This is a genomic window from Acinetobacter sp. YH12235, assembly GCF_013417705.1.
Taxonomy (GTDB): Bacteria; Pseudomonadota; Gammaproteobacteria; order Pseudomonadales; family Moraxellaceae; genus Acinetobacter.
Genome location: NZ_VPDL01000013.1, coordinates 1 through 57,671, shown reverse-complemented (window position 1 = coordinate 57,671; position 57,671 = coordinate 1). Strand labels below are relative to the sequence as shown.

55 protein-coding genes, 1 tRNA gene and 1 rRNA gene (1 of these 57 running past the window's edge) are annotated in these 57,671 nt (G+C 43.3%); 31 read left to right on the top strand and 26 right to left on the bottom strand.

Annotated elements, in window-relative coordinates; translation table 11 throughout:
- Positions 1 to 1,105: the 3' portion of an MFS transporter gene (locus FTV13_RS08650; protein ID WP_180011743.1), read on the top strand. The gene continues 149 nt to the left of window position 1, outside the view; only the last 1,105 of its 1,254 coding nucleotides appear in the window; the start codon falls outside the window, past its left edge; the stop codon is at positions 1,103 to 1,105.
- Between the two features lie 92 nt (positions 1,106 to 1,197).
- Here the strand turns inward: FTV13_RS08650 and FTV13_RS08645 are convergent, their stop codons facing one another.
- The 3 genes from FTV13_RS08645 to FTV13_RS08635 form a co-directional block, all read right to left on the bottom strand.
- Positions 1,198 to 1,620 (bottom strand): YqaA family protein, encoded by a 423-nt coding sequence (locus FTV13_RS08645; protein ID WP_034170828.1) that lies wholly within the window; start codon positions 1,618 to 1,620, stop codon positions 1,198 to 1,200.
- A 7-nt stretch (positions 1,621 to 1,627) separates the two neighbouring features.
- Positions 1,628 to 1,918 carry a hypothetical protein gene (locus FTV13_RS08640; protein WP_180011741.1) on the bottom strand — a complete coding sequence of 97 codons (291 nt, stop codon included), beginning with the start codon at positions 1,916 to 1,918 and terminating at the stop codon, positions 1,628 to 1,630.
- 72 nt (positions 1,919 to 1,990) lie between these two features.
- The gene (locus FTV13_RS08635; protein WP_004783581.1) at positions 1,991 to 2,611 is read right to left on the bottom strand and encodes a glutathione S-transferase N-terminal domain-containing protein; all 621 of its coding nucleotides are present in this window, start codon (positions 2,609 to 2,611) and stop codon (positions 1,991 to 1,993) included.
- A 310-nt stretch (positions 2,612 to 2,921) separates the two neighbouring features.
- Between FTV13_RS08635 and FTV13_RS08630 the strand changes: the two genes are divergently transcribed.
- From FTV13_RS08630 to FTV13_RS08620, 3 genes are all read left to right on the top strand, one after another.
- Positions 2,922 to 3,386, top strand: coding sequence for an Hsp20 family protein (locus FTV13_RS08630; protein ID WP_004783582.1), 465 nt, complete (start codon positions 2,922 to 2,924; stop codon positions 3,384 to 3,386).
- 99 nt (positions 3,387 to 3,485) lie between these two features.
- On the top strand, positions 3,486 to 4,037 hold the full coding sequence (locus FTV13_RS08625; protein ID WP_180011739.1) for a hypothetical protein: 552 nt from the start codon (positions 3,486 to 3,488) through the stop codon (positions 4,035 to 4,037).
- A gap of 225 nt (positions 4,038 to 4,262) precedes the next feature.
- Entirely contained in the window at positions 4,263 to 4,658 is a 396-nt protein-coding gene (locus FTV13_RS08620; protein WP_004783587.1) for a hypothetical protein, read from the top strand.
- A 61-nt stretch (positions 4,659 to 4,719) separates the two neighbouring features.
- Here FTV13_RS08620 and infC read toward each other — a convergent pair whose 3' ends face one another.
- The 4 genes from infC to FTV13_RS08600 form a co-directional block, all read right to left on the bottom strand.
- Positions 4,720 to 5,271 (bottom strand): translation initiation factor IF-3, encoded by a 552-nt coding sequence (gene infC, locus FTV13_RS08615; protein ID WP_081400954.1) that lies wholly within the window; start codon positions 5,269 to 5,271, stop codon positions 4,720 to 4,722.
- A gap of 5 nt (positions 5,272 to 5,276) precedes the next feature.
- Positions 5,277 to 7,199 carry a threonine--tRNA ligase gene (gene thrS, locus FTV13_RS08610; protein WP_180011737.1) on the bottom strand — a complete coding sequence of 641 codons (1,923 nt, stop codon included), beginning with the start codon at positions 7,197 to 7,199 and terminating at the stop codon, positions 5,277 to 5,279.
- A 227-nt stretch (positions 7,200 to 7,426) separates the two neighbouring features.
- A complete protein-coding gene (locus FTV13_RS08605; RefSeq protein WP_180011735.1) occupies positions 7,427 to 8,593 on the bottom strand; it encodes an alanine racemase in 1,167 nt (388 codons plus the stop codon).
- Positions 8,594 to 8,605: 12 nt separating this feature from the next.
- Positions 8,606 to 9,889, bottom strand: coding sequence for a D-arabinono-1,4-lactone oxidase (locus tag FTV13_RS08600; protein WP_180011733.1), 1,284 nt, complete (start codon positions 9,887 to 9,889; stop codon positions 8,606 to 8,608).
- Positions 9,890 to 10,130: 241 nt separating this feature from the next.
- Between FTV13_RS08600 and FTV13_RS08595 the strand changes: the two genes are divergently transcribed.
- Entirely contained in the window at positions 10,131 to 11,774 is a 1,644-nt protein-coding gene (locus tag FTV13_RS08595; RefSeq protein ID WP_180011732.1) for an acyl-CoA synthetase, read from the top strand.
- A 263-nt stretch (positions 11,775 to 12,037) separates the two neighbouring features.
- On the opposite strand, the gene FTV13_RS08590 is transcribed toward FTV13_RS08595, so the two are convergent.
- Positions 12,038 to 12,124, bottom strand: a tRNA-Leu gene (locus FTV13_RS08590).
- A 167-nt stretch (positions 12,125 to 12,291) separates the two neighbouring features.
- On the opposite strand from FTV13_RS08590, the gene queA reads away from it, so the two are divergent.
- The 8 genes from queA (at position 12,292) to secF (ending at position 20,550) form a co-directional block, all read left to right on the top strand.
- Positions 12,292 to 13,326: a tRNA preQ1(34) S-adenosylmethionine ribosyltransferase-isomerase QueA gene (queA, locus tag FTV13_RS08585; RefSeq protein WP_180011730.1), complete on the top strand. Its 1,035-nt coding sequence runs from the start codon at positions 12,292 to 12,294 to the stop codon at positions 13,324 to 13,326.
- An 18-nt stretch (positions 13,327 to 13,344) separates the two neighbouring features.
- A complete protein-coding gene (locus tag FTV13_RS08580) occupies positions 13,345 to 14,373 on the top strand; it encodes a hypothetical protein (RefSeq protein ID WP_180011728.1) in 1,029 nt (342 codons plus the stop codon).
- 25 nt (positions 14,374 to 14,398) lie between these two features.
- Positions 14,399 to 14,968, top strand: a complete 570-nt coding sequence (locus FTV13_RS08575) for a LemA family protein (protein WP_180011726.1) — start codon at positions 14,399 to 14,401, stop codon at positions 14,966 to 14,968.
- 111 nt (positions 14,969 to 15,079) lie between these two features.
- Positions 15,080 to 15,934, top strand: coding sequence for a DUF4303 domain-containing protein (locus FTV13_RS08570; RefSeq protein ID WP_180011724.1), 855 nt, complete (start codon positions 15,080 to 15,082; stop codon positions 15,932 to 15,934).
- Between the two features lie 122 nt (positions 15,935 to 16,056).
- The gene (tgt, locus tag FTV13_RS08565; RefSeq protein ID WP_180011722.1) at positions 16,057 to 17,187 is read left to right on the top strand and encodes a tRNA guanosine(34) transglycosylase Tgt; all 1,131 of its coding nucleotides are present in this window, start codon (positions 16,057 to 16,059) and stop codon (positions 17,185 to 17,187) included.
- A gap of 100 nt (positions 17,188 to 17,287) precedes the next feature.
- Positions 17,288 to 17,617, top strand: coding sequence for a preprotein translocase subunit YajC (yajC, locus tag FTV13_RS08560; RefSeq protein WP_004783613.1), 330 nt, complete (start codon positions 17,288 to 17,290; stop codon positions 17,615 to 17,617).
- 52 nt (positions 17,618 to 17,669) lie between these two features.
- Complete coding sequence (gene secD, locus FTV13_RS08555; RefSeq protein ID WP_159123076.1) at positions 17,670 to 19,568, top strand: protein translocase subunit SecD; 1,899 nt, start codon at positions 17,670 to 17,672, stop codon at positions 19,566 to 19,568.
- Positions 19,569 to 19,575: 7 nt separating this feature from the next.
- Positions 19,576 to 20,550, top strand: coding sequence for a protein translocase subunit SecF (gene secF / locus FTV13_RS08550; RefSeq protein WP_180011720.1), 975 nt, complete (start codon positions 19,576 to 19,578; stop codon positions 20,548 to 20,550).
- A gap of 34 nt (positions 20,551 to 20,584) precedes the next feature.
- Here secF and FTV13_RS08545 read toward each other — a convergent pair whose 3' ends face one another.
- From FTV13_RS08545 to cysM, 5 genes are all read right to left on the bottom strand, one after another.
- Positions 20,585 to 21,256, bottom strand: coding sequence for a hypothetical protein (locus tag FTV13_RS08545; RefSeq protein WP_180011718.1), 672 nt, complete (start codon positions 21,254 to 21,256; stop codon positions 20,585 to 20,587).
- Between the two features lie 89 nt (positions 21,257 to 21,345).
- Positions 21,346 to 23,655 carry a bifunctional (p)ppGpp synthetase/guanosine-3',5'-bis(diphosphate) 3'-pyrophosphohydrolase gene (locus FTV13_RS08540; protein ID WP_179992984.1) on the bottom strand — a complete coding sequence of 770 codons (2,310 nt, stop codon included), beginning with the start codon at positions 23,653 to 23,655 and terminating at the stop codon, positions 21,346 to 21,348.
- A gap of 44 nt (positions 23,656 to 23,699) precedes the next feature.
- Complete coding sequence (rlmD, locus tag FTV13_RS08535) at positions 23,700 to 25,076, bottom strand: 23S rRNA (uracil(1939)-C(5))-methyltransferase RlmD (RefSeq protein ID WP_180011716.1); 1,377 nt, start codon at positions 25,074 to 25,076, stop codon at positions 23,700 to 23,702.
- Positions 25,077 to 25,082: 6 nt separating this feature from the next.
- Positions 25,083 to 25,901, bottom strand: a complete 819-nt coding sequence (locus tag FTV13_RS08530) for a 3'-5' exonuclease (RefSeq protein WP_159123080.1) — start codon at positions 25,899 to 25,901, stop codon at positions 25,083 to 25,085.
- 17 nt (positions 25,902 to 25,918) lie between these two features.
- Positions 25,919 to 26,848, bottom strand: coding sequence for a cysteine synthase CysM (gene cysM, locus FTV13_RS08525; protein WP_034702431.1), 930 nt, complete (start codon positions 26,846 to 26,848; stop codon positions 25,919 to 25,921).
- Between the two features lie 331 nt (positions 26,849 to 27,179).
- Between cysM and FTV13_RS08520 the strand changes: the two genes are divergently transcribed.
- From FTV13_RS08520 to rsfS, 5 genes are all read left to right on the top strand, one after another.
- Positions 27,180 to 29,987, top strand: coding sequence for an ATP-binding protein (locus FTV13_RS08520; RefSeq protein ID WP_180011714.1), 2,808 nt, complete (start codon positions 27,180 to 27,182; stop codon positions 29,985 to 29,987).
- A gap of 102 nt (positions 29,988 to 30,089) precedes the next feature.
- Positions 30,090 to 30,878 (top strand): crotonase/enoyl-CoA hydratase family protein, encoded by a 789-nt coding sequence (locus FTV13_RS08515; RefSeq protein ID WP_005233879.1) that lies wholly within the window; start codon positions 30,090 to 30,092, stop codon positions 30,876 to 30,878.
- A gap of 36 nt (positions 30,879 to 30,914) precedes the next feature.
- A complete protein-coding gene (locus FTV13_RS08510) occupies positions 30,915 to 31,781 on the top strand; it encodes an NAD(P)-dependent oxidoreductase (RefSeq protein ID WP_179992988.1) in 867 nt (288 codons plus the stop codon).
- Between the two features lie 40 nt (positions 31,782 to 31,821).
- Complete coding sequence (locus FTV13_RS08505; protein WP_179992989.1) at positions 31,822 to 32,610, top strand: hydroxypyruvate isomerase family protein; 789 nt, start codon at positions 31,822 to 31,824, stop codon at positions 32,608 to 32,610.
- Between the two features lie 81 nt (positions 32,611 to 32,691).
- Positions 32,692 to 33,093, top strand: coding sequence for a ribosome silencing factor (rsfS, locus tag FTV13_RS08500; protein WP_180011712.1), 402 nt, complete (start codon positions 32,692 to 32,694; stop codon positions 33,091 to 33,093).
- A gap of 327 nt (positions 33,094 to 33,420) precedes the next feature.
- On the opposite strand, the gene FTV13_RS08495 is transcribed toward rsfS, so the two are convergent.
- Genes FTV13_RS08495 through FTV13_RS08485 form a run of 3 tightly spaced genes read right to left on the bottom strand, consistent with a single transcriptional unit; the run spans position 33,421 to position 36,332 of the window.
- Positions 33,421 to 34,866, bottom strand: a complete 1,446-nt coding sequence (locus tag FTV13_RS08495) for an NAD(P)(+) transhydrogenase (Re/Si-specific) subunit beta (RefSeq protein WP_159123084.1) — start codon at positions 34,864 to 34,866, stop codon at positions 33,421 to 33,423.
- A 3-nt stretch (positions 34,867 to 34,869) separates the two neighbouring features.
- Positions 34,870 to 35,193: a proton-translocating transhydrogenase family protein gene (locus FTV13_RS08490; RefSeq protein ID WP_004783638.1), complete on the bottom strand. Its 324-nt coding sequence runs from the start codon at positions 35,191 to 35,193 to the stop codon at positions 34,870 to 34,872.
- A gap of 11 nt (positions 35,194 to 35,204) precedes the next feature.
- Positions 35,205 to 36,332 (bottom strand): Re/Si-specific NAD(P)(+) transhydrogenase subunit alpha, encoded by a 1,128-nt coding sequence (locus FTV13_RS08485; protein ID WP_034170850.1) that lies wholly within the window; start codon positions 36,330 to 36,332, stop codon positions 35,205 to 35,207.
- A gap of 968 nt (positions 36,333 to 37,300) precedes the next feature.
- Here FTV13_RS08485 and FTV13_RS08480 point away from each other — a divergent pair.
- Positions 37,301 to 38,488, top strand: coding sequence for an MFS transporter (locus FTV13_RS08480; protein WP_180011710.1), 1,188 nt, complete (start codon positions 37,301 to 37,303; stop codon positions 38,486 to 38,488).
- 6 nt (positions 38,489 to 38,494) lie between these two features.
- Here the strand turns inward: FTV13_RS08480 and FTV13_RS08475 are convergent, their stop codons facing one another.
- Positions 38,495 to 39,139: a HEPN domain-containing protein gene (locus FTV13_RS08475; RefSeq protein ID WP_159123086.1), complete on the bottom strand. Its 645-nt coding sequence runs from the start codon at positions 39,137 to 39,139 to the stop codon at positions 38,495 to 38,497.
- A gap of 294 nt (positions 39,140 to 39,433) precedes the next feature.
- Here FTV13_RS08475 and dusA point away from each other — a divergent pair, with 294 nt between their 5' ends.
- A complete protein-coding gene (gene dusA / locus FTV13_RS08470; RefSeq protein ID WP_159123087.1) occupies positions 39,434 to 40,456 on the top strand; it encodes a tRNA dihydrouridine(20/20a) synthase DusA in 1,023 nt (340 codons plus the stop codon).
- A 49-nt stretch (positions 40,457 to 40,505) separates the two neighbouring features.
- Here dusA and FTV13_RS08465 read toward each other — a convergent pair whose 3' ends face one another.
- Together FTV13_RS08465 and coaBC are read right to left on the bottom strand one after the other, a co-directional pair.
- Complete coding sequence (locus FTV13_RS08465; protein WP_179993321.1) at positions 40,506 to 41,018, bottom strand: hypothetical protein; 513 nt, start codon at positions 41,016 to 41,018, stop codon at positions 40,506 to 40,508.
- A gap of 223 nt (positions 41,019 to 41,241) precedes the next feature.
- A complete protein-coding gene (coaBC, locus tag FTV13_RS08460; RefSeq protein WP_159123089.1) occupies positions 41,242 to 42,516 on the bottom strand; it encodes a bifunctional phosphopantothenoylcysteine decarboxylase/phosphopantothenate--cysteine ligase CoaBC in 1,275 nt (424 codons plus the stop codon).
- Positions 42,517 to 42,629: 113 nt separating this feature from the next.
- On the opposite strand from coaBC, the gene radC reads away from it, so the two are divergent.
- From radC to FTV13_RS08445, 3 genes are all read left to right on the top strand, one after another.
- Complete coding sequence (radC, locus tag FTV13_RS08455) at positions 42,630 to 43,325, top strand: DNA repair protein RadC (protein ID WP_179993323.1); 696 nt, start codon at positions 42,630 to 42,632, stop codon at positions 43,323 to 43,325.
- Positions 43,326 to 43,397: 72 nt separating this feature from the next.
- The gene (locus FTV13_RS08450) at positions 43,398 to 44,309 is read left to right on the top strand and encodes a bestrophin family protein (protein WP_159123091.1); all 912 of its coding nucleotides are present in this window, start codon (positions 43,398 to 43,400) and stop codon (positions 44,307 to 44,309) included.
- 67 nt (positions 44,310 to 44,376) lie between these two features.
- Complete coding sequence (locus tag FTV13_RS08445) at positions 44,377 to 45,399, top strand: hypothetical protein (protein ID WP_180011708.1); 1,023 nt, start codon at positions 44,377 to 44,379, stop codon at positions 45,397 to 45,399.
- A 2-nt stretch (positions 45,400 to 45,401) separates the two neighbouring features.
- Here the strand turns inward: FTV13_RS08445 and FTV13_RS08440 are convergent, their stop codons facing one another.
- On the bottom strand, positions 45,402 to 46,253 hold the full coding sequence (locus FTV13_RS08440; RefSeq protein WP_159123093.1) for a PHP domain-containing protein: 852 nt from the start codon (positions 46,251 to 46,253) through the stop codon (positions 45,402 to 45,404).
- 44 nt (positions 46,254 to 46,297) lie between these two features.
- Between FTV13_RS08440 and FTV13_RS08435 the strand changes: the two genes are divergently transcribed.
- From FTV13_RS08435 to mnmC, 4 genes are read left to right on the top strand one after another with little or no spacing between them, the layout of a single operon-like run.
- Complete coding sequence (locus FTV13_RS08435; protein ID WP_005233839.1) at positions 46,298 to 46,909, top strand: septation protein IspZ; 612 nt, start codon at positions 46,298 to 46,300, stop codon at positions 46,907 to 46,909.
- Between the two features lie 28 nt (positions 46,910 to 46,937).
- Positions 46,938 to 47,240 (top strand): YciI family protein, encoded by a 303-nt coding sequence (locus FTV13_RS08430; RefSeq protein ID WP_004783657.1) that lies wholly within the window; start codon positions 46,938 to 46,940, stop codon positions 47,238 to 47,240.
- A 5-nt stretch (positions 47,241 to 47,245) separates the two neighbouring features.
- The gene (locus FTV13_RS08425; protein ID WP_159123094.1) at positions 47,246 to 47,764 is read left to right on the top strand and encodes a hypothetical protein; all 519 of its coding nucleotides are present in this window, start codon (positions 47,246 to 47,248) and stop codon (positions 47,762 to 47,764) included.
- A gap of 39 nt (positions 47,765 to 47,803) precedes the next feature.
- The gene (gene mnmC / locus FTV13_RS08420; RefSeq protein ID WP_180011706.1) at positions 47,804 to 49,711 is read left to right on the top strand and encodes an FAD-dependent 5-carboxymethylaminomethyl-2-thiouridine(34) oxidoreductase MnmC; all 1,908 of its coding nucleotides are present in this window, start codon (positions 47,804 to 47,806) and stop codon (positions 49,709 to 49,711) included.
- A gap of 151 nt (positions 49,712 to 49,862) precedes the next feature.
- Here the strand turns inward: mnmC and FTV13_RS08415 are convergent, their stop codons facing one another.
- Complete coding sequence (locus FTV13_RS08415) at positions 49,863 to 50,177, bottom strand: rhodanese-like domain-containing protein (RefSeq protein ID WP_179993326.1); 315 nt, start codon at positions 50,175 to 50,177, stop codon at positions 49,863 to 49,865.
- A gap of 91 nt (positions 50,178 to 50,268) precedes the next feature.
- Between FTV13_RS08415 and FTV13_RS08410 the strand changes: the two genes are divergently transcribed.
- Both FTV13_RS08410 and FTV13_RS08405 read left to right on the top strand, forming a co-directional pair.
- Positions 50,269 to 50,757 carry a YajQ family cyclic di-GMP-binding protein gene (locus FTV13_RS08410; RefSeq protein ID WP_004783667.1) on the top strand — a complete coding sequence of 163 codons (489 nt, stop codon included), beginning with the start codon at positions 50,269 to 50,271 and terminating at the stop codon, positions 50,755 to 50,757.
- Positions 50,758 to 50,784: 27 nt separating this feature from the next.
- Positions 50,785 to 51,288 (top strand): DUF4442 domain-containing protein, encoded by a 504-nt coding sequence (locus tag FTV13_RS08405; protein ID WP_180011704.1) that lies wholly within the window; start codon positions 50,785 to 50,787, stop codon positions 51,286 to 51,288.
- A 57-nt stretch (positions 51,289 to 51,345) separates the two neighbouring features.
- Here FTV13_RS08405 and FTV13_RS08400 read toward each other — a convergent pair whose 3' ends face one another.
- The 3 genes from FTV13_RS08400 to FTV13_RS08390 all read right to left on the bottom strand — a co-directional run bounded on the left by FTV13_RS08400 (position 51,346) and on the right by FTV13_RS08390 (position 53,124).
- Entirely contained in the window at positions 51,346 to 51,717 is a 372-nt protein-coding gene (locus FTV13_RS08400; RefSeq protein WP_171523022.1) for an acyl-CoA thioesterase, read from the bottom strand.
- Between the two features lie 75 nt (positions 51,718 to 51,792).
- Positions 51,793 to 52,227, bottom strand: coding sequence for a thioredoxin TrxC (gene trxC / locus FTV13_RS08395; protein WP_004783672.1), 435 nt, complete (start codon positions 52,225 to 52,227; stop codon positions 51,793 to 51,795).
- Entirely contained in the window at positions 52,228 to 53,124 is an 897-nt protein-coding gene (locus tag FTV13_RS08390) for an alpha/beta hydrolase (protein WP_179993328.1), read from the bottom strand.
- 125 nt (positions 53,125 to 53,249) lie between these two features.
- Here FTV13_RS08390 and FTV13_RS08385 point away from each other — a divergent pair, with 125 nt between their 5' ends.
- Positions 53,250 to 53,585 (top strand): TIGR01244 family sulfur transferase, encoded by a 336-nt coding sequence (locus FTV13_RS08385; protein WP_004783676.1) that lies wholly within the window; start codon positions 53,250 to 53,252, stop codon positions 53,583 to 53,585.
- 215 nt (positions 53,586 to 53,800) lie between these two features.
- On the opposite strand, the gene FTV13_RS08380 is transcribed toward FTV13_RS08385, so the two are convergent.
- Positions 53,801 to 55,798, bottom strand: a complete 1,998-nt coding sequence (locus FTV13_RS08380; RefSeq protein WP_179993330.1) for a hypothetical protein — start codon at positions 55,796 to 55,798, stop codon at positions 53,801 to 53,803.
- A 156-nt stretch (positions 55,799 to 55,954) separates the two neighbouring features.
- On the opposite strand from FTV13_RS08380, the gene FTV13_RS08375 reads away from it, so the two are divergent.
- Positions 55,955 to 57,352: a dihydrolipoyl dehydrogenase gene (locus tag FTV13_RS08375; RefSeq protein WP_180011703.1), complete on the top strand. Its 1,398-nt coding sequence runs from the start codon at positions 55,955 to 55,957 to the stop codon at positions 57,350 to 57,352.
- Between the two features lie 201 nt (positions 57,353 to 57,553).
- Here FTV13_RS08375 and rrf read toward each other — a convergent pair.
- Positions 57,554 to 57,668: ribosomal RNA gene (gene rrf / locus FTV13_RS08370) — 5S ribosomal RNA — on the bottom strand.
- Positions 57,669 to 57,671: the final 3 nt, after the last annotated feature.

Sequence of the window (57,671 nt, the reverse complement as noted above, 5' to 3'; positions counted from 1 at the left end):
CTTAGGACTGATTGGTCTGGCAGAGGCGATTCCATTTATTTCCCTTTCTTTATGGGGTGGATATGTTGCGGATCGTTTTAATAAGCAGACTATTATGAAAATCTGTTTATTTTTCGCCATTCCGATGCCGCTTATTCTCTGGTCACTGTTTCATTATCACGGCTTGGGAAACCTCAGCACCAGTCAATTATCTTGGGGAATTTATGCCGTCATTTTCTGTCTGGGTACCATTCGTGGCTTTTATAATCCTTCAGCAACTTCACTAAAACCCTTTCTGATTCCACGTGCACTCTATGCCAATGGAGCGACCTGGACCACAATTGGCTGGCAAAGTGGTGTAATTATCGGGCCGATGCTCGGTGGTTTTATGCTGGCATTTTTAGGTCGGGAAACCAGTCTTCTAACTGTCACAGTACTGGTCAGCATCTGTTTTGTTCTGATTAACTTATTGCAAAAGCGCGATTTTCCTAAAATTGAAACTGAAAATGTCCTGCATAGTCTGGGCGATGGTTTCCGTTTTATCTGGAACAGCAAAATTGTACTGTGGTCGATTTCTCTAGATCTGGTTTCGGTATTGTTTGGTGGGGTGATTGCCCTCTTACCGATTTTTGCAGAGGATATTCTAAAAGTTGGTCCAGAGGGTTTGGGTTATTTACGGGCTGCTCCTTCCATTGGTGCGCTGATAACCATGATTGTCCTGACCCGCTTTCCGCCTACGCAACATGCCTGGCGTAATATGCTGCTTGCAGTCGCAGGTTTCGGTGTCTTTACTTTACTATTTGCTTTCTCCAACTCGATGTGGCTATCTCTGTTTGCTCTTGCCATGACCGGGGCTTGTGACAGTATTTCAGTGGTGATTCGCCAAACGATTTTACAGATTTATCCACCCGATAATATGCGTGGCCGGGTTGCTGCAGTAAACGGCATGTTTGTCTCGTCTAGTAATGAACTGGGTGCTTTTGAGTCTGGTTTGGCTGCGAGATATATGGGTACGATTATGGCTACAGTGTTTGGTGGCAGCATGACCCTACTGGTGGTTGCCATCAGCTGGGCGAGAACCAAGGATCTGTTTGGAGTTGATATTACCAAAGGAAATGAAAAATAATTTTTAGTTCTGATGTGCAAAGGTTTTTCAATCAAGAAAATTCTGCGCACTAATGATGAATATAAATAAAAAGAGGCTTTATGCCTCTTTTTTTAAAACATCGCATAAGCCCAATAGACAAACAGATAACGTCCAATTTTGGCAATACTGACTATCAAGATAAAACGGGTAAAATTTTCCTTAAGCAAACCGGCAATTAATGTAATTGGATCGCCAATAATCGGCACCCAGCTCAGCAATAATGACCAATAGCCGTATTTCTGATAGGTACTTTGGGCTTTCAGCATCTGCTGCTCAGAGACTGGAAACCATTTTTTATGCTTATATTGCTCAATCTTGAACCCCAGATACCAGTTCACACAGGAACCCAAGATATTTCCAGCACTTGCGATCATGATGAGCAAGGCCGCCGAATAGCTCCCTTGCCATAATAAACCCAGCAAAACCGCTTCCGACTGCAGCGGTAATAAAGTGGCTGCACCAAAAGCGGCAAGAAAGAGCAGAAACAGGGACATCCCGAGACTAACGGCTTAAACCCAGTTTTTTCTTGGCTTTAAGATATTCCCAATTCGCCCAGACTATAGCCATAACCATGACCAAAATACGTGACCATTGATATTTCTGGGTGATCGGCTCAAGAGCTGTATTTAAAATCTGACGATCCTTGGTATTCAAGGCACTGATCACCTGATCCACATGCACAATTTCAGCAATAAACAGCAGCAGACAAGCTGCGATACCGAAAATAATACTCCAGTAAATTCGAGGATTTGTTTCCACGATTTTAGTAAAGTTCAGGAAAAAATCTTTCATATACTCACCCAATAAAAAACCACCCAAAGGTGGTTTAATCTACTTTTATCTAGTTTAGCACAAAGGCCAGACTTATCTGACCTGTATTGCTAACGCTCTTTGCACCGCTGGACGCGCAGTCAGGCGTGTCACATATTCCTGTACTTCCGGATAATCTGCCAGATCAATTTGCTGCCATTCATGACGTAACACCCATGGCAAAATAGCCATATCCGCAATCGAATACTCACCGGCTACATATTTTTGACCAATCAGCTGTTTGTTCAGAACCCCGTATAGACGCTTGGTTTCATTGACATAGCGATCAGTGGCATACGGGATACGCTCAGGAGCAAAACGGCTAAAGTGATGATTCTGCCCCAGCATTGGACCCAAGCCACCCATTTGCCACATTAGCCATTGCTCAACTTCAACACGTTGCTGCTCATCATCCGGATAAAACAGGCCGGTTTTACGACCCAAATATTGCAGAATCGCGCCAGATTCAAAGACTGAAATCGGTTCACCACGCGGGCCATCCTGATCCACAATCGCAGGAATTTTGTTATTTGGAGAGATACGTAAAAAATCAGGTTGAAACTGGTCATTTTCCAGAATATTGATCGGGAAAATTTTATACTCCAAGCCCATTTCTTCTAATGCGATGGTAATTTTATGGCCATTGGGCGTTCCCCAATAATAGAGATCAATCATGTTATTACCTGTTACCTTTTCGTTTTTACATGACATTATTGAAATTTGATCTAGTTATAGCATGATTTAAAGCCTTACTTCCGCATATTTTGTTATAGATTCAGCAGTAAAATCGCTAAATTCAAAGCATTATTTTTAGCTCAAGATGGGTTCAAATATTTTTAAATCTTGAGGCTTGAAAAGCTTCGCCTCAATCCTATATTAGAAATAGAGCAATGATCTATTCAGGAGATTGTTTCTAATCACTGAGTTCATATTGAAGAATTGCATGTTGTTTAAAAAACTTTTCTGAGATCAGGAGGTAAGATCAATGAGCAATTTCAGTCTTAGCCCACTATTCCGTCGTAGTATCGGTTTTGACCGCTTTAATGACCTTTTTGATTATGCAATGCAAAGTGAGGCACCGAACTATCCACATTACAACATTGAAAAAACCGGCGACAACAATTACCGCATTGTGGTTTCTGCTGCCGGATTCAATGAAGACCAGCTAGAGATCAATCTGGAAAATCAGGTTCTGACCATTAGCGGTAAAGCGGTGGAAGAAAATTCAGATACGACTGTGGAATTCCTGCATAAAGGCATCGCCCACCGTTCATTCAAATTGTCTTTAAGACTGGATGAACATGTAGAGGTACAACAAGCTGAATTTGAAAATGGTTTATTGAAAATCGAATTGCAGCGCAATGTGCCAGAAGAAAAATTGCCTCGTCAGATTCCGATTGGCAAAAAACTGTTAGCTGAAAAAAATGAATCTAACGAGCAGCAAAGCTGATCCTCAACGAAAAGAAAGACCCGAATGGGTCTTTCTTTTTTAGGACAGAATCCTTAAGCTTGAAAGTGTTCAATTTTCACTCATTATAAAAATAATAATATGAGCACATCAGATATTATTCTGTTTCATCAAAGTGCCCAGACGATGAAACATATGGGACTTCTCCTTCTTTGCTATCCCATTGGAATTTTGATGACCTTATACCTTCATACTCCAGATCCTCCTTCCAGTTTTATTCGAGGATTGGTATTTTTATGGCAGGAGTCTCCAAGCTTTTATGGCTATATGCTGGGTTTCCTGATGCTATCGCTCTTGGTATATAGCATTAAACTAAAAATCACCTCGCGGACAATTTATTACACTTTGGCAGGTTACCGGATAAGCCTGTGTTTATATCGTGAAGCCGTCCATTATAGCTTTATCAATCCTCAATATGATTCAATTAAAGCCCGTACCAAACGTTGGCTAACCAGACTTCCCGCTCATCAAATTAATCAGCGGGATGGCGCTCTCGATTTTATTCTTTGTCAGCCCAGTTGGCGCGACCGACTCTGTTTAAGATTATTCCGGATTCATTTATCGATGTTTTCCCGCCAGCAAGCCAAGGAAATTATTCAAGCCATGTACAGTGCTTGGAATTTAAGATCATAAAGGCTGATTCAAAAGCAATTTTAATCATGAAGTTTAAGCTGAAAGAAATTTATCTCATCAGATTTCAAAGGATAAAAAGCAGTTATTAAAAAATGGTGTTCTGGTTGGGACTTTCCCCTATCACCACATATAGTTGATTTACATAAAATTTCGGCTATGCTTTTCTGAAACAGAATAAAACATTCAATAAATACCATAGATAAAAAAATCTGCCGTAGGTGCACTATGAATTATGTCCGTCGCAACGCCCTAAGTCCATTCATGCTATTGGGCTTGCTCTTCTTTTTATTGATTGTCATTTTACTGCTATTGTTTGGCTGGCCACATTATAAAGTTTGGAAACAAGGGATGGATGGTCAGGCAGCATTGGCTGAAGCAGAACAATCTAAAATGATTCAAGTGCAAGTTGCAAAAGCGGAACTGGAAAGTGCCAAACTGCGTGCAGAAGCTATTAAACTCGTTGGGCAGGCAGCTAAAGATTATCCTGAATATCGCAAGCAGGAATTTATTGGTGCATTTGGTGAAGCCCTACGTGAAGGTCGTATTCAACAAATAATTTATGTACCCACTGAGGCCAATATTCCGATTGTAGAAGCAGGAAAATCCTACCCTACTCAATAAAAAATTAAGTTACCTCATAAAAAAGCCCTGCAAATGCAGGGCTTTTTTCATCAAGAGATGCTTACTTTTTCTTTTTAGGACCAAGCAGCATACCCATTTGACGACCTTCCATTTTTGGTGCTTGTTCAACAACACCATATTCAACGACGTCTGCTTCAACTTTTTGCAGTTGAGCCAGACCCAGTTGCTGGTGAGCCATTTCACGACCACGGAAACGCAGGGTAATTTTAACCTTGTTTCCTTCTTCAAGGAATTTGATGATTGCACGTAATTTTACGTTGTAATCACCTACATCTGTCGCAGGACGTAGCTTGATTTCTTTCACCTGGACTTGATGTTGTTTTTTCTTCGCTTCTTTCTGCTTTTGTTTCAGATCAAACAAATGCTTATTGAAGTCCATGATTTTGCAAACAGGTGGCTCAGCATTGGCTACGATCTCAACAAGATCAAGCTCAACATTTTCTGCTGCGCGCAATGCTTCCGCAAGGCTTACAATACCTTTTTGCTCACCATTTTCGTCTACAAGACGAACTTCTTTAGCACGAATTTCATCATTCAAGGCAGGACGGTTTGATTTATTACCGCCCTGTTGATTACGGTCAGGCTGTTTAATCGCTGTTACTCCACAATGTACCGGCCGCGTTCGGCAACGGCTGCTTTTACTAAGTCAACGAAAGCATCGATTGACATAGTACCCAAATTTTTTCCTGAGCGGGTACGGACATTCACAGTACCTTCCTCTACCTCACGGTCCCCAAGTACCAATAAGTAAGGAATACGCTCTAAAGTACGTTCACGAATCTTAAAGCCGATTTTCTCATTTCTCAAGTCAGAAATTGCACGAATTCCGTTTTCTTTAAGTTTCGCGACGACTGACTCACAAGCCTCGGCTTGAGCATCAGTAATATTCATGACACACGCTTGCACTGGTGATAACCAAGGTGGCATAAAGCCCGCGTAGTGTTCAATCAGTATACCAATAAAACGTTCGAAACTGCCAAGAATTGCACGGTGCAACATCACAGGCTGATCACGATCGTTGTCTTCAGTAACATAAGAGGCATCCAGACGTTCTGGAAGGTTGAAGTCACATTGAATGGTACCACACTGCCAGATTCGGCCTAAGCAATCTTTCAATGAGAATTCGATCTTCGGACCGTAGAATGCACCTTCACCTGGTTGTAAATCCCAATCCAGGCCAGCAGCATCTAAAGCATCTGCCAAAGATTTTTCTGCCATATCCCAAAGTGCATCATCACCTACACGTTTTTCAGGACGAGTCGACAACTTCATTTGTACTTCTTCGAAGCCAAAATCTTTGTATACGTCTAGTGTCAATTTGATAAAGTCTGCAACTTCGGTACCGATTTGTTCTTTAGTACAGAAAATATGCGCATCATCTTGGGTAAAGCCACGTACACGCATGATGCCGTGTAAAGAACCTGATGGCTCGTTACGGTGACATGAACCAAACTCCGCTAAACGGATTGGAAGATCACGATATGATTTTAAACCCTGGTTGAACACTTGCACGTGACAAGGACAGTTCATCGGTTTCACGGCATAATTACGGTTCTCGGAATGAGTCGTGAACATGTTTTCAGCATAGTTTGCCGCATGACCTGATTTTTCCCAAAGGGTGAAATCCACCACTTGAGGAGTACGGATTTCAAGGTAGCCGTTTTCTTGCTGAACTTTACGCATGTATTGTTCAAGCACTTGGTAAATGGTCCAGCCGTTCGGATGCCAGAACACCATACCTGGTGCTTCTTCCTGCATATGGAACAAGTCTAAGGCTTTACCGATTTTACGGTGGTCACGTTTTTCCGCTTCTTCAATACGTTTTACATACGCTGCAAGCTGTTTCTTATCAGCCCAAGCTGTACCATAAATACGTTGTAGCTGTTCGTTCTTCGCATCACCGCGCCAGTAAGCACCAGAGATTTTAGTCAGCTTGAATGATTTTAAGAATTTGGTATTTGGTACGTGCGGACCACGGCACATATCCAGATAGTCCTGATGGTAGTACAGGCCCATTTGAGTTTCTTCAGGCATGTCTGCGATCAGGCGCAATTTGTATTCTTCACCACGGGCTGTGAATTCTGCAATCACTTCATCACGCGGAGTCATTTTTTTCACGACATCATAGTCTTGATCGATGAGCTTTTTCATACGCTCTTCAATCGCAGCCATGTCATCTAAAGTAAATGGACGTGGCATCCAGATGTCATAGTAGAAACCTTCTTCAATGACTGGACCAATGACCATCTTTGCTTCTGGGAACAATTGCTTAACGGCATGACCCACCAAGTGTGCGCAAGAGTGACGAATAATTTCGACACCTTCTTCATCTTTAGGCGTGATGATTTGTAAGGTTGCGTCTTCAGTAATCAGATCGCACGCGTCCACTAGACGATCGTTTACACGACCTGCAACGGTATTTTTTGCAAGACCAGGACCGATGCTTTGAGCAACTTCCATCACAGATACGGCGTGATCAAACTGTTTTTGATCGCCATTTGGCAAAGTGATAATTGGCATATGAAATCCTTAAGGAGTGATGCCCCGTACCATGGAGCATGTCACCGCGAGATTATGATCGAGGGAGAACCTCAAAAGATAAAAACGGTGGATAAATAAAAAATCGCCTAGAATTTTACACGGCTTGAGCCAATGATTAAACCTTTTCCCTAATAAAAATAGGATTTATCACCAAAAAGTTCTTTTGAGCTGCAATGAGTTAAGATCATTATTCACTCAAGAATTATTTATTCTCTAAAGGTTTGCCACGCTTCAAATTGCCTTTCGATATAGACATACAATTGAGAAAACTGGGGAATGATGGCTTCGCTTTGAGTTGGTCTTAAAAACACATAATCATCGACTTTCAGTTCGCAAGATTTCGATACCAGAACCATTTCCTGATTGCTACTGCGTCCATATAAAATATGCGGCTGGCTTTTTTCTGGAAAATAATAGTCCGCCTGCCAGTAGCCACCATAAATAAATAATGCTTTATACTGATGCGGTAGATAATTAAATACTTCCAGACCGGGAATCTGGCCATAAGGCAGCACTTTTAAAATTGGTGTGGCAATCCACAAGGCACATTTTAAAGCAGAGAGATTTTTCAGATCGAAGTCACTGGGTTTAAGTAGCATGGAACCAAAAGCCAGATCATTACAAACACTCTGCTGGCAATGCTGCATAAAGGTCGGACTGCCGCCACCATTAAAACATAGGTTTTCATGCCATAAATCAGGAAATTGCTGCAGCGTCATCTTGAATTGTTGATAAATCTGCTGTGATTGCTGATAACTTTTTTCAAGTCTTTTGAGAATCTTTGGCAGTTTGGCTACATGCGCATCATAGCCCATTAATCCGGAAAATTTTAGATTCAGAGGATGCTGCTGAATCAGCTTGAGTAGGGCTACAAACTGTTCCTGACTGCTTACTCCTCCGCGATGCAGCCCCACATCAATTTCAATATTTATATTCAGGCAGACATTCAGGTTTTGGGCGAGTTGCAGATACTGCTCCAGACGTGCCTGACTATCGATCAGCCATTGAATATTTACTTGAGTATTTAAGTCCATTTGACCAAACCAGCTTTGATAAAAGCGCTGCGCTGCATGAACCGGCATTGGCTTACCGAGTAGAATGTCCGCTTGCTCAAATGCTCCGATAATTTCCCGAAGATGTGGCAGATGAAATACCATAAAACGCTGGGTATTCAGCTTTTCACTAGCGAATTGAAGCAACTCAGTACTGGACAGAGATTTCACCACCAGACGAGGCTTTAACTGCGGAGGTAGTTTTGCCTGCACAACATCCAGATTATGCTGATACTGAACCAAATCCAGAATCAGTTGTGGTGTACCTGTACCCTGCTGTTTTAGGTCTTGAGTCAATTGCTGAAAATAAGTTGATCGCATCTTTTACTCCTGCTACTTAGCCAGAAACAGTTGTTTCAAGTAGAGATTCAGCCATTTTTTCTGCGGATCCAGTTGCTGACGTAGCGCCACAAATTCAGGCCATTTTGGATATAAATCACGCAGTGATGCAGCATGCATGTTATGCAATTTCCCCCAATGCGGTCGCCCCTGATATTTCTGAAAAATCGGTTCCACTAGATTAAAAATGACGTGATAATCCTGCTTATAAAACTGATGGATAGAAATTGAAACTGAATCCCGCTGATAAAACGGACTGAGCCAGATGTCATCCGCTTTGACATAACGAAACTCGATCGGAAAGAACATCGGCACACGATGCTGCCTTAAACAATGCAGCACTTCTTCCAGACACTGCAAGCCTAGTTCGACCGGAATCTGGTATTCCATTTCATTAAATCGGGTATTACGCGGTGTGGGGAAAATCTGACTGGACCAATCCACAAAACAGGTCGGTTTGACAAAAACACCGAGCAGCTTTTGCAGATAAGGATTGGTAGACGGCAATAACCTTGTCAATTCCGAGCACAACATTAATAAACTATCTTCTGATGGCCAGCTTTCTTTTCTCGGCTGAATGCATTCATCCGTTTCATCCAGCGTTTTCAGCATGACCTGATCAGCATACAGAAAAGCCCAAAACTCAATATGCCGATACTGATGTTTCCATTGATCGATATTGGAAAATATGTCTTTTAACGGACACAACCGGATCTGTTCTTTTAATTTATAACGCGGCCGATTTTGCAGGGTGATTTTGGTGAGTATTCCGAGACTGCCCAGTGCTACCCGCCCTGCCTGAAAAATTTCCGTATTTTGCTGCTCATCACATTGCAATAATTCGCCATCTGCAGTCAGTAATTCAAAGCCTTGAACGAAAGCAGATAAACACGGCAAATCAATTCCCGTGCCATGCGTACCGGTCGAGACTGCACCCGCCAGACTTTGCTGATCAATATCGCCTTGATTGATCAAAGCCTGATTAAGAGGGGCTAGATATTCACCCAACTCATATAAACGCGTACCTGCCTGTACAGTACATTGAGCTGTCGCTTCATCTGCATCTATCACGCCTTTGAAATGATCCAGACGAATCAATACCTCATCGGTTTTGGCTAGCGCACTGAATGAATGTCCTGCACCCACCACACGAAACTGCGCATGTGACTTCACCAGATTTTGCAATTCATTAATTTCTTTAGGCTCAAAAATTTGAGGAGAACTGTACTGGCTTCCTGACCAGTTGCGCCATGTTGCATCCGCCTGTTGTATTTTCATTATTATTCCTTGGCTGAGGCTATATTTAACACCCATTTAGAGTAAAATACCTAAAAAGGCAAATATGGGAACCCATAGGTTCAAAAAAATCGGTGCTTAAAAATAATTTTATTAATATTCAATTATTTAAATTTTTAAAATTATACATTCGCACTCGACTAAAGCATAACTGCAAGACTTCCAAGAATTGCATATCTTTTTTAACAGGATATGAAAAATAAATATAGAACGGAGTTTTACAATGGTTAAGGCATACGATGAATTACCGCGCACCCCTGCCAATTTTGTAGCGCTGTCACCTTTACGCTATCTCGATCGCGCGGCTTATATCTACCCGAATCAAAATGCGATCATTCATGGTAAGCGTCGTATTACCTGGCGTGAAAAATACAATCGTTGCCGTCAGTTTGCCCACCAGCTCCAGAATTTAGGCATCGGTAAAAATGACACCGTTTCAGTTTTACTGCCAAACGTACCTGCGATGATCGAAGCACACTTTGCTGTGCCAATGGCGGGTGCGGTCCTGAATACTTTAAATACCCGTCTGGATGCCAAAACATTGGCGTTCATGCTGGAACATGCTGAGACCAAAGTACTGCTGGTCGATCCAGAATTTTCCGCAGTTGCAACAGAAGCTTTGGCATTGGTTCCACAGCAAGACATTTATGTGATTGACGTGACTGATGAAGAATTCGAGGGTGAAGATACCCGTATCGGCCAGATTGAATATGAAGACTGGCTAGCTCAAGGCGATGCCAATTTTGAATGGCATTTACCGGATGATGAATGGAATGCGATTAGCCTGAACTACACTTCTGGAACCACAGGCAATCCGAAAGGCGTGGTTTACCATCACCGTGGCGCTTATATTAATGCAGCCAGTAATATCATTGCTTGTGGCATGATGCCGCGTGCCACTTACTTATGGACCTTACCGCTGTTCCACTGTAATGGCTGGTGTTTTGCCTGGACCATGGCAGCCAATGGTGGTACGAACGTCTGCTTACGTAAAGTTGATCCGGAACTGATCTTTAAGCTGATTGCTGAACATAAAGTGGATTATTTCTGCGGTGCACCCATTGTGCTGTCGATGCTGATCAATACCCCTGAAGAGAAAAAGACCAAGTTTGATCACCGCGTAGAAGTGATGGTGGCGGGTGCTGCGCCTCCCGCTGCAATCATTGAAGGCATGCGCAATATCGGTATCAATGTAACTCACGTCTATGGCTTGACCGAGACCTATGGCCCTTCTGCGCTCTGTGCGTCTCAGGCAGGCTGGTCAGATCTGTCAATTCAGGAGCAGGCACAACTGCATTCTCGTCAAGGTGTACCATATCCACTGCAAGATGGCATGAAAGTGCTTGATCCTGACACTATGCAGGAAGTGCCACATGATGGTCAGACCATGGGTGAAATCATGTTCCGTGGCAACATCGTCATGAAAGGTTATTTAAAGAATCCGGAAGCAACTGCAGAAGCCTTTGCCGGTGGCTGGTTCCATACTGGCGATCTGGCAGTATGCCAACCTGATGGTTATGCAAAAATCACTGACCGCTCTAAAGATGTGATTATTTCGGGTGGTGAAAACATTTCATCGCTGGAAGTGGAAGAAGTGCTCTATCAGCATCCTGCTATTCTCACGGCAGCCGTGGTGGCAAAACCAGATCCTCGCTGGCAGGAAGTGCCATGTGCCTTTGTCGAACTGAAAGTAGGACAAACTGCCACAGCAGAAGAGATTATCGAATTCTGCAAGCAACATCTGGCGCGTTTTAAAGTACCTAAAGATGTAGTGATTACCGAGATTCCAAAAACTTCAACCGGGAAATTGCAGAAATTTATCCTGCGTGACTGGGCCAAAGAACGCTCAACGGGTGAATTTTCTTAATTTATTAAGACTGTAATATCTAGCTCCACTCCTGAATTTTATTTTTGATGGTGAAAAAGAAAAATTTGATGAGTGGGGCTTTTTTATATTCAGAATAAAGACAATTTGTTTATTTAGGTGCTGATTAAGGTACTTATTCTGAAATAACTCTTTCAAAATTGAAAAAAAAGAATGCAATCAATCAAAGAAGCTCACATCCACATGCTTATTTTTAGGCAATAAAAAACCCCAAGACTTAATATGCTTGGGGTTCTTCAGAATTTTGGTCCCGAGGGTCGGACTCGAACCGACACGTCATCTCTGACAGCGGATTTTGAGTCCGCCGCGTCTACCAATTTCACCACCTCGGGAGTGGATGACGGCTATATTACTCTGTTTCAAAAACTTGTCAACGCAGAAAAAACACATTTGCCTAATTTTAAAACAATTCTTATTTTTTTGTTTTATAATCGAGCAATTCCCGCCATAAAAAAGAAAAAAGTTTATACTAGCCGCAGTTTTTTTATCGTAAATTGTCATGCAACTTTCTGATTTTAGTTTCGATCTCCCTGATGAGCTGATTGCTCGCTATCCTCTTGAACAACGTAGTGCTTCCCGCCTGTTACACCTTGATGCACATGGCCAATATCACGATCACCAGTTCACCGATATTCTGGATTTATTGAATGAAGGCGATTTGCTGGTTCTGAACGATACCAAAGTGATGAAAGCGCGCCTGAAAGGTAAACGTGCCTCTGGTGGTGCAGTTGAAGTACTGGTTGAGCGTATGATGGATCAGTTCATTGCGCATTGTCATATCAAGGCCAGCAATACACCTAAAGCTGGTGCAGAATTATTTATTGGTCCAGATGAAGTCAAAGTCACCGTTCAAGGCCGTCATGAAAATCTGTTTATTGTCGAGTTTTCTCAGCCGATTCTGGATGTTTTAGACAAATACGGCGCGCTACCAATTCCACCCTATTTCAACCGTGAAGCGGAAGAGATTGATACGGTTCGTTATCAAACCGTTTTCAATGATCCGACAAAACTGGCCAGCGTTGCTGCTCCTACCGCTTCCCTGCACTTCGATGAAGAGTTGCTGAAGAAACTGGAAGAAAAAGGCATTCAGAAAACCTTTGTGACCTTGCATGTCGGTGCAGGTACTTTCCTGCCAGTTCGTACCAATGATATCGAAAACCATATCATGCACAGCGAATGGTGTCAGGTATCGGATGAATCCATGGAATTGATCAAAGCCACCAAAGCACGTGGTAATAAAGTGATTGCTGTCGGTACGACCGCAACCCGTGCGACCGAAAGTGCGGCTCAGGCCAATGGTGGTGAACTGAAAGGCTGGACCGGTGATACTCAAATCTTCATCTATCCGGGTTATGAGTTCAAAGTGGTGGATCGTCTGATTACCAACTTCCATTTACCGGAATCTACCCTGCTCATGCTGGTTTCGGCTCTATCTAACCGCGAAAACATCCTGAATGCTTACAAGCACGCGGTTGAAAGCAAATACCGCTTCTTCAGTTATGGCGATGCCATGCTGATTGATCAAGCGCAATAATCAGCAGGAAACCTCCCCATGCCGATCGAGTCTGTGCAGCATTCCATTCATATTCGACGTAAGAAAAATGAAGTGGTGTTTCGCAATATCGCCCGGCTCTGGGATCTGGGTCGTCAGGCCAAAAGCTATCAGGAATTATTGGATGGCTTGCACCCCTGGAATGGCCCAATTAGCTTAAAATTTGAAAATAATTTACCGCTTGCTCTGGCCGGAATCGGACTCTTTCTGATTGGCTGCATCTTTGTAGCGCCTGCCAATATCTGGATGCAAAGCGGTGTTTTCTTTGGATGCCTATTGGTATTCTGGGCTTATATCAGCTATGAACATCGAAAGCCACTGGATGAAGTCATTCGTTATCTGGAAGATGAGGCGCTCGCCAAAAAATACCAGCTGGCTTTTCAGAGGCAGCCACAACATATTTCTATTCCACTGAATCCCCTACATTTTATTAGCCATTTAAAACGTCTGTTCCCGGTATTTAATCAGGGCTCTCTGAGTAATGAAATTTCACGCTATGCCAGCACCGTCTGGGAAGATGAAGATGGTCAACAACATCAGGTTCTAGTCTTTCAATATCATTATGTACATGAAGTTCAGGTACGCAATAAGGAAGGTCAACCGGTCAAACTGACCCAGGTACATAAAGACCTTTGGGGGGTATTTGTTTTTGATGTTCAGATTCAGGGGCTAGCCGTGACTACCTCCAGAAAGAAATTTCATTATCCTTATGCTTATCCCTGGCACAGCAGCGACATTCGCACCAACCAGAAGTTAAATTTCTTTGGCAGTGATCCGATGCAAATGGCCAAAATGCTCACGCCTGGTTTTGTACTTCGACTAGCGGACTTTTTTGAACAGCGTCAGGGCGATTTATTGTTTCACCCGGAAAGCCATATACTCTGCTATCTGGGACCACATGATTTATTTGAGGTATCCAGTAAACACGATAAAATTAGCGATATTTCCACATTGCGTGGCCATCTCAGAACGTTTAAATTAATAGAATTGGAAAAGTTACATACTGATCTGACGCAATTTTTAAAATAATTATTTTTTTCTGGGGACTACTTTTATGGGATTTTTTGTTTTTGTCATTATCCCGCTTCTGGTCATTATTGCCATTATCATGATTCGTAACAGCATTGTGCGTCATCATAACTCCACTATTCGTGCATGGTCCGATGTCGCCAGCTATGAGCGGCAAAAACTAAAAATCCTGGATGGTCTGCAACCTCTGGTTGAGCAATATTCCAGTTTTGAAAAAGGAACTTTAGAGAAAGTCACTGAACTGCGCCAGAACATTATGAGCCTGAATATTCAGGATGCCGATATTGCCCAGTTACAACGGGTTGAAAACCTGAATAAAGAACTGATGCGCAGCCTGAATGTGGTGATTGAAAACTACCCTGAACTGAAAACTAATGACATTTATCTGAAAATGATGAATGAAATTGAAGAACAGAATGAAAATGTCGGCGCTGCAATTACCATCTACAACCGCAATGTCGAACTCTTCAATAACCAGATTCAGATTTTCCCGCACAATATTATCAATAACATGTTTCTCAGAAAGAAAGCAGTACGCCCTTTCCGTGACCAGACCGTGACTCAAAACTTTGACTATCGTCCGAACTTTCACTGAGAAAAATCATTACATTTTATAGTTTTTGATTTGCAATACATTGGCTTATGATGCAATAGCGAGAGATAAAGCAATACACTTATAAAAACCCAATAAAAAGAATAAAAAATCATGCTGGATTATTTAGAACACTTGCAACAGACGCTGGTCAAGGAATTTTATCAGCTGTATGACCGCTATCAGGATGACCACATCTATGCCTGTAGTCTGGTCTTTGACGAATTTTTATTGCTGGATGATCTGGCGATTTCCACAGAACGTAGCATTTTTCAGGACCCTGAAGATCCACAGCAATATCTGGCCGAACGGGATCGCTGGAATGTACGAAAATGGCGCTATAAAAGCCAAAGCTCTTCACAATCTGAACTCATGCCTTTTAAAACTTTGCTGGCAGAGTATTTTAAAACCCAGCATAGTTTTGGCCATCCTGTCTTAGCTCAACAAAAACAGCTTCCTGCTACTCACTTGGATTTATTGCTAGAAACTTTTAAACAAGCCAAACGCAAATTATCTGAAGCTTATGGTCTGGATCTAGATTCGATTATTTTTTTCCTCAGCGTTCCGATCCAACCCGAATGTGAATGCCAATCTGCACTTGAACTCAATTCCGACAGTCGCTTATTGCAGGACTTTTTAGCTTTCAGACAGACCCTGTCTCAACCGAGAGTCAATAAACGTTTAAAACTCTCACAAAGTGATAAGGATATTCTGATTGATCTGGAACAAATGCTGGCTATGGAACCTTATGACTATTTGCAAGTGGCGCAGGATGCCTATTTACTGACGCTGGAATCCTATTTTATCGACAGCAATATCTATATCCAAAAATTGATCCAGCATATTGCTGCCATGGCGGCTGAACCTGATGGTAGCTGTGCCTTGAGCCGGGAAGAAATTATGCAGCGTTTACAGCAATTTTCTGCAAACTTACCTCTTTCACCTGATATTTCCTCTATTCATCGATAAATAAAATTACAGAGTGAATTCTCTACAATGCTGGCGTTTAAGGTCAGAATCAAGGAAAATAGCGCCCTTTAATTCGCATTAGTAATCAGCGAACTGTTTTTTCGCCTTGATTTGGAACTCTTATGAAGTTTGAAAAATTAGGTCAGTCGGGTCGTGCCCGTCGTGGTCGTTTAACGCTTGAACATGGCGTAGTAGAGACACCCGTCTTTATGCCAGTTGGTACTTATGGCACGGTTAAAGGCATGTTGCCACGTGATGTTGAAGGTATTAAAGCACAGATTATCCTCGGTAATACTTTCCACTTATACCTGCGTCCGGGCCTTGAAGTCATCAAGCAGCATGGTGGCCTGCACGGTTTCATGAAATGGGATAAACCGATTCTGACTGACTCAGGCGGCTTCCAAGTCTTCAGTCTGGGTGCAATGCGCAAGATTGAAGAAAAAGGCGTGACCTTCCGCTCCCCGATCGATGGTTCAAAAGTTTTCCTTTCACCTGAAATTTCAATGGAAATTCAGCATACGTTGAACTCCGATATCGTGATGATTTTTGATGAATGTACGCCTTATCCTGCAACCCATGAAGAAGCGCAGAAATCTTTGCAGCTGTCTTTACGTTGGGCTGAGCGCTGCAAGAAACATCATTATGATGAACTCAACAATAAAAATGCCCTGTTCGGAATTATTCAGGGCGGGATGTATGAAGACCTGCGCGATGAATCCTTAAAAGGCCTGCTTGAGATTGACTTCGACGGTTATGCAATTGGCGGTCTGTCTGTTGGTGAACCAAAAGAAGAAATGATCAAGGTGCTAGATTATCTTCCGAACAAAATGCCGGAAAATAAACCGCGCTATCTGATGGGTGTCGGTAAACCGGAAGATATCGTTGAAGGCATCCGTCGCGGTGTAGACATGTTCGACTGCGTCATGCCAACCCGAAATGCACGTAACGGTCATTATTTCGTGACCGATGGTCTGGTGCGTATCCGTAACAGCCAATACCGTCATGATCAAAGCCCACTTGATCCACATTGCGACTGCTATACCTGTCAGAACTTTACCCGCGCTTATCTGTTCCATTTAGAGAAATGTGGAGAAATGCTGGGCTCTATGCTCGGTACCATCCATAACCTGCGTTATTACCAGCGTTTTACCGAAGATATCCGCAATGCGCTGGATAACGGAACTTTTGATGAATTTGTTCAGGACTTTTACGCTCGTCGTGGCCTGGAAGTTCCACCTTGTCCACAAGATTAATCTTTCAGCATTTGCGCTGAGGAAAAAGACAGGGTAAATTGCAAGAATATGTCAATTTATTATCGAGTTGATCACCAGTTTTTTATTTTAGGAAAATGAAATGAGCCTATTTATTTCGACTGCTCACGCTGCAGGTGAAGCTGCACAACAACCAAGCTTGATGGCTAACCTTTTGATGATTGCGGTTTTTGTTGCAATCTTCTATTTCTTGATCTGGCGCCCTCAATCAAAACGTGCCAAAGAGCACCGTGCTCTGGTTGACAGTCTTGGCGTAGGCAGCGAAGTCGTTTTTGCAGGCGGCTTAATGGGCAAAATCACTAAAATTGAAGGTGATTTCGCAGTCGTTGAGTTGAGCCGCGGTGTAGAAGTCAAAGTTCAACGCGCGAGTGTGATCTCAGTTCTGCCTGAAGGCACTTTAAATAACATTTAATCAAAATTAGTCGTGCTCCCCGCACGACTTTTTCATTTTAAGAAGAAAACGAATGCGTTACCCAGCATGGAAATATGTGCTGATCCTGGTTGTCCTGGTGGTCAGTACTTTATATGCCCTGCCAAGTTTGTATCCAGATGAACCTGCTGTACAGATTTCGGGTGCCAAAGCCGGTACTCAGATTGACGCAGGCATCGTACAAAAAGCAGAGCAGATTTTAACAACTGAAAATATTGCAACTCACGACAATAGCTTTAGTAATAACGCTGCTTTATTACGTGTAAATTCAAGTGAAGCACAGCTGAAAGCCAAAGAAGCTTTACGCCGTGGTTTAGGTGATGAATACGTCGTAGCACTTAACCTTGCTCCAACCACTCCAGAATGGCTACAGAAAATTGGTGCCAAACCAATGAAACTGGGTCTGGACTTACGTGGTGGTGTTCACTTCCTGCTCGAAGTGGATATGGACAAGGCGATTGCACAGCGCATGGACACCTCAGCAACTGACCTGCGTCGTCAGCTGCGTGATAACAACCTGAAATTCAATAGCCTGAATTTAAGCAATAACACCATTGTTGTGCAGTTTGCCAATAATGATGATCGTGCTGCTGTCATGGATTTCTTGCGCCGTAATGGCAATGAATTCAATCAGCAGGCAGTGGCGACTGAAACCGGTTCGACTTTACGCCTCAACTATACCGATACGCGTAAGCAGGAAATCGAATCTTATGCGGTGAACCAGAACTTAACTACTTTACGTAACCGTATTAACGAGTTAGGTGTGGCTGAAGCGCTGGTACAAACCCAAGGTAGCAACCGTATTGTGGTTGAACTTCCGGGTGTACAGGATACCGCAGAAGCAAAACGTGTCTTGGGTCGTACGGCGAACCTGGAATTCCGTCTGGTGTCTGATCTGAATGATCAATACATCGATCCTTATACTGGCCAATTAAGTGGTACAGCTCCAGCAGGAACTCAGGCATTTGCTTATGAATCTCTGGACAGTGGTCGTCAGTTATTGCTAAACCGTAACCGTATTTTGACCGGTGAACGTGTACAAAATGCATCTTCTGGCTTTAGTCAGGATACTGGTGGTGCTGAAGTTAATATTACTTTGGACAGCGCTGGCGGTAAATTGATGGCAGATGCCACACGTAATGCCGTAGGCAAACGTATGGCGGTACTGTTCATTGAGAACAAGCAAAAGATCAGCTACGTAGAAGACCCGGCAACAGGTGCACAAACTGAAGTGCGTACACCATATACCGAATCTGTGGTGATTAACGCTGCTACCATTCAGGCAGTATTGGGTTCTCAATTCCGTATTACCGGTCTGGACTCACCTCAGGAAGCTTCTGAGCTTGCCTTGATGCTACGTGCTGGTGCTCTGGCTGCGCCAATGTATTTCGTTGAAGAACGTGTGATTGGTCCAAGTCTGGGTCAGGAAAATATTGATAAAGGCGTACTCTCTACCCAAATCGGCTTCATTCTAGTAGCGATCTGGATGGTCGTATTCTTCCGTCTGTTTGGTGTAATTGCCAACTTTGCGCTGGTCGTTAACCTGGCGATGATTCTGACAGTGATGTCGTGGATTGGCGCTTCCCTCACCCTGCCGGGTATCGCGGGTATCGTGATTACCATCGGTATGGCGGTCGATGCCAACGTACTGATCTGTGAGCGGATACGGGAAGAAATGAAATGGGGCGCCTCGCCGAAACAGGCAATTGTGGCCGGTTATGATCGAGCCTATAACACCATTTTCGACTCGAACTTAACTACCTTCCTGGTCGCGTTCATTCTGTTCGCAATTGGTACTGGTCCAATCAAAGGCTTTGCTGTCACCCTGATGATTGGTATTGTCTGCTCGATGTTTACGGCGATTACCGTAACCCGTGCGATCGTACAGATCATCTATGGCAAAAAACGTAACTTGAAAAAGTTGAGCATTTAGGAGATCGATGATGACTGAAAATACTCAACTGAATCAGAAACAGTACGGTCGCCCTGAAGACGAACGTATCATTCCGTTTATGAAGATTGCATTGCCTGCGGCAGTGTTCTCTATCATCCTGACGGTTGCCAGCATCTTCTTTATTGCGACCAAAGGCTTGAACCTCGGTCTGGACTTTACTGGTGGTGTCTCAGCAGAGCTGAACTATACCAATCCGGTAAAACCTGATGATGTAACTCAGGCACTCAGCAAAGCTGGCTTTGATGATGCTGTCGTGCAGACGCTGGGCTCGGAACGTGACCTGATGGTACGTATGCCGGTTCAGGAAGATATTGAAGCAGAAGACCTTACCAAAGCCGTTACTGCAGCAGTTCAGCTGCCAGGCAATACGGCTCAGGTACCTAAGGTCGATGTAGTCGGTGGACAGGTCGGTAATGAGCTGTATGTGCGTTCTGCGGGTGCAGTTGCTCTTGCCCTCTTGCTGATGCTGGTCTATGTCACTATCCGCTTTGAGTTCAAACTGGCGATGGGTGCGGTACTGTCATTGTTCCACGATATCGTGGTGACGATTGGTATTTTTGCCATGATGCAATGGCCATTTGACCTTACGGTTCTGGCTGCACTACTGGCGATCATCGGTTTCTCACTTAACGATAATATCGTGGTCTCTGACCGTATCCGTGAGAACTTCCGTAAGATCCGGGGTGCCGAACCTGTTGAAATTATCAATATTGCCTTGACTGAAACCTTACGCCGTACCATTCATACTTCTATGACTTTATTACTGGTTGTAGTGGCCATGATGATCATGGGCGGTGCTGGTCTGAAATGGTTCTCGATTGCGATGTTTGTGGGTGTCTTTGTCGGTACCTATTCTTCGATCTATATCGGTACAGCCTTTGCCCTGTGGCGCGGTCTGAATCGCCAGGACTTTATTGTTCAGGTGAAACCAGAATTTGAAGACGAAAATCAGCTTCCATAAGCTGCCCGTTTTCGATTTCACTATTCAGCCCATCTTATGATGGGCTGAATTTTTTCTGGTCTAAGAAAATTGAATGCTGAGGCACTATGGCAATCACAGGATGGATTTTAGCTACATCAGACTTTTGGAAACTGACCTTGCGGCTTTCATCCAGACTTTGGATCTGATAGCTGTCCTGGTTTTCCGACATCAGCTCCACAATGAGCTGCAGTCCATTAATTAAATAAAGACACACCAAGCCAGATGACTGTAATACGGCTTGCTCATCACAGACCAACCACCAGCCTGCTTTTAGGCTCGGAAAATAATACTGTCCTGTCACCTGAATGGCATAATGCTGAGGTTCCAATTTAAGCCATGGTAAAAGTCTTTCTGCCGAATCTATAGTTTTCATTTTAAAGGCTTGCTGCTCAACAACCTGCATCTGGAACAAAGTTATTTTTACAGGACTAGATGCCACTTCAATGACAGGTGCTTCAGCACGATCCAATATTAAACATTCCAAACCCAGTTGCTGTTCAAGTTCTCGTGCAGCCTTCTCTCCAATCTGGCGCTTACTGTTCAATAGCTGGGTAATATAAGCTGCAGACAGACCAAAGTGCTCGCAAATCTCTTTGCCATTTTTAAACTGCTGGCTATCAATCAACTGATCAATCACTTTGGCTAGATTATTTCGTCTCAGTTCAAATATTTCCGTGGCACTCATGTTATTTGCTCTTCTCCCTCTTAAGCACACCTTATAACAAAAAAGCCCGCAATTGAATTGCGGGCTTTTCTAATCATGCCTAAGAAGAATTAGTTACCTTGTACCAGACGGCGTGCACTGATAATTCCCGGCTGCTGTTCAAGACGGGCCAATAGTTTGGAAAGTTGAGCCAGACCTTTAACTTCGATCAGCAGTTTCATATTGGCAATACCATCTGCTTCAGAAATAGTATTTACCTGACGGATATTGATCTGATCCGAGAAAATTACCTGGGTCAGGTCTTTCAGCAAGCCACGACGGTCATAGGCTTCCACCACAATCTGTACACTCTGACCGCGAGTCGGCTGCATCTCCCAGTCGGCTTCTACTGCACGTTCCGGTTCCTGCGAGATCATGCGTACATAATCTGGACAAGCCACCTTGTGGATGCTTACACCACGATTCAACGTGATATAACCCGCAATCGATTCACCATGTACCGGCTGACAGCATTGGGCAACATGCAGTTCGACGTTATCCAGACCATCAATCAGAATACCATGTGCAGACAAGGTATGGCTGGCACGCGGATTCAACGCCGGTTTCAGCACCAGTTCAGGCTCATCCTGATCCAGATGCATATGACGGTTCACCTGATTGATCAGGGCATGCAGGCTGATATCACCATTCACCAGACCAATCAGAATGTCTTCACCACTTTTCACATTGAAATGGTTGCAATAATCACCCAAGTCGATTGATTTCGGGTGAATTGCTAGACGTGCCAATTCTTTATTCAGAATTTCACGACCCACTTCCAGGTTCTTACTGCGATCCTGCTGACGGAACCAGTGACGTAACTTGTCACGGGCACGTGCAGTCTTGATATAACCCAGTGAATTAACCAACCAGTCCCGATTTGGTTCACGGTCTTTCTTGGTCAGAATCTCAACCTGTTCACCAGTTTTCAAGGCATAGGTTAAAGGTACATAGCGCTGGTTGACCCGGGCTGCATAGCATTTGTTGCCGACTTCAGTATGTACATGATAGGCAAAGTCGAGTACGGTTGAACCTCGTGGTAACTCTTTAATATCACCATCACGGCTGAACACATAGATTTTTTCGAAGCCTTCAAAATCTTGAATATGCTCAAAATTTTCAACTTCCTCTTCTTCATCCTTATGTGCACTGGCTTCATTGCGTTCCTGATAATGCTCAATCACTGCACGCAGGGAGTGCAGACGATGATTAAAGGAGGTATCGGTATTTTTCGAACCTTCCTTATAGTTGAAGTGTGAGCATACGCCAAGTTCAGCCTCTTCATGCATCGTATAAGTACGAATCTGCACTTCAAGTGACTTGTTTTCCGCAATCACAGCTGTGTGTAAAGAGCGATAACCATTGGCCTTCGGATTGGTAATATAGTCATCAAACTGATGCGGAATATGTCGCCACAATTGATGTACGATCCCGAGCGTGTGATAACACTCAGGCACACTTTTCACCAATACACGCAGCGCACGGATGTCATACAGCTGGTCGAAGCTCAGGCTTTTGCTTTTCATTTTCCGATAGATCGAATAAATGTGCTTCACCCGGCCGTTAATTTCAGCTTCAATGCCGTGTTCTGCCAGCTCTTCACGCAATTTATCAATCACGAACTGAATATATTGTTCACGTTCCAGACGCTTTTCATTCAGCAAAGAGGCAATTTCTTTATAGCGTTCTGGCGCCAGATAGCGGAAGGCCAGATCTTCGAGTTCCCATTTCAACTGGGCAATCCCGAGACGATGCGCTAGAGGAGAATAAATGGTGAGAATTTCTCGTGCGACCCGTTCTTGCCGTTCACGTGAAGAATTGGCCAGTTCGCGCAGTGCATAGGTACGTTCTGCCAGCTTGATTAACACGACGCGGACATCTTCTGTCACTGAAATCAGCATCTTGTAAATGCCAGACAGATGTTCACGCTGGTTATTATTAAAGTGATCTTCCAGGCGTTTATTTTTTTCAATCAGCTCAGACAGCTTACCCATGGACAGCGTGCCTTTGACCAGACTGTAGACCTGTTCACCGAATTTTTCCTGCACTTCTGCCAGTGGCATGACGCCTTCACGTACTGCGCGGTAAAGCATGGCAGCGGACAAGGTATCTTCATCGACATAGAGATGCGCGAGAATATCCGCCATTTCAATACCGGTATAGAAGGTATTAGAGCGATGCTGAATCGTACTTTGTAGCTCTTTTTCTAAGGTTAAACGGGCAACTTCTTCGAGCTGCTTCAGGGGAGCCCCGTCTAATATGCCACGAACCCGATCTAACCATTCAGTCAGATCCTGCTGTGCTTGTTCGGCATGTTCTACAGTCGCCTCCTGTGACAACTCAGTGAGCCGCCCAGGCAGTTGCTCACGTACTGTGACCATACCCTTCTCCTACTTTTAGATACATCATCTCTTTGATCGTTTATTTAATTTTCTTTTTCGAACAAGGCAATCGACTCGACATGTCCGGTATGCGTAAACATATCCATCACACCGGCTTTGGTTAGCTGATAACCCTGTTGTACCAGTAGCCCTGCATCTCTTGCAAGCGTAGCAGGATTACATGACACATAAACGATTCTTTTGGCACCAAACTGAGGAATATAATGCATGACTTCTTCTGCTCCAGCACGTGGCGGGTCGATTAATAATGCATCAAATCCTTGATTTGCCCAAGACTGGTGCGAAAAATCTTTGGTTAAATCTTGTGAATAGAACGAAACTTGTGCAATACCATTATTGTTAGCATTTTCCGCACCGCGTTGCACCATTTCCTCACTTCCCTCAACCGCAACCACCTGACCAGACGCACCAACACAGCGCGCCAGTGGCAAAGAAAAGTTTCCTAATCCACAAAACAGATCCAGAACGCGTTCGCCCTGCTGTAATTGAAGCAAATCACATGCCAAGCGCACCATTTGCGGATTGATCGTTGAATTGACCTGAGTGAAGTCCAATGGATTAAAACCGAATTCCACATCAAAGTCATCAAGACCATAGTGTAAGCGTGCTGCCTGTTCAGGCTCATCAATCCGCTTCAAATAATCTTGGCCTGCAGGCTGCAAATAAAGCTGCCAACCTTTCTCTAACGTAAATTGGCGCAATCGGTTGACATCTGTTACCGATAATTCTGCGGTTTCACGAATGAGCAACGCAATGTCATGATCACCCATAGCCAATTCTATATGACCAATATCTGCCTGACCATCGAGACTTTGGAGCAATTGTTTAAGACGTGTAACCGATCCAAACTCGCGATCTAGAATCATGCAGCGGTCAATCGAGGTCAGCTTATTGGACTGGTTTTCACGAAAACCGACCACCAGCTTGTCTTTTTGAGGCAGATAACGCACCCCAATCCGGGCTTTACGACGGTAATCTTCACGTTGTGAACGTAACGGTGGCAGCCATTCTACAGGCTGAATCCCGGCAAAATGTTGCAAATGTGATTTCAGAACATTCTGCTTAAGTTCAATTTGGGCATCTGGATGGATATGCTGCATATTGCAGCCGCCGCATACGCCAAAATGTGGACACACAGGTTTGACCCTGATCTCGGAAGCCTCACTGAGCAACTCAAGGCTATCCGCCTCTTCCAGTTTTTTGACTTCACGGGTAATGCGGGCACGTACGGTTTCACCCGGCAAGGCATAGCGGATAAAGACTTTCTTACCATGCTTTTCAAGTGGATGATCCGGATGTGAACCATAGTGAGCGATGCCACGTCCTTCATGTGAGAGTGATTCAACCTGAAAAATATACTCGGATTGCGGCGCTGGACGTGGTTGTACTCGACGTTTCATGAAAACCTAGGATGTGGAGATGGGAAAATCAAAACGGGTAAATTCAGTTCTTTGTGAGGTTTCACGCCAGACTGATAAAAAATCTGCATGTTGCGGCTGGGTATGCAGGTATTGAATCGTACTCTGCACCAGATGCTGATAATCAGGCAACATCAACTGGCCTTTTAGCAACAGCCAGCGAATATAGACCAACCAGGTATTGAGCACATCACCTTCGCAATAGCTGGTGAGTGCGTTCCATTGCTGGTTACGTACATATTCAGGTACATGATAGCCACCATCACCACGCTTGCCTGGATAACCCAGTAAATGAGCAACATCATCCAGTTTCTGAAAATGACGGGCATGAAACATGGCCATAACATCCATCAAATCAACATGACGCTGATGGTAACGATTCTGGTAGTTATTATAACGCTTTTGCGTATCGATTTCGCCCTGATCGAACAGACTTGGGGCAGATAAACCATGATACATGGCCCGATAAAGAATAACCGGCAGGTCAAATTGTGAGCCATTCCAACTGACTAGAGTTGGATGACGCTTTTCAAAAATGGATAAGAATTTTTTTAAAATCTCTGCTTCACTGTATTGTTCACGGCTGAAAGAAAACAGGCGCATACCCTGTTCATCCATCCATAAACCGGAAATACAGACAATCTCATGCAAAGGCAGACGCTGAAAGTCCGAGCCTGATTCCTGACGGCGTAACTTGGTCAGGGCCTGATCCAGATCAGCCTCGGGCAGATCCAGACCAAACAGATGCGCGCCTGATTTAAGATCGGTTTGGGTTTCAATATCGAAAGTTAAAACAGGCAGGCGCATAAAAGATTTCTCAAAAATTATTCAGGGTCTTGTACAGAGAATAAGCCTGTAGACAGGTAACGGTCACCACGGTCACAGATAATACATACAATTACTGCATCCGGATTTTCTTCTGCGAGCTTGATGGATGCCCAAACTGCACCGCCAGAAGATGTACCGGCACTGATACCTTCTTTTTGCGCCAGTTTACGCATGGTGCGTTCCGCTTCAATCTGTGGAATATCGATAATACGGTCGATACGGCTACGATCAAAAATCGTTGGCAAATATTCTTCTGGCCAGCGGCGGATACCGGCAATACTAGAACCATCAGATGGCTGTAGGCCCACAATCTGAATATCCGGATTCATTTCTTTCAGATATTTAGACACGCCCATGATCGTACCAGTCGTACCCATTGAGCTGACAAAGTGTGTAATTTTGCCACCTGTTTGCTGCCAGATTTCAGGACCTGTGGTCAGGTAATGCGCTTCGACATTGTCCGGGTTACCAAATTGGTTTAACACCAGACCTTTACCTTCAGCCTGCATTTGCAAGGCCAGATCACGTGCACCTTCCATGCCCTGCTCTTTGGTCACTTCAATCAGTTCAGCACCATAAGCACGCATTGCGTCCTTACGTTCCTGACTCATGTTATTCGGCATAATCAGCTGCATCTTGTAACCACGCATGGCCGCAACCATCGCCAATGCAATCCCTGTATTTCCGCTGGTCGCCTCAATCAAGGTATCACCCGGTTTGATCTGTCCGCGCTTTTCCGCCTGCATGATCATGTTATACGCTGGACGGTCCTTGACCGAGCCTGCCGGATTATTTCCTTCGAGTTTTGCAAGTACTGTGGCTTGAGTGTGACTAGCCAGACGCTGCAAACGCACCAGTGGCGTTTTGCCTACATAATGGTCCAGTAAAAATTCGTCTGCTTGAAAATCAGGGGTGGTATTACTCATTATTTGCACCTATATCGAGGTGCGGCTATTGTATGAAAAAATGCATTTCCCTGCACCCATTTATAGCAGTGCTTTTGCATAAAACTGTATAGATCACGATCAGCACGGCCAATTCGCCCTGTTTTAGCTTGATAAAACTCCTCAATCGTGACAGTGACTTAGCTCACTTCTCCCCCTGAAAAGATTTGCTTAAACACACATAATGACTGTTCAGCGCAATGGTTCTTATTTTCTGCGTTAATCTGGAGCTTTAGAAAAATAATGCTGAAATTTTAACAGTAGATTTAAAGCATGCTAATATGCAAAGCATAAGGAAAATACTGCTTGAATCATGTCAAATATCAACAAAAAGCTGTTTAAACGCCTACACTTAAATCATGCTTATGGACAGCTGATTGCACTGATTTTTGTACCCATTACTATTCTGGCCTGTGTTGGTGCTGCTCTGGTCATTTCAGAAACTTCCAATGCTGCCCGTGCCCAGCAAAAGCAGATGGCCATTGCGATTCTGACCCGTTTTCAGGCCACTTCTGAATATGCGCTGGACATTTTGAGCCTTTATCCATGGCAATATGAACAAGCTCATGACGCCATGCAAAATATGCTGAATGAAAAGTATCTGGTTCGTGCGGCTATTCTGGATGAAAATGGTAAAAGTAAACTCGGTATTGGGTTTCAGGAACAGGCGCCTTGGCCGGACTTTAAAAAAGACGGCAATTTTGTTGGCCCAATCTTAGATAAAAACAATCATATTTATGCAGTCAAAGTAAATGAAAATGGCATGAATGCAGGCTGGCTGGCGATCGAACTGGACAATCAGCCCTTAGAAATTGCCCGCTACCGGGTCCTGATCGTTTTGATTGCGACCGGCTTATTGACCTTATTGCTCTTGTTGTTATGTCTGAATTTCTATTCTCGTCGCTGGATTGCACCGATGTATGAGATTCGCATGCAGCTACAACGCCTGAATGCCGATACCCTAGATCAGCATATGGTGATTAACAGTACCGGTGAACTGCGTCTTTTGCAGCGTGATATTGCCAATGTGGTGAAACGTCTGCATTTCAGTTTTCTGGAATTGCGCGAGCATACCGAACAGACTGAAGATGATTTGCGCCGTACTCTAGATACTTTAGAAGTTCAAAATATTACTTATCGTCAGGCACGTGATCAGGCGATTTCGGCCAACCAGGCCAAGTCGGTGTTTCTGGCCAATATTTCCCATGAATTACGCACACCCTTAAATAGTATTGATGGTTTTATTCACCTGCTGCTGCGTCAAGGCAATCTTAGCAATGAGCAAAGCCTGTATTTACAGACCATCCGCAAATCTTCTGCGCATCTGCTGGCCCTGATCAATGATGTACTGGATTTCTCCAAGATCGATGCCGGCAAACTGGAACTGGAAACCGCACCTTTTGATCTGGAAGAAGCCATTTTCGATGTGATGGACATGCTCTCGCCACTGGCTGCACAGAAGCATATCGATATGGCATTCTATTTTGCAGACAATGTGCCAAAACATGTGATTGGTGATGTACTACGCTTCAAGCAGATTCTGACCAACCTGATTTCCAATGCGATCAAGTTTACTCCAGATGGCGAAATCATTGTCCGGGCACGCATGGAGCACGATGATATTGGACAATGTCTGCTGCATTTCAGTGTTCAGGACAGCGGCATTGGCCTGAGCGGAACTGACCGCAAGAAACTGTTTGAATCGTTCTCGCAAGGCGACACCTCGGTCACCCGCCAATTCGGTGGTACAGGTCTAGGGCTGGCCATTTCTAAGCAACTGGTTCACCTGATGCATGGTCAGATCGGCTTTGAAGATAACCAGGAACGTGCACCAACAGAAAAAGGCTCAACCTTCTGGTTTACTGCCCAATTCCCGGTGGATGAAGATATTGTTCATGAACATCCGGACTTCAGTGATCTGACCGTTGTGTCTTATCTTGCCCATCCGGCAACAGCGAATGTTTTGAGACATTATCTGGAAAATTATCGCGTTAAACATATTGAATCGACTTCCATTCTGGATCTGTTCAGTCGTCTGAACCATTTACAGAATATTGAGAATACCTGGCTGATTGTTGACCATAGTGGCGATAGCCAGGCTCTACTGACAGAAATTCGCTCTCGCTATCAGGGACATCTAGCTGTGTATGGTTATCAAATGCAGCTTGATCCGAGCATGCTGAATGATCATCGTGCTCGTGCCCTGCATCAGCCACTGAGTCGTAGTGCCTTGATCCAACTGCTCGGCAATCAACCCGTCTTCGATCAGGAACAGCATGAAGACTTTAATGGTCAGGGACTGCATATTCTGGCTGTTGATGACCATCTGCCGAACCTGATTGTTCTGGAAGCTTTACTGGCCGAACTGAATGTCACCACGACCAAAGCCATTAGCGGACAGGAAGCGATTGATATCATCCAGAGCCGTTATGAACAGGGTCTGCCGTCCTTTGACCTGGTGTTTATGGATATCCAGATGCCAGTGATGTCGGGTATCGATACCACGCGTGCAATCCGTTCACTGGAATCAACTTTTGAAAATCATCAGCGTCTGCCGATTATTGCCCTGACGGCACATGCCCTTTCCGATGAGAAACAGAAACTGCTACAAAATGGTATGGATGATTATGTCACTAAGCCTATTCAGATTGATCAGATCGTGCAGATCCTGACGCATTGGACGACTGAGAGTTTTAAAAAGATTCCGGTGCTGGAACGTGCCAATGTCATTGATGCGCTAGATCCGAATATTCTGGACTGGCAGCAAAGCCTGCAACTGGCGGCCAATAAAGAAGATCTGGCCGTCGATCTGCTCAGCATGCTGGTCGACAGTTTTGAAAAAGAGCTGGATGAAATTGAGCAATTAATTGAACTGGAAGATTTTCCGCAGCTGGAACATGTTTTGCACCGTCTCTATGGGGCTACTCGTTATGTCGGCACACCGACTCTGCAAAAAGTTACCGGAAGTTTTGAGCAGTTTGTCTCGACCTTGCGTAAGGAACGCCGTAAGGCCGATGACAGTTTTGTTCAGGAAGTACTGAAATATCTGGATGAACTGAAAGCAGTGATTGAGCAGGTAGAACAGGCAGCCCAGCAAATTTTAAACAAGCATAGTGGTTAAAAAATTACTGTTTTACTTACTCATATCTGTATGACTGCGCTGTCATGCAAGCACAGATTGCTCATGCTATGCTCGCTTACAGAAAAATTAAGGATGAATACCATGTCACTTGTGCGCTTTGAAAAAAATAATGGAATTGCCACGGTTACTCTCAGCCGTCCAGACAAACGTAATGCTATGAGCTTTGCCCTGCTGCGTGAACTGGTGCAGATTGCGAACCGGATTAAAAAAGACAAGTCAGTGCGTTGTGTCATTTTAACCGGTGAAGCGCAGGTCTTTAGTGCCGGCATTGACTTGGCCGATTTAAATAATCCTAAAAATCGGGCCTATGCGGCTTGGGAACTGATCCGTCCTGGACAGAGCTTATTCCAGAAAGCTTTTCTGGTCTGGCAAGAACTGCCTGTCCCCGTCATTGCAGCCATTGAAGGTTTCTGCTTTGGTGCAGGTATGCAACTTGCGCTGGCTGCGGATATCCGGATCGCCCACCCTGCGACCAAAATGTCAATTATGGAAACTCGTTGGGGCCTAGTACCAGACATGGGATTAACGCGTTCACTCAAAGGTCTGATCGGGATTGATCTGGCCAAAGAGCTGACCTTAACCGCACGTATTTTTGAAGGTGCCTATGCCAAAGAAATTGGCCTGATCACCCATGTTGATGAACAGCCATTAGCAAAAGCACAAGCTTTGGCTGAAGAAATGTTACAACGCTCTCCAGATGCCTTGATGGCCTCTAAATTTGTGCTGGATGCGATGGAGCACAAACCCAACAAGTCACTGCGTATGGAAAAAATCTGGCAGCTTAAACTGTTACTCGGTAAAAACAGTCAACTGGCACGCAAGAAGGATAAAAATCCGGACGTGCAGTTTGTGCCACGTCAATATCGATAATTATGGCTGAAGCAAAATCAAAAGATGAGAGATAAAATGCAATTCGATCATGATAGCAAAATTGCCTTTTTAGGTATGGGACTCATGGGCAGTCGTATGGCAACCCGCTTGCTAAAAGCAGGTTTTCAAGTTGCAGTCTGGAACCGTACGGCCAGTGCCTGCGATCCTTTGTTTGCTCTTGGAGCCACTCCGCTATCTCTAGATCAAATTGCAAATTATCCGGTTATTCTGACTTGTCTGGCAGATGATGCCGCAGTGCAATCGGTCTTTGAGCAGATTCAGCCCTATCTGGTGGCTGGACAGGTTATTGTCGATTTTTCCAGTCTTTCCGTACATCAAACCAAAACTCTAGCTGAACAGGCCCAAGCTAAACAAGCGATCTGGATTGACTCTCCTGTGTCTGGCGGTACAGCCGGTGCAGAACAAGGCACGCTAGTCATCTTCGCTGGTGGTGATACAGAAACTATTACCGCACTTGATCCAATCTATAAGGTGCTTTCACAACGTGTTACTCGTATGGGGAATACGGGAACCGGTCAGGCGACTAAAATCTGTAATCAGCTGATTGTGGCAGCGAATAGCACCTTGATTGCTGAAGCAGTGGCTTTGGCTGATCGTGCCGGTGTAGATACTGCCCTGCTTGCACCAGCATTAGCCGGTGGTTTTGCTGACTCCAAGCCTTTTCAGATTCTGGCCCCACGTATGGCCAGCCAGACGTTTGAACCCGTGCAATGGAAAGTGCAGACATTGTCTAAAGACCTGAACAATGCTGTGCAACTGGCAGCTACTTTATCTTTGGATATTCCTGTGGCCAGCCAAGCCCTGTCTCAACTCAAAACCCATCAGCAAGACGGATTTGCTGAAGCCGATCTGGCCACTGTTATAAAGCACGTAGACCGCTAATATTACATTTCAATATTCTGCCTTGAGCAAGGAAAAGCCCATGACCAAACTCGCCGTTAACCTCTCCATGATTTTTACGGAAGTACCGCTGTTAGAACGTTTTGCCTTGGCTCATGCGCACGGTTTTAAACATGTGGAAATCCAGTTTCCCTATGAACTGAGTATTGAGCAGATTCAGCAGCAGCTTCAGTTACATGATCTTGATATCTGCCTGATTAATGTGCCTGCTGGTGATCTGATGCAAGGTGGACACGGTCTGGCCGGTATCCCTGGACAGGAAATCGAGTTTCGTCATGCCGTAGAGCAAGCCATTCGATATGCGACTGCTCTGAATGTGCCGAGTGTCAATATTCTGGCCGGCAAACAGCCACTGGATTGTGACCTGCTTCCTTGCCTGAACACCTTGGCGAGTAATCTGAAAATTGCCTGCTCCATGCTCTCTGATTATCAGATTCAGCCAGTCTTTGAAATGATCAACGGTCAGGACATGCCACGTTTCCTGATTCAGAATGTGGCTCAAGCTCAGGAGATGCTGGAAGCTGTCAATCATTCTGCCTTGAAAATGCAATATGACTGTTATCACATGGCCATGATGGGTGAAGATGTGCTTGAAGCTTTAAAAGAAAATATTGCTGAGATTGGTCATATCCAGTTTGCAGACTGCCCGGGGCGTCATCAACCCAATACCGCTTCCATTCCATATTATGAGATTTTTCAATGGTTAGAGAATAGCCAATACAATGGTTATGTCGCAGCCGAATATAAACCTCTGGGGACTTCGGAAGAATCCTTTGGCTGGAAAGAACAGTTCTTCCCGGAGTATGACTAAAGCGGCGGAAGGTGCATTTGAAATTTTGGGCTAAAACCGCTATATTAGATCATGCATAATTGTTAGGAAATTATACTCCCTATGAATTTAGAACCATCGCCCAGCGCTTCTAATTCTCACGATCACACTATGAATTCTCATGCACAAGCAGTAAACGCATGCTTGAAAGTTGTACATGCAGCCCTCGAAGATGTAAAGGCTAAAGAAATTGTTCAGCTTGATGTTGCTAGCATCAGTAACGTGGCAGATGCCATGGTGATTGCAAGCGGTACATCAACCCGTCATATTAAATCACTTGCAGATAATGTTGCTGAAGAAGCACGTAAAGCAGGTTTCCGTCCGCTTGGTATCGAAGGCGAACGTGATGCAGAATGGATCCTGATTGATCTAGGTTTTGTTGTAGTGCACTGCATGCTGCCTACAGCGCGTAAATTCTATGACCTAGAAAGCCTATGGCGCAATCCTGCAGATTCTGTAGCATAAACATCGAATATTCAAAAAAAGCGACCTATGTAGGTCGCTTTTTTTATATCCTTTGATTTAAATCAAAAAGGAAATTCATGGATCAGCAACTTTAATGAATTCGCTTTTCGATCAGATTTAATTAGTCAGCCCATTTTTTAAACGTTTTGTTGCAATTTTATCTAAACCAATTTTCTAAAAATAAAACACCGTAGCTAATTTTATTTTGTAATTCTTCCCGATTCATCTTTTAATCTTTTATATAGGAGGGAAAATTTCTCTCTTATTTAAATAGAAAAATCCTCCTTTTAAAAGGAGGATTTAAGATGATTCAGCGAATGGAAAGTCTTAGTGACCTGTACCATTAATCGCTTTAGTCATATCTTCCACAACTTTCTTCGCATCACCGAAAATCATCATGGTCTTGTCGTTATAGAACAAGTCATTGTCCAGACCTGCATAACCGGTCGCCATAGAACGCTTGATGACCATGATGGTACGCGCCTTGTGAGCTTCCAGAATTGGCATGCCGTAGATCGGTGAGTTCGGATCGTCTTTTGCAGCCGGGTTTACAACGTCGTTTGCACCAATAACCAGTACTACGTCAGTTGCCGGGAAGTCCGAGTTGATCTCGTCCATTTCCAGAATGTCTTCATAAGGAACATCAGCTTCTGCAAGCAATACATTCATATGACCTGGCATACGTCCAGCAACCGGGTGAATCGCAAAACGTACAGTCACGCCCTGCTCTTTCAGCAAGTTTGCCAGTTCTTTGACTGCGTTTTGTGCACGGCCTTGCGCCATACCATAACCCGGTACAATGACAACGCTGTCTGCATTTGACATCAGGAAGCCAGCATCATCTGCAGAACCTGAACGGTAGTTACGTTGCACTTGTGCACCCGCAGCAGCTGTCGGCGCAGCTGCACCACCCATCGCACCACCAAACAATACATTGATGATTGAACGGTTCATCGCTTTACACATGATGTAAGACAGAATCGCACCTGAAGAACCAACCAGCGAACCCGCAACGATCAGCATGTTGTTTTCCAGTGTGAAACCAATCCCCGCTGCTGCCCAGCCTGAGAATGAGTTCAACAGCGAAACCACAACCGGCATATCACCGCCGCCAACTGGCGCAATCCATACCCAGCCAAATGCCAGCGCAAGACCAGTCATTGCCCAGAAAGATGTCATGCTACCTGTCAGGAAGAAGTGAATCCCTGCTGCCAGCATTGCAATAAAGATCAGAGCCTGAACCGGTTTTACCCAGCCACCTGAAATGGTTTTTGCCCATTTCTTTGCAGCCAGCTTACCGTATGCAAATACAGAAGCAGTAAAGGTAATCGCACCAACAAAACAGCCCACAAACAGTTCAAACAGGTGAACCTTGCTCATTTCATGGAAAGTCACACCATTTGCAGCTAACAGGTCCGGGCCCAATTCAACCAGCTTGTTGTTATGGATAATTGCCGCAACTGCAATCAGTACCGCAGCCAGACCCACCAGTGAGTGCATGAGTGCTACTGTTTCTGGCATCTGGGTCATTGGTACAGTACGTGCACGCGCAATACCCACCACTGCACCCGCAGCCATTGCTGCAAGAATCATCCAGACTACTGGATTTTCAGCAACAAAGAATGTGGTCACTACAGCAATCGCCATGGCGATCATACCGTAGCGGTTACCTGCAATTGCAGTTTTAGGACCAGATAAACCACGTAGCGTTAAGATAAAAAGAACGGCGCCAATCAGGTAGAACCAATCCGCATACTCTCGAATAAATTCCATGGTTTAACCCTCTTTTTTCTTTTGCTTAGGTTTGAACATTTCCAGCATACGTGCAGTCACGGCAAAGCCACCGAAAATATTAATGCTCGCCAGAAATACTGCGATTGCCCCCAGTACACTCACCACGTTAATGGTCTGGAAATCCACGCTGCCTTCAACGCCCACCATTGGCAGACCAACAGTCTGAATCATTGCGCCCACGATAATGATCGAAGACAAGGCATTGGTCACCGCCATCAATGGCGTATGTAGTGCTGGTGTTACCCCCCAAACCACGTAGTAACCCACGAAGATGGCCAGGACGAAAATCGTAATTGTTTCAACCATGAGTCTGCTCCTTAACCACGTTTTAACAGCACTTGGCCGCCGTGAGTGACAAGTAGGGCTTTTTGAATTTCATCTTCCTGATTCAGGACAAAGTTCTTGTCTGCATCAAAAAGTGTTTCAACAAAGTTATAGACGTTACGTGCATATAGCGCTGAAGCTTCAGTCGATACCGTTGATGGAATATTTGGAACACCCAGAATCTTCACACCATTTTCAGTCACAACAGTTTCGCCGCACTTAGAACCTTCAACGTTACCGCCTGATTCCACTGCCATATCCAGAATCACTGAGCCTGGTTTCATCTTGGCTACAGTTTCAGCACGGATTAAGCGTGGTGCATCACGACCTGGTAACAAGGCAGTGGTAATCACGATATCGGCATTCGATACCGCTTTATCGACAATCGCGGCCTGATCCTTGATGTACTGTTCACCTGGCATCCAGCCATAACCGTTTTTAGCTGCTTCATCAGCACGTGCCTGCTCTTCAGGAGACATCGGTACGTCTAGCCATTTACCGCCCAAAGACTCAACCTGATCTTTGGCAGTCGGACGAAGGTCAGTTGCTTCTACGACTGCACCCAGGCGTTTCGCTGTTGCAATTGCTTGAAGGCCTGCTACCCCGACACCCATGATCACGACACGAGCCGGTTTTACCGTACCTGCCGCTGTCATCAGCATAGGGAACATGCGCTGATATTCAGCAGCAGCTAAAAGCACTGATTTATAACCTGCAAGGTTCGCTTGCGAAGACAATACGTCCATGTTTTGCGCACGTGATAGAGTACGTGGCAAAAGCTCAAGAGCAAATGCAGACACATTCTGTGCCGCGAACTGGTCAAGCTCGGTATTGCGGTATGGGTCAAACATCGCTACAACCGTGGTGTTGGCTGACAGCTTTTGAATTTCCTCACCCTTCGGTGCACGAACTTTCAAAACTATCTGGCTACCGGTGTAGGCATCATCCGTAATTTTGGCACCAACTTGCTCATAGGCACTGTCGATGTAGGCAGCTTTAACACCTGCTCCACGTTCGATCACCACACTATGACCAGCGCTGATCAATTTCTTTACTGTCTCAGGCGTCGCAGCGACGCGATTTTCACCGACGACAGTTTCGGCTGGAATTCCAATCTGCATGAGCGTCCCTCAAGCTAATTTTTTCTTAAGTAAACACCGTGATTTACGGTGCTTCCCCTCAGGATGTGTTTTTGTTGAATTTTTGGATTCTAATTAAACTTCTAGAAATTACTACCTATTATTTATTTAATAAATACCCATATTTTGAACTGACGATTCATAAAAATGATGCTGTCATATAGCATTTATTAGTTCAGCCTGATTATTTTGATTTGCTGAATTTATAAACGATATTCATTCTCTTGAACGATGACTGTTTTCCTGGTTATTTTTTATTAGATTACTTTTTGTTTTATTTTGTTACATTGATCATTCTGACAGATATTTCATTTTTCCTGCTCAGCAAATCTTTATTTCAAATGAACTGATAAAGCCTAAATTAGGGCACTTTTCTAGGGCAGTTTTCTGTTTTTGACCTTTTTGACAAATTTAATCTACTTTGGAATATTCATTTTTAAGATCTAAAAATACTGTTTTCCTATAACTTTTTCATTTTTCACTCATAAAAAATATGAATTAATGATGAAAAAATTGATTTAGGATTCACTTATTTGACTTATTCAGCTCAAGTCTTAAGACTTGCCTGAAATAGGTGAAAAAAATATTCTGCAACATTTATTATATTAATACTCAGTCCACTGTTAGATTTACGAACTCTTCATTTTGCACCAATTTTGGGCAATCACTGATTCAGATGGATCTCTGTCACCTGGTCTTAAATGAGATGACTTAATACAAAGCGCTTCCACGTACATTTTCTTAAGTGAAAAAGTTAAATTTCTAGCGAATTTTCATCTCTTATCAATCCAGAAAAGTACTTTTTTGTGGCATTTCTCTTGTATGAGTTTGAGTACTTTGCACTATTTTTCTACTTTTATCCTGACGGGTTTTCGCCTATAGTGCCTGCAACTTCTGCATCATCTTTGATGTTCTTTATAAAAATTCTCCCTGAGCTTAAGGTACTTGCCATGTCTCCTCCTCTCGATATCAGTCAAAATAAATCTCTGTTATGGCTGATGGCGATCGCATGTGGTTTATGTGCAGGTGCAAACTATTATTGCCAACCGCTTATCTCCTCAATTCAGCAATATTATCAGGTACCAGAATCCCAAGTGGCGCTGACCGTGACCTTTGCGCAGGTGTCTTATGCCTTGGGCCTGCTGTTTATTGTGCCTTTGGGAGACATGCTGAATAAGTCCAGACTCATTCCTTTCTTGATGTTTGGTGCCGCATTAGGCTTGCTGATCTGTGCCACAGCAGTCAACCTGCCGATGCTCTGGGTGGGGACTATTATTGCCGGGCTATTTTCTGTTGCTGCCCAGATTCTGATTCCTTTAGCTACGATGGCTGTCCGACCTGAAAAAACCGGAGAAGTGGTCGGTTTTCTCATGAGTGGCTTATTAGTCGGTATCTTATTGTCGACCAGTATTGCCGGATTGCTTTCTGACCTGTTTCACTGGAAAACCATTTATGCGCTCAGCAGTATGGCACTGCTGGTTTTGGGCTTTTATTTAAAAGGACAATTACCCAGCATGCCGCGTATGCGTATCAGCTATGCAGCAATTTTTAAATCGATGGGTATGCTACTGCGTGAGGAACCGCGACTGGGCTTACGCTCCCTGATTGGTGCATGTGCCTTTGCCGCCATGAGTATGCTGTTTTCAACCATTGCCCTGCTGCTGACCCAGAAACCTTTTCATCTTTCTGATGTGATAGTGGGCCTAGTAACACTAGTTGGTGTTTTTGGTGCGCTGTCGACTCAGGTTATTGGCAAATGGGCGGATCGTGGTTATATCAAGATCCTGACCTGGATTGGCTGTTCAATTCTGGCAGTAAGCTGGCTATTTTTATATTTTGGTGGCGTGTCCCTGCTCAGTTATATTCTGGGTTATGCCCTGATTAACTTAGGTCTGGCGATTACTCATAGCTGTAATCAGAACGTGATTTTCCGCTTGCGCCCAGATGCCAAATCACGACTGAACTCTATTTACATGACGCTGTATTTTATTGGTGGTGCCTGTGGTTCAGCTCTGGGGGTATATGCCTGGCATCATGGTGGCTGGAGCATGACCTGTCTGTTTGGACTTGGCTTGGCACTATGCGCCGCCCTGTTTGCGTTGATTGATCAATGGCAACAACATCGAGCAAAAGCTTAAACCGATTTAGCTGACTTGTACCACTGGGTAATAAGGTTTACCCGAATCCCAAGTCGCTGCATTTTCCAAAAGAATGCAGATAAAAGTGGGCAGCAACCCGGCCAGAACCCGGCAACTGTCTTGGAGCTGCTTTATATTAAATGAGCTCTGATAAGTCGCACCGCCCTGCATAAGCTGATGATATAAAGTAGAAAGACGGTTAAAAATCACCAATAAGATTTCAGTTAAATTCCGCTCTTGAACAGCTTTTTGTATTTTCTGTTTTTGCTGATCTAATGCTTCACGACAGCTTTCCAGACTGACTTTATGATGGCGATAATCCCAGAAACCTTGATCGGTATAAGGGCTATCCAGCAGTGTAGAAATTGGCTGGCTGTATTTTTCCCAGACAATATGCTGAAGTTTTTGCTCCACATCTTTTTGACAGAGGGTTTCCAGAAATTGATGCAGGCTTTGTTGATCCTGACGAACCTCTGTTTCTTGTGCATAGATCGAATTAAAACTGATCCACAGGCTAATAAACTTAAACTCTAATTCCTGATCTAGTTCTAATGCTTTTTTAAACCAGCTAAGTCCCCGTTGAATCCGTAAATTAAAATAGTCTGAATGCTGAGGTTTTTTGCTTTTATAAATCTCCTCCAACATGAGCATCGTTATTCTCCTTATTTATCTCGTTTTCTTTATCTTAATCTTAAATATCTCAAAATATAGCATTGCAGAATGACTGGGAGTTTATTTTTTCAATTCCCACAATTTCTCTTGTTAAATATCTTTATTGGAATGACAGTTATCGTTCCTCATGCAGTTCAGCCTTTGGTCATGCAAATTTTATGCTAGTATTACGCCCTCTTTTTGCAGTACTGCTTTTTTGAGCAGATTTCCAGCAATTCCTGCTTATTCTAGTACTGCTATTACTCTTCCATTTCATTTAAGGCGTGATTTTGAATGACTGATCTCAGCACCATTGAAAACAAACTTCAACCTCGCATCAGTGTTGCGCCGATGATGGACTGGACGACAAAAGATTATCGTTTCTTTGCGCGCCTGTTTAATCCAAATGTCATTTTATATACCGAAATGGTGACTACGGGCGCCATCATTCATGGCGATGCCAAACGCCATCTGGACTTCAATCAAGAAGAACATCCGATTGTGTTACAGCTCGGCGGTTCCAACCCTCAAGATCTGGCAACTTGTACTAAAATGGCTCAGGACTGGGGTTACAATGAAGTTAACCTGAATGTCGGCTGTCCGAGTGATCGGGTACAGAATAATAAAATTGGTGCCTGCCTGATGGCTGAACCTGATCTGGTCGCAGAATGTATTGATGCAATGCGTAATGCCGTGGATATTCCGGTCAGTGTGAAACACCGCATTGGTATTGATGACATGCATTCTTATGAAGAAATGCTGCATTTTGTGGATACGGTCGCCAAAACCGGTTGCGATAACTTTATTGTGCATGCCCGAATTGCTTTACTCCAAGGTCTTTCACCTAAAGAAAACCGTGAAATCCCGCCACTACGCTATGAAGATGTTTACCGTCTGAAGCAGGACCGTCCGAAACTGACCATTGAAATTAATGGCGGAATTAAAACTTATGCAGAAACGCTTGAACATCTCAAGCATGTCGATGGCGTGATGATTGGCCGCGAAGCCTATCACAACCCGTACCTGTTAGCTGAGCTGGGTCAACTATGGAATCTCGAAGCACCGGACCGTTTTGAGATCATGCAACAAATGCTGCCTTATATTGCCCAACGTATGGCTGAAGGTGCACCATTGTCAATTATTACCCGTCATATTTTAGGTTTATTTCAGAACTTACCAGGTGCACGTAAATGGCGTCAGGCTTTAAGTGGTGGCAATGCCAAAACGCTAAAAGATGTAGAAACAGCATTATTGAATATTCAGGAAGCCATGCAGCGCACTGAAGATTATCTGCGTGAACATCAAGTTCAGCCTTAAAATCAAAAAGCACCGAGATCCGGTGCTTTTTTATGACCTAAAATAAAAATTAGTGGGTATAGGCCGTAATATTCCCGACCGGAATCGGTTCTTCATCATAGGAAGCCGCTTGCAGGACAGGTTCTGTAACTGGACGGACATCTGGCCCGAACTCAATACTGGTAGGTTCATTCACAGGTTCCAGATCATCGAGTGATGAGGCCAGCTGTTCCAGCTCACGATCCAGTTGCTGACGATATTTCTCAATCTCGATTTCATCGATAAAGGCAAAAGCATCGTCTTCAATGGCCCAGCTATAACCACCATTCACCTTTGAAATTTTGACGTTAATGGGATATTCATTACCCTGATAATTCAGATGTGAAACCGCTTCAAACTCATTGCCTTTGCGATGGCGGATTTTTACATTTACCACAGTCAAACGATAATGCTGATAATTCGGATTGGCATTAAACTCTTGCTGCATTTGTCCTTGAATATTTCTGGCCAGTTCATCAATCGATACAAAATAACTGCATCCAGCCAGACAGGCGATCATCAATATCATTATGATTTTTTTCATCCCGCCCCCTTGTGTTCTCTCACTGCTTTACAGATGTGTAAAACTTTTCATCTTTGGATTATTCTGTGATCCATTTTATACTTTTTTTTAAATAAATGAATAAATAAATCCTTAGTCTATAAAGTCGTTTTTATTTTTATGTTGTACTGGCTTTTTAACTTCATGGTAAAAAAACCTATAAAAAAGCCCTGAACCAGTCAGGGCTTTAATCGTCATTTAAAACTTAAAAATCATCTTCTGCAGCAGGATCATGGTGCAAGGCATCATGGATCGCTTCAACCAGTTGCTGAGCAATTTCCTGTTTAGAGGCTTTGTCCAGATCACGCTTATCCAGATGATAGTGTTCGGCAAAGAATACCGTCATGGCATTTTCATCAGAAGCAAAGCCGATATCCGCACGCGAAACATCATTACAGGCAATCATATCCAGTTTTTTCGCCACCAGTTTGCCCGCTGCATATTCTTCAATATTACGGGTTTCTGCAGCAAAGCCGACCATAAATGGACGTTTTTCCTGCTGTGCGATGGTCGCCACAATATCCGGATTCTTTATTAAAGCGACATTCAGCTCATCGCCTGCTTTCTTGATTTTATGCTCGGCTACCTGTGCGACACGATAATCAGCTACTGCAGCGGTCGCAATGAAGATGTCACAACCCTGCTCCAGCATTTGCATGCTTTCATTCAGCATTTGCACTGCCGAAGAAACATTTTTACGTTTGACGCCATTTGGGGTATCTAGGCTCACCGGACCAGCAATCAGGGTGACATTCGCTCCAGCTGCATAACAGGCTGCTGCCAATGCAAAACCCATTTTCCCGGTACTGTGGTTGGAAATATAACGTACCGGGTCAATCGCTTCACGGGTCGGACCAGCTGTAATCGTGACTTGCTTGCCCGCCAGCATGCCAAATTTTTCTGCAATCGCGCGCTGAGCTTTATGGAAATATTCTGTGACCTGACGTGCCAGCTCTTCCGGCTCCGGCATACGGCCCAAGCCTACATCACCACAAGCTTGTGAACCGGCATCCGGCATAATCACATGTACGCCATCTTCAATCAAAGTCGCAAGATTACGCTGGGTTGCTTTGGCAGCCCACATCTGCTGGTTCATGGCTGGTGCGACCCAGACCGGTGCATTGGTTGCCAGATACAAAGTGCTCAGCAAATCATCTGCAAGGCCTGCTGCAAATTTTGCCAGCGTGTCGCAGCTGGCTGGCGCAACCAATAACAGATCAGCCCAACGTGCCAGCTCAATATGCCCCATGCCCGCTTCAGCTTCAGGATCCAGCAACTCGGTATGTACCGGATTGCCTGACAAGGCTTGAAAGGTCAAAGGGGTAATGAAAGCCTGTGCGCCTTGAGTCATGACAACCCGCACATTAAACCCGGCATCTTTCAGACGGCGAACCAGAATGGCACTTTTATAGGCAGCAATACCGCCAGTGACTGCTAAAATGATATTTTTATGAGGAATTACACTTAGATCAAAGCTCACGAACAGCTTACCTTTCTGTTGCAGTGGGGCTCACAATAGCATTAAATAATTGCATTCCCAAGAGATCAGCTTCAGGGAAAACTCATAATTCATAATAAATAAGTCTAATAACTATGCAATTTTCAATCAAAAACTGGCCTGAACTAGAACGGCCGCGGGAACGTTTAATTCAATATGGGGCAGAAAGTTTATCTGATGCAGAACTGCTGGCCATTTTTCTCCGATCAGGTTCACAACAGCATTCAGCCGTAGAATTAGCCCGGCTACTGATTCAACATTTTGGCCATTTAACTGCTTTACTTGATGCACCTTTAAAAGAAGTTAGCCAGTTTCATGGCATGGGCATTAGCAAATATACCCAACTGATGGCGGTTAAAGAATTAGGACGGCGTTATATTGCCGAGCATCTTAAACAGGATTCTTTAGAATTAAGTAATTCAAAAAGACTACGGGATTATTTACGTTTCGAATTATTGAGTGAAAATCAGGAAGTATTCGCGGTCCTGTGTCTGGACGCCAGTTTAAGGAAAATTGCATTTAAAAAGCTGTTTTATGGCTCTGTGAATGCATGTGATATTTCGATTAATCAGTTGCTCAGATATGCCATTACCCAACAGGCAACTTCAATTGTGATTGCGCATAATCATCCCTTGGGCCAAGCCACTCCTTCTAAGGCTGACCTGTATCTGACCCGCCAGATTCAACAGGCATGTCGACTGGTCGATATCCGTTTAATTGACCATTGCATCATCGCGCTGGAGGGCAGTTTTTCCTTTGCTGAGCAGCAACTCATCAAACCTGAAGCCTAAGGGGGAATAGCACTTGACAAAGCAGCTACAACTCAAGAAGATCATGAAAAAAAATTGTGATGATTCCAATAAATGATCGTACGTGACCAGCAGAACGTTTTTAAATTATTATTTTCCTGGCGAGGAACGATTTTACCTAAGGTTTTACCTCCTTTAGGCGTGGTCATGCTGATTTCAGCCATTATTGGTGGTTTTTCACGTGTAGGTTATTTTCATTTTCCAGAACTCCCTCTCGTCGGCTTTACCCTCATCGGCGTAGTACTGTCTATCTTTCTCGGATTTAAAAATACTGCTTGTTATGACCGCTGGTGGGAAGCACGTAAACTCTGGGGTATTCTGATTGCCAATGCACGTCATTTTGACCGTGACTGCCGGATGTTGTCTCAAGGCCGTCGTGAACGTGTGATTCAGCACGTCATCGTTTTCGCGAACGTACTGCGTGACCGTCTGCGCCATCAGACAGCCAATCCGACTGAACTGGTGGAAACAAGTGGGATGAGCCAGCAGGCGATTACTCAGCTCTATCAACAGGCCAATGCACCGCAATATACCTTGAGTCTGATTCAGTGGGAGCTAATGCAAGCTCTCAAAGAAGGTGAAATCTCTGACATCATTTATATGCAGATGAATAATCATGTCGCGGAACTCAGTATTGTGCAGACAGGTTGTGACCGGATTGCGACGACGCCTTTGCCTTTTGCCTATTCGGTACTCTTGAACCGTACCGTATATTTTTTCTGTTTTATTTTACCTTTTAGTCTGGGCTCAACGCTTGGTCTGTTTACGCCTTTGCTGGTCGGTATTTTGGCCTATACTTTTTTGGGACTGGATGCACTAAGCTCAGAGATTGAAGAACCTTTCGGAACTCAAAGCAATGACTTGCCACTGGACTCCATGGTTCGTACCATTGAAATCGAACTGTTAGGCACTCTGGGCAAACCGACACCGCCACCGATTCAGGCACAAGATAATAATTTGCTATAATTTATAAATAAATGCCTCAGAATTAGCATTTTGAGGTTCTAATTTTTATCTAAAAATTCAAAAAAATATGAAATTAAAACAAAAAATTCAACAAGCGGTGCCTCAACCCATTGTTCGACCATGGTTGGCTTTAGCACTATTTTTACTTTGTGCCATCTTGGCTTTTATAGTGAGTTCATTAGTCCAATCAGAACTTTTTCTCGATCTTCAACGTAGGCCTGTTTTCCATATTTTATTTAGTCTATGTGTTCCCCTCTTTCTGTTTCAGGATCGAGGAATAAATTTAAAGTTTCCTTTTTTTATACAAAAATATTTGATCGATCCTCAACTCAAAAAAGATATGACTGAGCAAGCAGTCCAACATTCACAAGCAATTATTCTGGCTCAACGTACTATTCGTGCAAAATGGTGGCAGGTGAAACAGCCACAGTTATTATTACAACTGCCCAATCATGATCAAGGCATCTGGTTTAATATAGATTTAAAACAGGTTTTTAATCTTTCGCCTTTTTTTACACTTCAAGTCAAATTAAGTGATGCGATGATTGGGCAACTGATCGATATACATTTTTTGACACGCTCTCATGTAATCATCCAGTTATTTGAAATTTCCCAAAATAATGATTTTTCAATATTCATTGGCACAGAAGTTGGAGCACAAAGAGGACTAGGGAGATTAGAAAAAATCCCATCGGCGCTTATGCTCGACTTATCCCGAATTACACACATAGAAGCCTTGAGAACCTGTCCAGAAAGTCATGACTTACAGTTAACCACAGGTTATGGTAAAACTTATCTCATTCATTCTCATGCAAAATACTTTAAACAATTGGAACTCGCCTTATCCTCACGCATTGATGTGATTGCCTATCGTAAGTTCAAACTTGATCTCAAGATTGATCATCTGTTCATTTCAAAAAAACATCCAAACTTTTATCGAAATTTAGTCCTGACTTCCATCATGCTGTATATCGTCATCATGACTTTAATCACTTCTGAATGGGCCTTATTACTTGTTAATGTCCTCATTCTGCATTTGATGTATAAATTCGCCCAAGATCTTAAAACTGATCCATTCATCAAGATTTAGAATTAACAAAAACTCTCCCAAATCCCGACCTGCCCTGGTTTTAAGCTCGGCACATTCCCCAGTTTAATCCAGGGCATATGGTCACCATGAAAATCACTGCCAATTGAAACTTTAAGTCCTTGCTCTGCAATCATCCGGTCAACCATCTGACGGGTTGAACTTGGATCAATAGCGGGCGGCAACTCCACCGCATCTCCACCAAACTTGGCGAAGATCTCGATCAGATAACGAATATTAGTCGCGGATAAATCATAACGGGTTGGATGCGCCAACACGGCAAAGCCACCGCTGTCATGTATGACCTGAATGGTTTCTTCCAGACCCAGACCATCAAATTTGACATAGGCCTTTTTACCTTCCTTGATGTACTTATCAAAGGCCTGTTGGGGGCGGGTCACAATGCCTTTTTCTACCAGCGTTTTGGCAATATGGGTTCGGGTAACCCGATCAGGAATATTATCAACTTTGGCAATCACGTCAGCATAAATATCCTGACCAATTAAAGGAACCAGAAGGTCACAGATCTGTTTAGAGCGTTCGGCACGAATGATCTTCTGCTGATTGAGGGCTTTTTGTAACGGCTCAGGATTCTGAACATTGAGTGCCACAATATGTACGCCATAATTTTTCTTGGTCGCAGGACGTGACCACTGGCTAGAAATCTCGACTCCAGAAATTATCTTAATCTCATGATTTTTGGCAGCTTCTTCAGCCAACACTAAACCGTCCATAGTGTCATGATCAGTCAGGGCCAAAGTATGGATAAGTTTGTCCGCAGCCGCTTCGACCAATTGCTGAGGACTCAAAGTTCCATCAGAAATATTACTATGTGTATGTAAATCTACGCCGTGCATCTCTATACTATGACATTTATTTGATCAGATTTAGATACTCTAACATGAAAGCACTTTTAGACTTTGTGCCACTCATTATTTTCTTTTATTTATATAAAACTGTAGATCCAAAAGACACTGACCATCAACTTCTACAATTGATCGGTTCTGCGGGGGGTGTCGACAATAACAATATTCTCGTTGCAACTACGGGTCTGATCATTTCCATGCTGGTGGTCTATGGTGCGTTATTTGTCATGCAGAAATTTCGCCTGGACAAACAGCAATGGATTGTTCTGTTTATGACGGTGATCTTCGGTGGGATCACCCTGATGCTCAGCGACGATTTCTATATTCGTCTTAAAGCTGTATTACTGAATCTGGTCTTTGCAGGTGTCTTCCTGTTATCGCCATGGTTTAGCAAAGATAAGAAGCCACTCATCCAGCGTCTGTTTGGCCCAGTATTTAATTTGAGCGCCAAAGGCTGGCTTAAATTGAACTATGCCTGGGTGGGTATGTTTACCCTCATGTCATTTCTGCATACATTCTTTGCCTATTTATGGATGGATGGAAAATATTGGGGCGAATTTACTGCATTCGGTGACATGATCGTGATGTTTTCCTTTATCATTATTCAGTTTATTGTATTGCGCAAATACTTTAGAACAGCTGAATAAGTCCAACTACAAACGATAGAGAGTCATCATGCCATTATTCGTCGTTAGCTGTACCGACCGGGAAGGTACAGTTGAAAAACGCCTTGCGATTCGTCCACAACATCTTGCACGTCTAGAACAGTTAGATGCTGAAGGCCGTCTGATTGTTGCAGGTGCCATGCCTAAAGATCCAGCCAATCCTCAAGCCGGTTTCTATGGCAGCACCATCATCGTTGATTTTGACAGTCGTGAAGCACTGGATGCATGGTTACAGGATGAGCCATTCCTGAAAGAAGGCGTATACGCGCATATTGATGTGAAACCATTTAATAAAGCATTTCCTAAAGGATAAGGTTCATGCGCGCTGTTACCGCCAGTTTCATTGGCTTTTGTTTCATGATTCCTTCTGCCTGGGCTGTTGAAGTTTCTGCTCCAGTTGCCCCGGCTACACAGCCAGCAGCTACTCCTGTCCAAGCTGTTACCACACAAGCACCTGCTCAGGGCGCTTCTGCACAGCAGGCTGGAATTATTCCAGCAGTTGCAACAACTGCTCAGACTGTTCAGCCGACTGAGAAAAAGCCGCTCACCGCAGAAGAAATTGCCAAGCAGAAAGCCCAGCAAGATGCCAAAGTCAAAGCTTTAGTCAAAGATCAGGCAACGCGTCTACAGCAACTGGAAAAAGCCAATCTGGAAGCCCTGTCACAAAATCAGGAATTGCAGCTCAAGAACGACAATCTCGGGGTTCAGGTACAGGTCCTGCAAAGTGAACGTAGTGCCCAGATGTTTCTCTACGGCGCTGCAACTTTGGCAGTCGGTGTATTACTTGGCTTTCTGATAGCGAGCTATGTTTATACCAAACGTCGCCGTCAGTGGTAATCTATAAGCCGTCCAAATATCTTTAAGGTTGTACCCGTTTTGTCGCATGCAATTCAAACTGCCGATCTGGATTGGCAATTGGTGGATGGCATTGATGTGCCTGTGTCCAAGCAATTTGGTGATGTGTATTTTTCCAAAGACAATGGATTGCTGGAAACCCGGCATGTCTTTTTAAATGGTAATGACCTTAGTACCCGCCTGGCCGATTTAAAACCTTTTGCATATTTCTGTGTCGGTGAAACGGGTTTTGGTACAGGTTTAAATATTCTGGCGTTATGGCAGCTCTGGCAACAGGTGCGTCCGGACAATCCGAGTCATTTGCATGCCATTTCAGTAGAAAAATTTCCGCTTTCTAGAGCAGATTTAGTCCGTGCCTTAAATGCCTGGCCAGAATTGAAACCACTAGCAGATCAACTCATCTCCCAATATCCAATTCCGATTGCCGGTTGTCATCGTCTCAGCTTTCCTGAAGAGCGTTTCAGTCTGGACCTGTGGCTGGGAGATGCACATGATGTCTTTCCTGTCATTGAAAAAACTGCACCCGTTAATGCCTGGTTTCTGGATGGCTTCGCACCTTCATGTAATCCGGATATGTGGGAAGAAAATGTTTTAAATAATATCGTGCGTTTATCCGAGATTGGGACGACTTTTGCTTCTTTTAGCGTTGCAGGTGTCTTAAAACGTGGTTTAAAACAGCACGGCATCTCTATTTCCCGTCCACGTGGATTTGGCCATAAACGTGAAATGCTGAAAGCGATCTGGAATCCTGTTGAAGAAAATAAAGACAGTGAAACGGCTTTAGAGCAGGAAATTACTCAAAAAAAAACTGAACCAGATCTAGAGAGTCTTACCAGACCTCGTCAAATCGCTGTGATTGGCGCTGGAATCGCAGGTTTAAGTACGGCATGGGCATTCACTCAACGCGGTCATCAAGTCACGATTTACGACCAGTCAGCGCCTCTTTCAGGCGGTTCCGGCAATCCCCTTGCCCTGCTTAACCCTAAACTGTGTCCAGTTGAGCAAAGTGCCGAACATCTGATGACGGTGGCCTGGCAGCATGCCTTAAATCATTATCAGAAATTTAAAGCTTTTCGCTCAATTCAGGTCAACCAGCTTGCCTTAAAAAATCCTGAACAGCTTTTAGGATTGGCAGATGAATATCCCGCAGAAACTCTTGCTGCTCAAAGTGCAGCAGACCAAGAGATTCAAACTGAATTTCCAGCTTTAAAACTATTAGCAGCGGGCGCAGTTTCACCCCATCAACTGCGTGATGAAATTTTGCAGCATCCTCTTATTCAGTATAAACAAGCCAAAATTAGTCATATTGAGGCTGCTGAACAACCTGAGTTATTTGCAGAGCAGCAATCCTTAGGCAAGTTTGATCACATCGTTGTATGTACCGCACGTGATACCCAGCAATTCTTTGAACATTATCCAGTCCTGAAACCGATTCGTGGACAGGTCAGCTGGGTCAATAATCAAGATCAGCCATTGAATCAGGATACAGCCTATAGTTACGGCGGTTACTGTATGCAGCTCAATCCCGAACAACTGATTTTGGGTGCTTCATTCTATCCAGGCCGGGATGATGCAGAAGTCTTAATAGAAGATCATGTGCATAATTATGAACTTATCCACAGTGTCTTTCCTGAATATGCACAGTTATTCCCATCTACCGAAACCTGGCAAGGTCGAGCGGCAGTACGCGCACAGAGTCAAGATTATTTTCCTTTACTCGGAAAAATGAAGGCAGATGAAGAGATTTACAGTTTTGCTGGTCTCGGCTCTAAAGGCTTTCTGTTTGCGCCATTGTGTAGTGAAATTCTGGCTGCCCAAATTTTGGGAGAAGCTTGCCCAGTACCTTCGAACTTGGTAAAGAAACTCGACGTGACACGTTTTCAAAAGAAGGTAAAAGCCAAGAAGCCTTATTTTAAGCCTCAAGATTAAAGAACTCCTCCCTTTAATAAAGGGTGAGGAATACTGTTCCGCAAGGGAGGGATTTTTAGAAAGAATGTTAATCCTCCTTTAAAGAAGGACGATTTTGAAGAAATCTAGACAACAAAAAAGCGCCTGACGGCGCTTTTTTTCACAAGGTCAATTATGCACCTTGTTCCAGTGGCATACCTGCATCACGAGCAGCACGAGTACCACCCATCAGAATGACATATTCACGTGTGCTGTCAAAACCCTCTAACTTTTCAGCTGCACGTGGAGCTTTACTCCCACCACCACATAAAATGTAAATCGGTTGATCCGCTGACACCTGAGTCAGGCTATCTGCTGAAAGATCGTTAATGGGCTGATTGACCGCCCCTTTCACGTGTGCTTCAGCATAAGCACTTGCATCTCGTACATCCCAGATTACAGCATTTTCTGGGAACTCAAATGTTGTAATTTCTTGTTTACGGATCATTGCGCACTCCTTTGATGTAAACAACACTTGGCAAATGAAGAAAACATCCCTAGCATCTCAGATATTCTTTCCCTTTGTAAAGGTCTAAACTATGCCTTCTTTCGATATTGTTTCTGAATTAGAAATTTTTGAAGTAAATCATGCAGTTCAAAATACCCAAAAAGAGATTGCAACCCGCTTCGATTTCCGTGGACAGGATGTTTCTATTGAACTAAATGAAAAAAACAAGGAAATCAAAATTAGCACAGAAAGTGATTTCCAATGTGAGCAAGTGTATACCATGCTGGAAAACCATTTCTTCAAGCGTAAAGTGGATATTCAGGCGCTAGATCCACAAAAAATGACCGCTTCAGGCAAAAATGTAGTTCAAGTGATCAAGCTTAAAGATGGCCTTGACTCTGATACTGCGAAAAAAATTAATAAGGCCATTAAAGAAAGTGGTATTAAAGTGCAATCTTCAATTCAGGGTGACAAGATTCGTGTGACTGATAAAAAACGCGATACCTTGCAACAAGTGATGGCATTCCTGAAAGAACAACAATTCGGTCTGCCTTTACAGTTTAACAACTTTAAAGACTAAGATATTTCAACGTCTGTAGATGGAATTATGGCAAAGAGCAACCGACTGACCAAACTGGTCAAAGCGACATCAAGATTACCGCAAGGTATGCGTACTGCTTTATTGAGTAAGACTTTTGGCCGAGTAGTTCCGATGGTTGGCTCTGCCAAGATTCGCTATCAGGAAATCAGTGCTTCCAAAGTCGTGGTAAGTATGGCCAATCATAAGGTCATGCAGAACCATATCGGTCAGATTCATGCCTGTGCCATGGCACTGCTGGCAGAAACAGCGACCGGTTTTGTGACTGCGATGAATGTACCTGACAGCGCAGTGGTTCTGATTAAAAGCCTAAAAGTGGACTTTAAGCGTCCAACCAAAGGTGCCATGACTGCGGTGGCTACGTTGACTCCTGAACAGCAGCAATTGATGCAAAGTTCAGAAAAAGGTGAAACACTGGTACAAGTAATCGTAAGCGATGAATCTGGTGAAGCACCGATTCAATGTGAAATGCTCTGGGCTTGGATTGCCAAGAACCAGTTGAAGCCAGGCTAATTTCAATACAGACAAAAAAATCCCAGATTATTGATCTGGGATTTTTTATTTAATGAATTATGAGTTCTGCTGAGATTCTGCAAATTTCTGTTTTGCTTCATCCGGAATTGGACGTTTATTGCCTTTGACATCCACTGCGACAAAGGTAAATACCCCTTCAGTCACGCGTACAGGTGCACGTGAGTTATCATGACTGTCCCATACTTCGATTTGCATCTGGATTGAAGTATTACCGACTTTTAGAATTTTGGTATAGCAGCTAATGACATCGCCGACTTTCACAGGAACCAGGAAGGTCATCTGGTTAATCGAAATCGTTGCACAGCGTCCTTTACTAAAGCGCTCTGCATGAATTGCTCCCGCCAAGTCCATTTGTGAAACAATCCAGCCACCAAATACATCTCCACTCCAGTTGGTATCCGCAGGCATTGCAATCGTCTGCAGGGAAAGTACTCCCTCTGGTTTAATATGAGAATCTGTCACTTGAACTCCAGGCTTTTTAAATTAGGATTGAGCATTATTTAACTGCTGATCAAGCCACTTTTGTAGTTCGCTTGAACGTAATGCACCGCTTATTCTAGCAATTTCATTGGTTTTATTCATCAAAACCAGCGTCGGAATACTACGTACATTAAATGCTGAACTTAATCGCGGATTCGCTTCAGTATCAATTTTAGCAAATACCACTTGTGGATTTTCTTTTGCTACAGCAGCAAAATGCGGTGCCATCATTTTACATGGACCACACCAGTCTGCCCATAGATCAATCAGGATGGGAAGATCACTATGGGTGACAAACTGACTAAAGTTCTGTTCATTTAGCTCAATCGGCGCTAATGGAACTAAAGCTTGATGACACTGACCACATGCTGGATCGGCCGTTAATTTTTCTTCAGGCACACGATTTTTAGCCTGGCAATTCGGGCATACAATGATCATCTAGCGCACTCCAATATGTTGATGTAAGAATTCTAATTGGGTCGAGACTGCTTTTTCAAACCATTCACCATGATAAATATCAAAATGCCGCATATTCCACTCATGATATTGTACAAATGGTGCAATATTGGTTGCGGTTTCCCGACTGGCTTCAATGGGAATCAGGCTGTCTTGTTGTGCTGCGATAAACAGGACAGGAATAGTGATTTTGCGGACTTCCTGAATAGGACGATATCGCATCAATTTAAAGAATACCCGGGCTGGGATATGACCACTCCAGTAATAATCTGGATTCACAATGGATAGATATCCTTCATAACTGTCTTGTGTCGGCATAAAACAGAGTTCATGACGATCAACCACCGGCAAGGTCTTGGGCGCCATTCCTACCTTTGCCCCCATATAATCCTGACTAGAAATCTTCAGGGCTTTAGGCAATTGCTGCAAAGGATAAAGTTTGGCACTTTCTGCACCATCAACAAAGGGTACCTGTACCATTACCGCCTGAATATTTTTTAGTTCTGCGGCCAATGTCAGTACATGCCCTCCACTTAATGCCGTTCCCCATAACACAATCCGTTTGGCATCAATCGATTTACGTGCCTGCAAATGCTGGATCATGGTACGCCAGTCTTCAAGCTGAGCACCGATCGACACCAATTCACGCGGACGCCCGGTACTGCCTCCCCAATAGCGATAATCAAACAGAACCACCGCATAACCTGCACTGGCAAAACGTTGGGCATATTGCACCAGTTTAAAATGACGTAAAGCAGCCAGGCCATGAGCCATCAGGATCACAGCTGGTTTGTCAATCTGTTGAGGACGATAGAAATCCGCAGCAATCACTTCCTGACTGTTTTTGACATACAGTGGTTCGACTGTATAGGCGTACATACGCGCTCCATTGCGTTATTTTATAGTTGTAATCGTTTATAAATTTTTCAGAACTAGGCCATCATGTTTTCAGCTTAATGCTATCATAAAGCATATCAAGATAAATGACATAATGGAGTGACACCATGAGCGAAAATGTAGGCTTTGCTGGCCAAATTGGTCCTGAACATATCTCTCAAGTAGTTGAAAAAGGTTTTAAATCAATTATCAATAATCGTCCGGATATGGAAGGTGGCCCTGAACAGCCAACCAGCGTACAAATTGAGGAGGCTGCTCGTAGTGCAGGTCTAGATTATGTCTTCCAGCCAGTAGTTGCTGGCCAGATTACCGAGCTTGATGTGCGCACCTTTGCTAACCATTATAACGAATTACCAAAGCCGATCTTGATGTTCTGCCGTACAGGAAATCGCTCTAATAATTTATATCAGCTGGCGAAACAGATGGACCTGCTGGATGACTAAGGTATTTGGGGGAAATGTACTTTTAGTCAACATCTCCTTTTAGTTTCAGAGCTCGACCTATGAATAAATTCTTACTGGTTATATGTTGCAGTCTTGCATTGATGGGTTGTAGTTCAATGCATTTTAAGCCTACTGTGGGTGTCAGTATGGGAACTTCTGTTTAACTTTTAAAAAGAAGTTCTCAAAAAAAACAGCGCCGAAGCGCTGTTTTTTTATTAATTAAGAATATATTCTTTTTTACGTACTTTTCCATTTGGTGCAGTAATACTTAAAATCAGACTATCACGTTCATCACAGTCTTTAAGCTTATATTCATAATAAACTTGAGAACTTGTTTTAAAGCTATTAGGAGTTAAAAGATTAAATACATTTGGCACTGTAGCATTTCCGCTCCATAACTCTGCAGTACATGATTTTTCATTGTCTTTAGTATTATCTTCAGCAGTCACTGATACTACTGTTCCTGTTGGCATTGGTACTGATTGAGCATTATTACCAAAAACATTAAAACTGAATTTAGCTCTATCTGTAATTTTCTCATCTACTACAGTAGGGGTGTCGTAGCTGAAAGCAAATATCAACTGTTGACGTATTACTGCTTGCAAATTCTGATTACAAGTACCTTGTATATTAGGCTGTGTGATACTACTTGGTGTACAAGTATTACCGATGGCACCTCTCTTATATAAAAACTCACCAAGCGCATTTTCAAAGATATTATTTTCATTATCATCACGGAAAAAATCACCAATATTACTAGTTAATTCATCAATACCCGCTGTATATAAATTATCTGAGTTCTTATCGATATAAGATTTATCCCCTTCAACATACGCTAATACTGTTACACGATTGTCAGCAGGACGTGGATCTTGTGTTTGTAATTCCACACTACATTCGCCATTTACAGTTGAACAGTTAGGTGTAATACTACCACCCTCTGTATTAAAACTTACGACTGTACCATCTGGTACTTTATTTCCTACACGATCACGTAGTCGAGCTGTGATAGTAGCTTTATCCCCATCTACATTCCACTGTAAAGCATTTTTACTTACAGAAAGACTAAAACCATTTTGTGTTACACGGCCTGTTGCTACTGAAACATCTTTAGATAATGCAGTAACCTGTGAGTCACTTACTAAAGTCGCCTTAATTTCTACAGGGCCAGGAATACTTCCTGGGAATACATCAACAATAACTCGCCCTTGATCATCAGACTTAATTATTTTACTTGTTTTATTATTTAAAGAAACAAATGAAAAATCATTTGGTGCGTAAACTAGCTCAACGTTCACATCCTGATTACGTGCAGGAATGTTGTTTGAATATACTGTAAATTCAACTTTTCCAGATGAACTTGATCCACTACTTAGAATGCCTAATTTTAACTCTCCAGAAGTATAAACTATGGAGTTTGCCTTAATCGCATTAATATTCACATTTTGAGTTGTAGTGACAGCCCCATTGTTTGCTAAAAGTGTTAATTTTTGAGTACCAGTACATAATTGACCACCGCTTGAAATAGCAGTATAGATAGTTTCAACAATCCCTTGATTAGAAAAAATTTCATTCGTGCTAAATGTTCCACATTCAGCTTCAAAGTTAACCTTAATATTGTTTAAAAGTACACCAGTATTTTTATCAACAGTATTTGCAGTTAATCTAACTGAGCCACCCGCTTCAATTGATGTACTTTCTAATTTAACGTTATCAAACTTAGTTTGTAATTGACCAATAGTGAAGTTTGTTGCCGCGGATTGAGCAGTATTTTCATTCATCTCAGCTGCAGCTGAAATTTTATACGCACCTGTTATTTGATCATCAACTGGTTTAATTGCAATGACAGCGACACCATTCATATCTGTCAATACAGAAGCATTGCTAGTACTAAATGCAATTCCTTCACCTGAAAAAGTAACTAATACACCACTTAAAGGTGATTTATTTTCATCTGTCACTTTAACTTGCGCAATAGCACCAGCACTTGTAATTACTGTAGTTATTTTGCCATTCTCATCAATGATTTCTACATTACTAATATTAAGTTTAGAAACTTCAGGATTTTCAATACCATTATCTGAACCTCCCCCAGTATTACCGGAATTTGATCCACTATTATAATATCCGTCACTACCACCACCGCCGCAGCCGGCCAACATTAGTGCAAAAGTAAGAGCAGATAACTTCATACTTAATTGTTTACTAATCATTTAAATCCCCAAGTCCCTCTATCTTCAGAGTTTGTTATCAATCTTTATTTAATTATGCGTTATGTAACCACAGTTGAGCTTTTATGTAAATAAAGGTAAGCCAAATGTTTTGTATGCTAGCTTATAACAATCAAATAAATTTGATAAGAGCAATAAATGTACGACTTAATCATTATCGGCGCAGGCACAGCAGGAATCAGTGCTTATAAAGAAGCTATTAAATATACCCAAAATATTTTAATTATTAATGCCGGTTCATGGGATACAACATGTGCTCGTGTAGGCTGTATGCCGAGCAAGCTTCTGATTTCTTCTGCTAACCGTATGCATGAGATAAAAACTGCAGAAAATCTCGGATTACAGCATGATGCCGTAATAAATACCTCCACCGTTATGGATCGCCTGCATAAGCTTCGTGATCATTATATTCGGGCCACTTTAAAAGAAGTAGAACAATGGGATTCAACTCATAAGGTATCAGGGCACGCAAAATTTACCAATGCTCAAACAGTCCAAGTAGAAGGAAAATCTTATCAAGCTAAAAGTTTTATTATTGCAGTAGGCTCTCGACCAAATTTTGATGCTACCTTAAAAGATGAACTAGGCGATAAACTCCTGACATCTGATGAAATCTTTGAACTTACACAGCTACCTAAATCCTTAGCAGTGATTGGTAGTGGCGTTATTGCAATTGAATTGGCTCAAGCCATGCAACGTTTAGGGGTACGTACTACTATGTTTGCTCGTAGTCAGAAAATAGGTGCACTCACCAGTCCAACTCTACAAGCTTTGGTTAGAGAGCAATTAAATAACGAGCTGGATATCAAATTTAAAACTTTACCTAATCAAGTCAAACTCCTTACTGATCAGGTAAAAATTGACTATATAGAGAATGATCAAAAACAAAGTCTTGAAGTAGATTATGTACTCTCAGCTACTGGACGTAGTTCTAATTTAGATCGATTAGGTTTGGAAAAAATTAATCCTGAATTCCAAGATGTTAAAAAGCTACCTATTAATAAAAAAACCAAGCAATTAGAAAACTTGCCTATTTTTATTGTTGGCGATGCAGCCCCTGATGTCCCAATTCAACATGAAGCTGCCCATAATGGTAAAGAAGTGGTCCAGAACTGCTTAAATTTTCCAGATGTTCAGCCTATTTCTGCCCTAACTCCTTTGGCAATCGTATTTAGCCAACCAGAAATGGCGATTATTGGACAAAGTTTCAAACAGCTAGAAGAGAAAAATACGGAATATATTAGAGGCTTTGTATCTTATGAAAGACAGGGACGCGCGTTAATTCTTTCAGAAAATAAAGGTGGGGCTGAAGTATATATAAATAAAATGTCAGGAAAATTATTAGGTGCTGAATTATTCTGCCCTCAAGCCGAACATCTAGCACACATACTAGCCTGGATGATTGATGCAGAACAAGATATTCATCAGATTTTGGCAAAGCCTTACTATCATCCGACTTTAGAAGAAGGGCTGAGAACAGCATTTAAACATGCTCGTCGTCAGCTTGATCAACAGGAAGTAATTGACAATTCTTAAATATATTAAAGAAGTATTGATAGATAAAATTTAATTACTTCAAACAATATGGTGCAGCTAATAGCTCTGAAGTTTTGGCTGCACCTTGTTACTCTTTAACTCATTTTTTAGATCAGAAAATATCAATAGAAAAAGTTGTAAGCATGAAACCCCACGCATAAAAAAAGCCCCCTGCGTGAGCAGAGGGCTTTAGGAATAATGAGCTGGCGATGACTTACTCTCACATGGGAGACCCCACACTACCATCAGCGCTAAGAGGTTTCACTTCTGAGTTCGGGAAGGGATCAGGTGGTTCACTCTTGCTATGGTCGCCAGCACA

Coding starts and splice junctions, on each gene's coding strand:
- FTV13_RS08645 (WP_034170828.1), bottom strand. CDS start 1,620: ATGTCCCTGTTTCTGCTCTTTCTTGCCGCTTTTGGTGCAGCCACTTTA.
- FTV13_RS08640 (WP_180011741.1), bottom strand. CDS start 1,918: ATGAAAGATTTTTTCCTGAACTTTACTAAAATCGTGGAAACAAATCCT.
- FTV13_RS08635 (WP_004783581.1), bottom strand. CDS start 2,611: ATGATTGATCTCTATTATTGGGGAACGCCCAATGGCCATAAAATTACC.
- FTV13_RS08630 (WP_004783582.1), top strand. CDS start 2,922: ATGAGCAATTTCAGTCTTAGCCCACTATTCCGTCGTAGTATCGGTTTT.
- FTV13_RS08625 (WP_180011739.1), top strand. CDS start 3,486: ATGAGCACATCAGATATTATTCTGTTTCATCAAAGTGCCCAGACGATG.
- FTV13_RS08620 (WP_004783587.1), top strand. CDS start 4,263: ATGAATTATGTCCGTCGCAACGCCCTAAGTCCATTCATGCTATTGGGC.
- thrS (WP_180011737.1), bottom strand. CDS start 7,199: ATGCCAATTATCACTTTGCCAAATGGCGATCAAAAACAGTTTGATCAC.
- FTV13_RS08605 (WP_180011735.1), bottom strand. CDS start 8,593: ATGCGATCAACTTATTTTCAGCAATTGACTCAAGACCTAAAACAGCAG.
- FTV13_RS08600 (WP_180011733.1), bottom strand. CDS start 9,889: ATGAAAATACAACAGGCGGATGCAACATGGCGCAACTGGTCAGGAAGC.
- FTV13_RS08595 (WP_180011732.1), top strand. CDS start 10,131: ATGGTTAAGGCATACGATGAATTACCGCGCACCCCTGCCAATTTTGTA.
- queA (WP_180011730.1), top strand. CDS start 12,292: ATGCAACTTTCTGATTTTAGTTTCGATCTCCCTGATGAGCTGATTGCT.
- FTV13_RS08580 (WP_180011728.1), top strand. CDS start 13,345: ATGCCGATCGAGTCTGTGCAGCATTCCATTCATATTCGACGTAAGAAA.
- FTV13_RS08575 (WP_180011726.1), top strand. CDS start 14,399: ATGGGATTTTTTGTTTTTGTCATTATCCCGCTTCTGGTCATTATTGCC.
- FTV13_RS08570 (WP_180011724.1), top strand. CDS start 15,080: ATGCTGGATTATTTAGAACACTTGCAACAGACGCTGGTCAAGGAATTT.
- tgt (WP_180011722.1), top strand. CDS start 16,057: ATGAAGTTTGAAAAATTAGGTCAGTCGGGTCGTGCCCGTCGTGGTCGT.
- yajC (WP_004783613.1), top strand. CDS start 17,288: ATGAGCCTATTTATTTCGACTGCTCACGCTGCAGGTGAAGCTGCACAA.
- secD (WP_159123076.1), top strand. CDS start 17,670: ATGCGTTACCCAGCATGGAAATATGTGCTGATCCTGGTTGTCCTGGTG.
- secF (WP_180011720.1), top strand. CDS start 19,576: ATGATGACTGAAAATACTCAACTGAATCAGAAACAGTACGGTCGCCCT.
- FTV13_RS08545 (WP_180011718.1), bottom strand. CDS start 21,256: ATGAGTGCCACGGAAATATTTGAACTGAGACGAAATAATCTAGCCAAA.
- FTV13_RS08540 (WP_179992984.1), bottom strand. CDS start 23,655: ATGGTCACAGTACGTGAGCAACTGCCTGGGCGGCTCACTGAGTTGTCA.
- rlmD (WP_180011716.1), bottom strand. CDS start 25,076: ATGAAACGTCGAGTACAACCACGTCCAGCGCCGCAATCCGAGTATATT.
- FTV13_RS08530 (WP_159123080.1), bottom strand. CDS start 25,901: ATGCGCCTGCCTGTTTTAACTTTCGATATTGAAACCCAAACCGATCTT.
- cysM (WP_034702431.1), bottom strand. CDS start 26,848: ATGAGTAATACCACCCCTGATTTTCAAGCAGACGAATTTTTACTGGAC.
- FTV13_RS08520 (WP_180011714.1), top strand. CDS start 27,180: ATGTCAAATATCAACAAAAAGCTGTTTAAACGCCTACACTTAAATCAT.
- FTV13_RS08515 (WP_005233879.1), top strand. CDS start 30,090: ATGTCACTTGTGCGCTTTGAAAAAAATAATGGAATTGCCACGGTTACT.
- FTV13_RS08510 (WP_179992988.1), top strand. CDS start 30,915: ATGCAATTCGATCATGATAGCAAAATTGCCTTTTTAGGTATGGGACTC.
- FTV13_RS08505 (WP_179992989.1), top strand. CDS start 31,822: ATGACCAAACTCGCCGTTAACCTCTCCATGATTTTTACGGAAGTACCG.
- rsfS (WP_180011712.1), top strand. CDS start 32,692: ATGAATTTAGAACCATCGCCCAGCGCTTCTAATTCTCACGATCACACT.
- FTV13_RS08495 (WP_159123084.1), bottom strand. CDS start 34,866: ATGGAATTTATTCGAGAGTATGCGGATTGGTTCTACCTGATTGGCGCC.
- FTV13_RS08490 (WP_004783638.1), bottom strand. CDS start 35,193: ATGGTTGAAACAATTACGATTTTCGTCCTGGCCATCTTCGTGGGTTAC.
- FTV13_RS08485 (WP_034170850.1), bottom strand. CDS start 36,332: ATGCAGATTGGAATTCCAGCCGAAACTGTCGTCGGTGAAAATCGCGTC.
- FTV13_RS08480 (WP_180011710.1), top strand. CDS start 37,301: ATGTCTCCTCCTCTCGATATCAGTCAAAATAAATCTCTGTTATGGCTG.
- FTV13_RS08475 (WP_159123086.1), bottom strand. CDS start 39,139: ATGCTCATGTTGGAGGAGATTTATAAAAGCAAAAAACCTCAGCATTCA.
- dusA (WP_159123087.1), top strand. CDS start 39,434: ATGACTGATCTCAGCACCATTGAAAACAAACTTCAACCTCGCATCAGT.
- FTV13_RS08465 (WP_179993321.1), bottom strand. CDS start 41,018: ATGAAAAAAATCATAATGATATTGATGATCGCCTGTCTGGCTGGATGC.
- radC (WP_179993323.1), top strand. CDS start 42,630: ATGCAATTTTCAATCAAAAACTGGCCTGAACTAGAACGGCCGCGGGAA.
- FTV13_RS08450 (WP_159123091.1), top strand. CDS start 43,398: ATGATCGTACGTGACCAGCAGAACGTTTTTAAATTATTATTTTCCTGG.
- FTV13_RS08445 (WP_180011708.1), top strand. CDS start 44,377: ATGAAATTAAAACAAAAAATTCAACAAGCGGTGCCTCAACCCATTGTT.
- FTV13_RS08440 (WP_159123093.1), bottom strand. CDS start 46,253: ATGCACGGCGTAGATTTACATACACATAGTAATATTTCTGATGGAACT.
- FTV13_RS08435 (WP_005233839.1), top strand. CDS start 46,298: ATGAAAGCACTTTTAGACTTTGTGCCACTCATTATTTTCTTTTATTTA.
- FTV13_RS08430 (WP_004783657.1), top strand. CDS start 46,938: ATGCCATTATTCGTCGTTAGCTGTACCGACCGGGAAGGTACAGTTGAA.
- FTV13_RS08425 (WP_159123094.1), top strand. CDS start 47,246: ATGCGCGCTGTTACCGCCAGTTTCATTGGCTTTTGTTTCATGATTCCT.
- FTV13_RS08415 (WP_179993326.1), bottom strand. CDS start 50,177: ATGATCCGTAAACAAGAAATTACAACATTTGAGTTCCCAGAAAATGCT.
- FTV13_RS08410 (WP_004783667.1), top strand. CDS start 50,269: ATGCCTTCTTTCGATATTGTTTCTGAATTAGAAATTTTTGAAGTAAAT.
- FTV13_RS08405 (WP_180011704.1), top strand. CDS start 50,785: ATGGCAAAGAGCAACCGACTGACCAAACTGGTCAAAGCGACATCAAGA.
- FTV13_RS08400 (WP_171523022.1), bottom strand. CDS start 51,717: ATGCCTGCGGATACCAACTGGAGTGGAGATGTATTTGGTGGCTGGATT.
- trxC (WP_004783672.1), bottom strand. CDS start 52,227: ATGATCATTGTATGCCCGAATTGCCAGGCTAAAAATCGTGTGCCTGAA.
- FTV13_RS08390 (WP_179993328.1), bottom strand. CDS start 53,124: ATGTACGCCTATACAGTCGAACCACTGTATGTCAAAAACAGTCAGGAA.
- FTV13_RS08385 (WP_004783676.1), top strand. CDS start 53,250: ATGAGCGAAAATGTAGGCTTTGCTGGCCAAATTGGTCCTGAACATATC.
- FTV13_RS08380 (WP_179993330.1), bottom strand. CDS start 55,798: ATGATTAGTAAACAATTAAGTATGAAGTTATCTGCTCTTACTTTTGCA.
- FTV13_RS08375 (WP_180011703.1), top strand. CDS start 55,955: ATGTACGACTTAATCATTATCGGCGCAGGCACAGCAGGAATCAGTGCT.